A 57,671-nucleotide genomic window follows, 5' to 3' on the forward strand; every position below is an offset into this window, starting at 1 on the left:
CATTTCTACTTTTGTAAAGTTCCTGTCTCCACTCTTGAACCTATTACCGCTTCTATTATGGCATCTACATACGCTTCTGCTAACATTTGTATCTTCAGTGTTATAGATACTTGTATCATGAATGGAAGCCCCATTTTCTATGGCCTTAGGGCGTCAATTCCATGTAATTCTAAGCTCCTTTGCCAGCTTAAAATGGTACTATGACTCGCAATATTAAATATTGCAGCCGTTTCTCTAGCAGACGTCCCGAATTCGTTCATATAATTAAGTACGTCTAGTTTAATCTGTGCAGGGTATGATGTATAGCCCTTTTTAAAAGCTTCTTCACCATGATGTTCATATTGACTAATCCAATTTGAGAAGACAGAATGGTGAACCCCTATGGATTTTGCGATGGTTTTCAAACTGTCTGATCCCTTTTTATAACGCATAACGGCTTGTATTTTTTCATTTGTACTGAATCTGGTCATAAAAAACTGCACCTCCAATAGTTAGATAGTGTCTAACAATTGGGGTGCAGTTCATATTGGGTGGTCTTTTACATTCTTCGACAGAAGTTGGTATCGTAATCCTATGAGCGAAAAAATCAATATTTCTCCATGAATTATAGATTCGGCTTAATAGGTTTCAATGATGAATTAAAAACAATTTCTGTTATAAATTAATATTCTATTTTACTAATCATATAAAGTTTTAGACTCATACATGCATTATTGTTTCAGGTACCCTAATCGTATCCGTTTCTGTGGCGGTTATGTCATTTTCTTTACGATACAAATAATTCCTCTTGATTAAAGATGGGGTGTTGGGTGTATAATACGGACATAAAGAACAGAACAAATGTTCTCCTTTAGGAGTGATCCGTTGTGTTACAAAAGCAGAGAATAGTGATGTTAATTGACATGCAAAGTTTTTACGCAAGCGTAGAGAAGGCTAAAGTACCTTTTTATGAAAACAAGCCCTTGGTGGTTGCAGGAGATCCAGCCAAAAGGTCGGGTATAATTTTAGCTGCGTGCCCCTTAGCTAAAAAAGAGGGGGTGACTACTGCCGAACCACTTTGGCAAGCTCTACAGAAATGTCCTGAGTTGATTATTGTAAAGCCGCATATGCAGGAGTATATAGAAGTTTCGAGTCAAATTATGAAGATTATGGAGTCATTTACGGACTTAGTAGAGTCCTATTCGATTGATGAGATGTTCTCAGACCATACATCATCGATGCATTTATTTGCCGATAATCCGATCGATTTAGCAAGGCAAATTCAAAATAAAATCTATCTTGCGACAAGGGTTGTTGCCAGAGCAGGAATTGGAGAAAACAAAGTAATAGCTAAGCTCTGTTGTGACATGATTGCAAAAAAGATTCCCGATGGTGTATTTCATTTACAGAAAAGCGAACTACATAAATACATCTGGGATAAACCTATTAGAGACATGTGGGGAATCGGATCAAGGATGCAAAAACACCTGTGGAAGATGGGAATTATGACAATTGGGGATATAGCTAGAACACCTTTAGATAGACTTAGAGCTAAATGGGGAGTTAATGGAGAAGTTATATGGCGTGTTGCAAACGGGATAGACAACTCACCTGTAACATTAACAACTCATAATGTTCAAAAAAATATTGGGAACGGCATGACCCTTCCTAGAGATTATAGCCAAGCATGGGAAATAGAAGCTGTTCTTCTTGATATCTGTACAGAGGTTACAAGGAGAGCAAGGAAAAGTGAATTAATGGCAAGAGTCGTTTCCATAAGTATTTCTGGCGCTGATTTTGACCATCCTACAGGGTTTCACAGACAACTGAAACTAGACGATCCTACGAATATAACGACTGAGGTATACGACGCTGCAAAGAAAATTTTGCATAGGTATTGGGATAGGCAACCTGTTAGAAGAGTCGGTGTTTCGTTATCCGAGCTATCGGGGGCTACATCGTATCAGTTAACTCTGTTTGACGATAAGGAGCATCAAAGAGCTGTCGATAAGGTTATGGATGACATAAAGGATAGATTCGGGGATATTTCCATTCTAAGAGCAAGCTCAGTAACATCTGCGGGGCAGGCAGTTGATAGATCGGCTAAAATTGGGGGGCATTACAGATGAGTAAAAAACTTCAAGGAAATGGGCTGTGGGAATCAAGTCGGATGATGTTACCACAGCATAAAGAGCGTATTATTGAGCATCAGAAACAGTACAACAAAAAGAGTCACCCAATAATCCATGAAGATGAATTGGAAACAATGAACCAAAATATAAGTAACTCACTACGCTATAAAGAAGCTATCAAAGTTAAAGTATTTAGTGAGTATGATGATCATATGGTCTGTGGTGTAGTAACAGATATAAGCCAGTTTAAAAAAAAAATTAGGGTGGAGATAGAAAAAGGATTTGAATGGATTGATTTTGACGAAATTGTAAGTGTTCAGTTAATGTAAAAGAGTTATATTGAGGGTAGAAACAAATAAAGGTTCGTTGGCATATAGCTAACGAACCTTTTATCATTCATACATGTATAGTTACTTTATTAACCTTGGTTGGTTCCTTTTTACTAACAGGAACCGACCACGACCCATATTTTATTGTGATTTTGTTATTAACAATTAGTCGAAAGTTTACCTCCTACTAAAAAATCTAAATGCTTTATACATCAAAAAACTATGTGCTCCAATTAAAGTAACAAATGCAATACCTATCGTAACTATTTAACCCGTTCACCTTGCTCGCTCATATTAACCGCCTCCACGAAAGCTCATAAGCAAGGTGAATATCTCTGCCTTTATTAGACCTCGCAACATATTGAAACGATGAATATAGCCACGAACTTTATATTCAACTTCAATGCCGAGCGTATTCATTTCGGTATTCAAGATGCTAATATGCCGTTGCTTCATTCTACTCTTGAGCTTTTGTAATACAGGATATATAGATTGTTCAACATCTCTTAGCTGACAAATAACATAATGGTATATGATTTTATCTTTATAGATCGTTAAATGGTCTATATCCCTTGCTAACATATCTAACAAGATAGGTAGTAGAGTGTATTCCTTAATGATTTGAATATCCTCTTCTGTTTCTATACTTGGATTAATACTCATATTTCACACCACCACCGAAATGAGAACGTACATTCTTATTTTATTATATACCGAACATATGTTTGTTATACATGTGTATTTTTTGGAAGTAGGCTAAACTGGACATACATAAATACTCATCATAATAAGCATGACGACGAGAATGGAGTCACTTGTTCAGTATTTTTGGAAAGGGGGTCATAATTTCTGATATAATAGAATCAAGAAGGATAAGTACGGATTTTTAATAGCATACAACATAATGGAGGGGCATAAATGATTCTACATAAGGGAGAGATTTTATTCCGCCAAGGAGATAGTGGTGAATATCTATACCATGTCAAGAGCGGGCTTTTTAAGGTGACACGTCTACATGAGAATGGCAATATGGTGTTGTTCAACATTTTGTATTCAGGTGAAACGGTCCCGCACCATTCGCTCATAACGGCTAAGGAAACACACGGCACAGCCATTGCACTGATGAAAAGTGAGGTGGAGGTGATTCCTGCAAAGGAATGGTATCGCCAACTGGCGGAGGATCCCACGAAACCAATGGAAGTTGCACTTTTACTACAGGCTAAATTACGATTTATGCAGCAACGAGTGGATCATCTGACAGTCGGAACGCCCGCAGAGCGTTTGGAACTGCTAAGCGAATGGCTACACGATTACTCGCATGGGATAGATGTAACAGAACTGCTGACACAAGAGGAGATCGGGCAATTAATTGGTGTACGTAGAGAAACGATAAACCGCTTGTTGCGTTTAAAATATTGAATTACCCAAATAAAGGTCTGTTCCTCAGGTTATTATACACCTGTTGGAACAGACCTTTTAAGGATACATTCTACACTGAAATTGTAGTTACCTCTTTATTATTCTTCTAAGCTACCAGCTGGACCGAAGAATTCAAAATGGATTCTTTCCTGTGGTATTTTCCATTCCTGTAATGCTTTAAATATAGTACTCATAAAAGGGGTAGGACCACAGAAATAGAAATCAGAGTCATGTTCTACAACCTTCTGAAGCCATGGTAAATCAATGTAACCGGATTTGTCGAAAGTGTCTCCTTCAGCTGGAGATTCATAGCACACATAGGATGTTAGAAGAGGATGGGATTGATTCAGTTCCTCAATTAATCCTTTCATGGCATGGAGTCTTTCATTGATGGCAGCATGAATATAGGTTACTTTACGACTAGGTTGTTCAGTAGCTAACGATTCCAACATACTTACCATTGGAGTCAGCCCAACGCCACCACTGATAAGAACTACTGGAGTATCTATACTTTGATCTAACGTGAAGTCTCCAGCTGGGGCGTTTACTTCCAATACAGTACCAACATCAACGGCTTCATGTAGGTAAGTAGATACGACTCCTGATGGTTTATTAACGGCTCCATCTTCTCGTTTGACAGTGATGCGATAATACGATTGTCCAGGAGCAGCGGATAGACTGTAGTGACGAATGTGGGTGTATTCTTCACCTTCTGGTTGAACACGCAAGGTAATATATTGTCCCGGCAAATAGGAGGATATAGCGCCTCGGTCTTGAGGGGAAAGGTAGAAGGAAGTGATCAATTCACTTTCTTTTATTTTCTGGGTTACGACAAAGTTTCTGAATCCACTCCAGCCGCCTGGTGCATCCGCTACTTTTTGATACATATCTGCTTCAACACCGATAAATGCATCAGCAATTACCCCATAGGCCTGAGCCCAAGCGTCTATAATTTCAGGAGTCGCCGCATCCCCAAGCACCTGTGAAATCGCAGCTAATAGTGTTTCGCCGACAATTGGATAATGTTCAGGTAATACGCCGAGTGCACGGTGCTTCTCCGCAATCTGTTTTACTACGGGGAGAATATTCTCTAATTGATCAATATTGACAGCCGCAGCAAGTACAGCGTTAGCAAGGGCGGTCTGTTGTTTACCTTGACGTTGGTTGGCATGATTGAATATATTCAATAGTTCTGGATGGTTCTCAAATAACATTCCGTAGAAAGCGGTGGTGATAGTCTTCCCATGAACCTGCAATACGGGAACGGTTGATTTAATAATCTCAATAGTATGTTGGTTTAACATATACATGACCTCTTTCTTACAATGAAATATTATATTTGCTACGTATAAAGCATATAAGAGACAAGGAAGAGAGAGTGTGTTCTTCGTCACAATAAAAGTTGATAAAATGTGAACGGGAAGAAAATTGCAATGACATTTCGCACATTAAATTGACAAAAATGAAGAGTTTGATCGAATCGATTGTCATTTCCTGCCGCACTTGGCTTGTAATTAAAAGGATAATTTCAATCTCCAGTATCCAATCCATCAGCGGTGACCCTTAGAACGGCTCCTGCTCCTTTAGACGCATCGTTGAACTGATGCGTTACAATAGGATAATCTCCAGCTTCATTTACAACGAACTCTACGACTGCTCCGCCGCTCGCTGGGAGCATGACGGTTTGTAGACCATATAACATATTCTTCGGGTTACCATCAATATATACTCGATCCATAATGGCTCCTACGATATGGAAGGAGGATACTTTGTTGGGTCCTACATTGTTAACATATAGCCGAACCCTGTCCCCAACTTTTGCTAGTAGAGGATGTTCTTTGAGTGTAAAGTCATTTCCGTTAAATACAACATACTCAGGCGAACCATCTAAAAAAGCATCGAAATCATGTTCTGCATACCACTCACTTTGTACAATAGTATACTCACGATCTACTTCATTATCCGTCGGATAGCCATCTTTTGGTTCGACGATAATGACACCGTACATTCCATTGGCGATATGTTCTAATACGGGGTCTGTTCCACAATGATACATGAATACGCCAGGCATGTTGGCTGAGTAAGTAAAGGATCCATGTTCAAGTGGCATAATATCTACAAAGTTCTTACTAGGTGAAGTCTGCACGGCATGAAAGTCCATAGAGTGTGACATGTTAGGGTCTATATTATTCAGTGTAAATTGGAGGGTATCTCCTTCTTTCACCCGAATGATAGGACCAGGTACTGTGCCATTAAACGTCCAGGCATTGTAGAAAACACCGGTGGAAATTTCGACATTAGTTACTTGCGCGGTCATCTCAATCTTAACGATGTTTCCTTCTCGCACAATGACAGGCTCAACTGGAGGCTGATTCAATGTTTCCAGGACTGGATCCTCTTCGATTATAGGGATAGGGTTTATATAGAAGCCAGATAAAATAATAGCAAAGCCGATCAAAACAACGATGTACAACTTCCAGTTGAACATTGTAAACAGCCTCCAATCTAAGATGAATCCATTGCTGATGGTCTATGAATAAAACTGAAGCTACATATATCCGAGATGCTCTTTCGCTTCATCAGACATGAGGGTAGGTGCCCAAGCGGGTTCCCATACGACGTCTACTTCTACAGATAGAACCTCGGGCAATGTTTGGAGTGCTCTCTTCACACCACCGACGATCATATCGTGCATTGGACAACCAGGTGTAGTTAGTGTCATCACTACGGATACGTTCCCCGCGGCGAATTGAATATCGTAAATTAGTCCGAGGTCGACAATGTTGACACCAAGCTCTGGATCATATACTTCTTTTAGACATTCTGTAATCGAATCCATTTCAATCCCTCCGAATATCATCTATTTTGTAAATACATTAGCAATCAAGCTTATATAGAAGAGTGAGCTTAGAGAAAGAAGGCTTCCTCCAATGGATGTCATCCACGGCTGATTCCAGCTTAATCCAACCATTAACATAAATAATGAAGTTCCAATCACGGATAATCCAATATGGACACGACGATCATCTATTAAATCGGACATGGTGGGTATCTTCTTTTTACCTATTAATGGACCGTATTTATGTGTCCACCACAGAAAAGGAACAATTTTAGATAGATAAGATAGAAGGGTTAGTCCAACCCATCCCCATAAGTACAGCCAACCAAGGACGACGGCCATCCGAGATTGAGCCATAATGTCAGGGGTGAAAGGGGAGATAATAACAATTATGATCCCAATCAAAGTCAAAGAATGTGCTAGTGAAAGAGACCATTTCATCCCTACACCGGGATTAGGTTTGTGCCGATGTTTAACGATTTGAGAGAGATGAAAGGAGTAAGTGAGCATAGCTAGTACGACTAACAGTAAACCTGACCATTTCACCCATCCAGGTCCATTAAATAGAAATGATAAAGCGCCCACAAGCACACCCGCATTCCAACAAGCAATAACCACTTTTTGGAGTGTCTCTGAATGTCCATGGGATAGATAGAACATTGGCAACATCTTATAACTAAAGCCTGTGATGAGCAGTCCGAACCAGCCGAAAGCTGCGAAACAAATATGAGCGCCAAGCAATTGCTCGTGGAAGTCTCCCCACTGTTCGAAATAGAAGTTTAAACCCATGAGCATACCGGAGGTTCCTGCAAGCACGAGATAGGCGACAGAACAGGCAACGCTTACGGTTATGGTATTCCATTTCCTGGCACGAATGAGTGTTACACCAATATTGATAGCAAATAATAGTACACCAATGAAAGCAACGGTGGCGAAACCCGCGATCCACATCACCTGCATCGATTGAAAGCCAAAGAGTAACCCTGCCGTTCCAACTGCAAAAAAGCCATAATGAACAAATCCGAGTTTTTCACTAAATAATCTGTGGTTTTGCAGTACGACAGGAATCAGTTGATACATAGCCCCCATCGCAATCATCGTCGCCCAACCTAGAACGAGCAGATGGACACGGAACCATCCAGTTGGATACCTAGGCTCATCGCCAAAGACCGTCAGCCATGTTGCGAAATCGAATAAGGAAAAAAGCTGGAATAATGTAAAACTGATGAGACCGGTAATAATGAACAGAAACGGCAGGCGAAACATGGGCAAACACCACCTTACTTTTTATAAATATGAATTCTTGCTGATCCGTCAGGCAGATCTTCGACGTTGTAGTCATACCCTAACGTATTAAGTTCTTCGATAAGAAAAACAGGGATCCGATCGTTATGAATAATAACCTCATCCCCGGGAAGTGCTTCTTCGAGTTTCTTCAAAGTTCGTATCATGGGCTGTGGAGGCTCTAATCCTCGATTATCCACCTTATAGATTTGGGAAGGGTAAGATTCCGCTGGGCATTCCTGCTCAAGTTGAGACTCCAGCCCCTTATGGTATTCCTCGAATGTCTCTAGTTTGTGTTTACTGCTCTTGTGTAAGAATGTGACTACCCAATGATCTGACGCTATCTTCTCAACTTTATGAGCATATCCCTTGGTTTTCATTAATCCAAAGAGGGGGGTTGGTTTAATAGTCGCATGCAGAATAAAGATATCTCCCTTGTTGAGTGCTTTCACTGTATCCATGATCACCTTAAAGGGCTCTACTTTCTTTCGCAAATACGGCCGACGTCCAGTTCCACGGTCTGTCCTGTGTGATCCATGTTAATACCTCCTAAAAGTTTTTGTAGCGTTACTTCTCGAATAGCCTTCGCGAAAACTGGCATCGAAAGCCTAGACTTAAAATTCAAACGGAAAAAGTTGTTTAGCAGTGTCGTACAAAGCTCCACCCCACCATACGATCTCGCTCCTATAATTTGCTGATTTTGACTCTGAATATATCTGGTCCTTGTTCGAGATATTCCCAAGTGAATGCACCGGAATGTATAGATTCGAATTGGAAACGAAGTGGAATTGGATCATGATCATTTACTAATAACATCGCCTCTGAAGGCTGTAGTTTTTTGAAAGTTTGGAAGATAACCTTATGTTTTGATTGAGGTGGGTACTCGGTAGCGTTGACGGTAACCGTAATATTGTTCATTATTCAAATCCCCCTGAGAATCATTATCGTTACAAATCCCAGTATATGAGATAGGAGATTCAACATCGTGATTATAATCACAATTGGGAAAATGAATTTGATCTACGATTTGGTTATGAAAGATTGTTGAACTTACTGCCTTTTAATAAGGATGACATAATAAGGGGGCTCAATCATTATTAATAAATGGATAAAGGTTACTGTGTTCTTAAGTGTTATAGTATTGCTCTTGATAGCCTGTGGGAAAGAAGTGGAGGAGGGCTCGGAAGCGGGAGCTACTGGTGGGGATACGAAGGAGTTCATCATTATGGCAACGACATTTAAATTCGATGTTAAAGAGATTAAGGTGAAGCAGGGTGACAAGGTCAAAATAACATTGAAAAACAAGAAAGGACATCATGCGCTCAAATTGGAGGGATATAATAAGCAAGTGCGTCCGAATCGTTCGATTTCATTCGTAGCTAACAAAAAGGGTGAGTTCGAATATAAGTGCGCCACTTACTGTGGTGCTGACCACAAGAAGATGATAGGGAAGCTCATTGTAAAGTAGCTCTGTTAGCTGAAGAGTTGGGTGTTCTACAAAATCAGAGGTTCAGAAACGCTCTGGATGGTGATATAATGAAAGAAGAACCCATCCCAATAGAGAAAGGATCAGGATACCATGTGTCCCCGAAGGAACATTCCCCAAAGGACGATCTGGAAACGTTATGATCACTCATACACTTAGCGTCTCTCGTAGAGAACCGTCGGATAATTCATGACAACCTCTGCGAAAGAAGGAAACTAAGTATGCGAAGGACCGTGTCATACAGGTTTTCTCCACGTAGAGAGTTGTCTCATTTATGACAAACAAACTACGATAAAGAGGGAATTTGTATGAGGAAAAGAGAACAACTGATTTCTACGTTGCAACATATCGCTGTATTACTGTTTGGAACATTTTTACTCGCGTTTACTTATTATCACATTAATTTTCAGAATCATTTAACAGAGGGTGGATTTGTCGGTCTTGCCCTATTGGGTAAGTACGTTTTAGGTTTGCCGCCGGCACTAAGCATACTGGTATTGGATATACCTGTGATGGTGATTGCGTTATTTCTGAAGGGACGTAAATTCCTTGTGAATACGTTGATCGCAACAATGGCTTTTTCAATCTTTTATGCGTTAATAGAGCGTTACTCTGTTATCGTTATCGATCTCCAGCACAATTTATTCATCGCCGCACTCTTGTCAGGGTTACTGACGGGATTTGCTACAGGTATTGTACTACGCGTTGGTGGTGCAAGCGGTGGGGATGACATACTGTCGCTTCTTATCAGTCGTTGGACTGGGATAAAGCTTGGCACGGTGTTCTTCCTGTTCGATGGTATTGTTCTATTGCTCTCCCTATTCTATATGCCGTTAAGAGAGACGTTGTATACGATTCTGGCTGTTAGTATTGCTGGGCAAATGATTACGTTGACTGTCAGTTATGGTACTAAGAAGACTGCAACGAACCCCGTATTACCTAAAGGGATTTCACCTCAACCCGTTAAGTCGAAGACTGTACAGGTTATGCAAAGTGCACATTAATGATGTGGTACGATGGAAGGCCCTTTTTCACAATATAAGTAGTCCAAGGGCAGTCGTGTCCAATCCATGATAACCACTAAGTTCTTTTGTTGAACTTAGTGGTTTTTTGCTGTCTAAGAACGCATGAATGGGCATATGCATATGCTGTACTATATGAATGCTCAATAAATGGAGGTAAGAACGATGGAAAATGCTCCGGCTCAGCATATTCTTTTTCAGGCCGATCCTAATATGACGCAACAATTCCGACAAGTTAGAGAACATATTCATCAGCAGATCAAGGGATGTTTACATCGAACGATTCGTGTACAAACGGTTAATGGTTGTACGTATGAGGGAGTACTCATGAATGTTGAAGGGGGTATGCTATTCCTAAGTGTTCCAGCAGCTCCGTCGATGTCACGAGCCTACAATCCTTATTATAACAATGTGATTCTGCCGCTCGTCTTATTTGAATTATTGGTTATCGTATTACTTATGTGATGGATTTTGCATAAACAGCACTGTATATCATTTCTAAATACACAAAAAGGCAGCTCCTTTTCTGATAAAAGAAGCTACCTTTTTTGTGTATTTACCACATATTACTCAAATAACGAACGATACTCAGGATATCCTTCTTCTTCTAGCTTCTCGATCGGGATAAAGCGAAGTGCTGCAGAATTAATACAGTACCGTAAGCCGTTTGGTCCTGGTCCATCGTTGAATACATGCCCTAGGTGAGAATCGCCCTCTTTACTACGTACCTCTGTACGAATCATAAAGTGGCTGGAATCGACTAATTCTCGAACTGTATACTCCCGAAGAGGGCGAGTGAAACTTGGCCAACCGCAACCCGAGTCGAACTTATCAAGTGAGCTGAATAAGGCTTCACCAGAGACGATATCAACATAAATTCCGGTTCCATGGTGATCCCAGAACTCGTTGCTGAATGCAGGTTCTGTGCCGTTTTGTTGTGTAACTTGATATTGTATAGGAGTTAAACGTTGTTTAAGTTCATCTTTGTTCACGGGAGTTGACCACACGTTCTCAAGATAATCTTCACGTCCTGAACCTTTACGATAGCGCTTATAATGACCCGGATTCTTCTTGTGATAACCTTGATGATATTCTTCAGCCTCATAGAAGGGGCTAGCAGGAAGAATTGGCGTTACAATCGGTTTATCGAAACGCTGATTTAGCCCTAATGCCTTTTTAGATTGTTCTGCCTTTATGCGTTGTTCCTCGCTATGATAGAAGATGGCTGTTCCATAGGAGCTCCCTCTATCGTGGAATTGTCCACCCGCATCGGTAGGATCGATCTGTTGCCAGAACAGCTCAAGTAACTTGTCATATGGGAAAATGCTAGGATTGTAAGTTATTTCAACGGCTTCTACATGTCCTGTTGTATGCGTGCATACTTCTTCGTATGTAGGATTCTCTGTGTGTCCACCTGTATATCCAGAGACGACTTTAATAATGCCTGGAAGTTCCTCGAACGGGCTTACCATGCACCAGAAACATCCACCTGCAAAAGTAGCCTTTTCATGTATAGTTGATTGAGAATTGCTCATGATATCACTCCGTTTCTTTGACTGTAAATGATATAAGTCACTTCTATTATAAATCATTTGGTTTCCAAAAACCAAGAAAGTGGACAGTGGAGTCTTTTGTTCAGCTGGTTGTAGACTTATTCCTCTGTCTATATACAAAGAGTACGATACAAACCAAAAGCAGGTATCCCAATATAAGTGCTACGGATACATAGGGTCTTGCAACTAGATTACCGCCCAAGTAGGCGTAAAGTAGTATGGCTGGAATTTTGCCGAGGATTGTAGCGAGAGTAAACGTCCAGAAGGAAATAGAGGCAACACCCGCAAATACATTCACAACCATCTGTGGCACGATAGGTAATAGACGTGCGACGATAATAGCCATAAAAGGGTGGGACTCCATCATACTAGTGAAGGATTGAATAGAACGTCTTTGGCTCAGATATCGTCGTCCTTGTTCACGAAATGCGTATCTCACGATTCCATAAATAAGGACTGCAGCAAGCGTGGTTCCCAACCAGGCAATTAGGGTTGCCCACACGGTGCCATAAGCATATCCCAAAGCAGCGATGACTACTTTATATGGAATGATAGGAAAGAGGGCTAACAAAGTCGCCATCAGAATCAAGAAGGTCGGTGAGTCATTATTGTTCATCCAGTCCCAAATGGTGTTTTTGTACATAAATGCTACTCCCAATAGGAGCACATAGACAAGCGGTAGCAGTAGCTTCTTCATAAGAAGTCCTCTCTTTGAAAAGGTTTCAATGTGTATCATACCAAATTTAGTGGAATAAAATGATAGTCAATTCTAGAATATCTTCTTAAATACGATGGTTTGCTATAATATAGATAAGCATAAGGATTTACTTAGTTGTAGAAAGGTTGAGACAAATGGACGAGGAATATGAAGAATATACAGAACTATCTGTTGAAGAACAGATTAAGAAAAGCTACCGCCAAGACGAGGATATGATGATTCTGGTCTTTGCTCAGTGGTGTATTAACCACAGCCTAGATCCTGAAGAGTTGTATAGAGAGGCTTACCCACATCAACTTAACAATGAACGTTTGATACACGTTCTGGGCCTCACGGTATCTAAAGAAGAAGCAGGGGATATTCCTGATGAGACGCTACTTGGTGTACTCTCGCTTTTTGGAAATGATGATCTTGCCTGTGTTGTGACGGAAGCGATAAGTCGTAGGACTTGAGGGCATTATATTTCACATTATTGATCGGTTTCAAGCACATAGAATCATAATAACAACAAGTTGAAAACAAATGGTGATCCTAAAGTTAGCTAGGGATCGCCACTTGTTTATTTGTTAGTACATTACTTCAGTTGCTCCCGATTGGCAATGCGGAATTGCTTCGGAGACATGCCAAAACGTGCTCTAAACACACGGTGGAAGTAAGTATAATTGGCGAATCCGGAAGTCTCCGCTACGTTCTCAAGAGACATAGGGCTGAATATAATGCGTTCCCGAGCCATATCTAGTTTTACGTCAATTGTGTATTGCATGATGCTAGTATCGAACGTTTCCTTGAATAAGTGCACAGCACGGGAGACGCTGATCCCCACGTGGCTAGCTACATCCGCTAACTTGAACGTATGAGAGGCGTTTTCCTCAATATAATGTTTAATTTGATAGGCCAAATAACTCTTGTGCGTGGTTGTTGGTTGCTCTTTGAGCTGACGATCTAATTCTAGGCACAGAATTTTCATATAATATCCTGAAATTTCGGGATATGGATTCTCCATTCGGCGCTGCTCAAGTGCAATCTGTCGAAAAAGAATCAAGAAACCTTCACTAAGCGGTAGTTTCATCCGAGTAGGTCGAATTTGGGTATTCCACCATTTATCTATCCATGGCCCTCCGAAGAAAATATGGTAATCCCCACTTTCAATCGTTGATTCACCGAGTGAATTGATTTCATGATCTATTATTAATTCATACTGCTCAGAGGGAGAATACAGTAGTAAATCTCCTGTTTCGATCATACCTAACTTACCATCATATCTAGCACGACAGCGGCCATCGGTTTGGAAGCGCATGAGGTAGGTATTTATGCCATCTACTTCTAATTGTGACGTGTAGAAAGGTTTTCTATGGAAGGAGAAGCCGGCTACATACACTTGACATGAGTCTTCACTGATCATTCATCTGTCTCCTTTTTTAAAATTATAACCAGATTGTTCATGTTTCGATCATATTATTCATTTTAATATAAATGAATTTAGAATACCATGTAACTAGATTGATATTGCTTCACCTTGCTTGATTCTAAAGGAATTACATATCATGGAAAATTGAAGGAGGTAACAGTCAATGTTGAAATTAGGATTACAACTGTATACGGTTCGCGAGCAAATGGAGCAGGATTTCGAAGGTACGTTGAAAGCGGTTGCTGAACTAGGATACAAAGGTGTAGAATTTCATGATTTCTTTGGATATAGTAGTGTTGAAGTGAAGAAATTACTTGATGAGAATGGTCTTGTGGCTATCGGAACACATACGCAATACCAGAGCATGTTAGAGGATCTGGACTCTATCATTATTTATAATAAAGAAATTGGTAATAAATATATAATCGTTCCTTATTTGTCGGAAGAACAACGTAAATGGGATGAAGTGTTTGCTAACCTTAAAGTACTTGGTGAGAAATGTAAGGAACAAGATATGGTCCTCCTATATCATAATCATGATTTCGAATTCACGGAATCTTATGGTGAAGGTAAGACTGTATTTGATGCGATGTATGAAGAAGTACCTGCTTCACTACTTGAAGTTGAAATGGATACGTGTTGGGTATACTTTGCTGGGTATGACCCAGTTGAATACATTCATAAATATGCAGGTCGTTTACCCATCATTCACTGGAAAGATGTGAAGAAACTAGAAGATGGATCACCACAGACCGTTTCATTTGGTCAAGGCGAAGTAAACTTAGCGGCTATTGCTGAAGCCGCAAATGAAGTAGGCGCGGAATGGATTGTGGTAGAACAAGATGTATGTCAGAACCTACCCCTTGAAAGTATTGCTACAAGTATGGAATGGATAAAAAATTACGCAAAAAACGGAGGACTTATAAATGTCTAAAACACTAAGAATCGGAATTATTGGTTGTGGTGGTATTGCTACAGGGAAGCATATGCCGAGCCTTGCGAAACAATCTAATGGAGAAATGGTCGCTTTTTGTGACATCGTTCAAGAACGTGCAGAAGAAGCGGCTGAGAAATATGGCGTTGAAGGAGCTAAAGTCTATACTGATTTCCGTGAATTGCTTCAAGACGGAAGCATTGATGTCATTCATGTATGTACGCCTAATGATTCTCACTCCGAGATCACAGTTGCTTCCTTAGAAGCAGGCAAACATGTAATGTGTGAGAAACCAATGGCCAAAACAACGGCGCAAGCAAGAGAAATGCTTGAAGCTGCGAAACGTACAGGTAAAAAACTGACGATCGGATATCAAAATAGATTCCGTGATGACAGCCAGTACCTAAAACAAATGTGTGAGAATGGTGACCTAGGTGACGTTTATTATGGTAAAGCCTTGGCAACTCGTCGCCGTGCGGTTCCAACTTGGGGCGTATTCTTAGATGAAGAGAAGCAAGGTGGAGGACCTCTTATTGATATCGGTACGCATGCACTAGATCTTACCTTATGGCTAATGGATAACTACAAACCGAAGAGTGTTATGGGTTCGACGTTCCACAAGCTTGGACATCGTGAGAATGCAGCGAATGCTTTCGGTCCTTGGAATCCTGAAGAATTCAAAGTAGAAGATTCTGCCTTCGGTTTCATTACGATGGAGAATGGAGCTACCATTATTCTTGAATCTAGTTGGGCACTGAATGTACTTGATTTCAACGAAGCACAGACGATACTTGCAGGTACAGAAGCCGGAGCGGATATGAAAGATGGTCTGCGTATCAATGGTGAGAAGATGAGTCGTTTGTATGAGACTAAAGTTGACTTGGGCGCAGGCGGAGTTGCATTCTACTCAGGAGAAACGGAAAGCGATGCAGATCGTGAAGCAAGATTGTGGTTGCAAGCGGTTATTGATGATACTGAACCTGTCGTTAAACCAGAACAGGCATTGGTGGTAACTCAAATTCTAGAAGCTATCTATGAATCTGCTAAGACAGGTAAAGCTGTTTATTTCGAATAAATGAATGACGGTTTAATATGTTGTAAGTGCAAATAAGGAGGAGTAACGATGAAATTAGGAGTATTCATGGTATTGTTTGGCGGTCGTAAGCTTGAGGAGGCGTTAGATTATGTAGCTTCTAAAGGTCTGAAGGCTGTTGAGATCGGAAGTGGAGGAAATCCAGGTAAGGCACACTGTACACCAACGGATCTTCTGAATAATGAGAAAGAACTTAAGAATTTCAAAAAAGCAGTAGAATCACGCGGACTTACGATCAGTGCACTTAGCTGTCATGGTAATCCACTTCATCCACAGAAGCATTTGGCTAAGGCGGATCATGATGATTTCGTGAATTCGGTCCTACTCGCTGAGAAACTTGAGGTACCTGTAGTAAATACCTTCTCTGGATGTCCTGGTGACCATGAGGATGCTAAATATCCGAACTGGCCGGTTGCTCCGTGGCCGAACGACTTTCAAGAAATATTGAAATGGCAATGGGAGAACAAGGTTATTCCTTACTGGACCGAACAAGCTAAGTTTGCGAAAGACCATCATATCAAAATAGGTCTTGAGCTTCACGGAGGGTTCTCAGTTCATACACCAGCTACCCTGCTTCGTTTGCGTGAAGCAGCGGGTGAGACGATCGGTGCTAACCTAGATCCAAGTCATATGTGGTGGCAGGGAATTGATCCGGTGCAAGCTATACACATTCTGGGGCGCGAAGGAGCGATCCATCATTTCCATGCTAAGGATACAGTAATCGATCCGATTAATGTGAATAAACATGGTCTTACAGATATGCAGTCCTATGAGAAAATGTTGGACCGTGCATGGCAGTTCCGCAGTGTAGGCTACGGTCATGACATTAAGACGTGGGCGGATATTATTAGTGCTCTTCGTTTGGTAGGTTATGATTATGTTGTAAGTATTGAACATGAAGATGGACTGATGTCCGTTGAAGAAGGTTTTTCTAAAGCTGTACAGAATCTTCAACAGGTACTAATTGAAGAGCCACTTGGAGACATGTGGTGGGTATAGGGTATAGAGAGTAATATACTCGTGAATAAATAAGAGGACGGTTGCCAAGAGGCGACTGTCCTTTTTTTTGAAAATATAAGAAAGTATAGGTTGCACTCTTATACTAACGCTTATATTTCAACGCTAAACGTCGCTATGTCTCCAAAGGACAGCCATGTATGCTTGAATGAAGGTATAGCTGTTTACTATTGAGTATGATAAAAGTTAAATTTAAAAACGGGTAGTTATGTTATAGTATTTCAATCGAATGTTTTAAAGTGATGGGAAATGTGGTAAAATGAAATATACTAACTATTCGAAAGCTTTTGCATAGGTAATTCTTTTGACTCGAAGTTATTATGTTTTCCAATAAAGAGGTGAGGTTTACATGGGAAATGATCAGTTGCATTTGTGTCCACGATTTGAATCAGCTTTTTCTTTTTTGGGCAAACGTTGGAATGGATTAATTATTCAGACCTTGATGAGTGGACCGAAAAGATTTAAAGATATCTCTAGTTTAATCCCTTCGATGAGCGATAAAATGTTGTCAGAACGGATGAAGGATCTAGAGTTAGAGGGAATCGTTGTTCGGCATGTTTATCCCGAGACTCCCGTACGAATTGAGTATGAATTAACCGAAAAAGGCAAAGGACTGCGCTTGGTCATGGAACAGATACAATTCTGGGCCGAGAAGTGGGTAGACTAAGCCTAAGATAGAGTATGGCCCTCCACCCGTTGCTAACCCCTTTTCATTTATGAAATGAGGGGTTTTTGCTTCTACATAACACTTGCCATGCACCATATGAAGGCATTTGTAGTATAATTGGGGAAAAATGAATTATGCGTATTGAAGGAGGGAATGAATTGCGAGAAATAGTGCCCGCCCAAGAAGTCGTATATGGTAAAGAAGATATAGCTGAACTTGAGAATGCTTCGATTAAAGTTCAAAATGTCTACGATAAAGCGTTAGCTATGCTCCGTCGTTATTTACCTCAGTTGGTAAGTAGTGGTCCAGATGATCACAATTCTACTTGTACTCAAAGCATAACGAATCAAGGTGTTTTTCAAAAATGGATTCAAGGCCCAAAAGGCTGGAAGTGTATCGGGTATGAATGGCAAACAGACGTTGATCCCAATTCGGAACAAGCGTATTTGCCAAATGCCCAATTACAAAGCATGATTCTACAAATCATGATATGGTCTCAATTTGAAAAGATCATTCTACTTCACCCCTTTTTGGGTCAAGAAGCCTTTTATAATAAAGAAGAATTAGAGACAATTTCTTCGTATTTCGTACCTACCTATATGAGCGTTACTCCTCTTATCGAACTCGGCAAACCCTATAAAAAACACAAAACGAGAGTTCCTATCTACCAAGAATTAATTTCTGCTCCCTCTTTATTGATCCAATCTGAAGGCATTCCGTTGAAAGGGACATGGATGACGGGTGTATATATTAATCAAGCAAATTTTCAGGGGATTGGCCCTTATATCAAAAATAGTAATGGATGTAGAACATTCATGGAAGCGTTAATCAATTGATTGCGTTTTCACTCATCTGATTTCCAAGGTATAATAGATAATGAGATCTATTGTGGGGTGGTGCACAGATGAGAATAACAAAATCAGGGTTAGGAATATTGGCTATATTAATGGCAATCATGACTGCGGGATGTGGTTCGAATTCGTTGTCATCAGAGCTTGCTTCGGATGTTAAATCCACGAATGATTCAACCGGAATTTCAATAGAAGTAGAAGGTAGTTTTTTATCATCAAGTGATGTTCAAAGGTTAGAAGATAATATCGTTCCGGGCTTATCCATTAGAGAAGCATTAGTGAATAGCAGAATTACAGAACTTTCGCCGGCAGGAGCAAGTATACAGTCCATTCGCGGGGTAACGCTAGATCCCACACTACAATGGGCTATCAGTATCAATGGAGATCGTCTAGACGTTGGCGACTGGGACACAAATGTGAATAATAATGATGTTATTTCGATAGAAGTCCTTTCTTCAAACAACACAAAGAACGTAGATATCATCATTGTGACGGTGAATGGTGGTAGGCTGCAACCAGAACTTACTCATTCGTATGTAGGTCCATATACAAATGAAGTGGTTATTAGAGATTTATTGAAACAAAGTGGAATTGTGGTCTTAAGTGATAATAATAAAATGATCAAGATGGTACAAGGGTATAACCCAAAAGTTAATGAGAAGTGGGTACTTAAAGTTAATAATAAACTACTAAATGCTAATGGACTGGATATGAAACTTAAGCCTCAGGATGAAGTCACAATGGAGTTGAATAATTCATAGATTAAATATACATTTCGTGATTACAATCACAAGCCGATCGTCCTCCTAGGTGTAGCCTGAATAGGTAGATCAAGAAAAGATACCTAGGAGGAATTTAAGAATGTCAAGTGAACCCCTTGTTTTTAGTGCTAATCATATCGTAAGTGATATTGTTATAAAGTTTCCAAAAGCGAGTGACTATTTCCGAGATCATAAGATTGATTTCTGTTGTGGCGGTAAACGTCCACTCGTGGATGCCGTGCAAGAGAGAGGTCTGGATATTGATGAAGTACTAGAAGCATTACATCATCTGGCTGCTAACCATGCGGGTCTAAATGAAGATAATGAGGCAATGAACCGTTTCGTGGAAATGGACTCGCAATCTTTGATTCAATATATAGTAAGTAAACACCACGATTACTTACGTGCTGAGCTTCCTGAAGTTTATAAGAATGTTGCGAGGGTTAACAGAGTTCATGGTGAGCATGATCTTCATTTGGGACAATTGTATGTTCTGTATACAAAACTTAAGGATGAGTTACTTGAACATACCACGAATGAAGAAGAACAAATTTTTCCACGGATGGTTGCCCAAGATCAATCCATTGAAACATCTTCTCACCAAGAGCTTTATGATTCGATTCAGTTATTAGAGGATGAGCATGACCAAGCGGGTAATATACTAAAAGAGATCAGGGCGATCACGAATGATTTCACGCCTCCTGCGAATGCTTGCACTACGTATCGTATAACGTATGAAAGACTAGCTGAGCTTGAACGAATGACATTTGAACATGTGCATTTGGAGAACAACATTTTGTTCCCACGTTTTCAAGGCTAAGTGAGGGTGTGTATGAATAGAATCGATCGTTTTGATTCTATTCTTTTTGCGCTATTCAATTAGTCAACCTCAATACGATTAAGAATGTTCACGTATTTTATAAAATTGTGAACTTATTTGTGATTTTATTCACAAATAATGTGAATGAAATCACAAAAAGAAATATTTGCAGGTGATACACTTCTTAATATAAGGCAAGGCAGAGAAGGAGGCTTTCTAATATGCAAAAATCAAAAAGAGAGAAGCTAGTGGTTATCGGTAATGGTATGGCTGGTATAAGTACAGTTGAACAAATTCTGAAACTAAGCGATTCATTTGATATTACGGTATTTGGTAGTGAGCCACATCCTAACTACAATCGAATTATGCTCTCCTATGTTCTGGAAGGTAGCAAGACGGTCGAAGATATTGTCTTGAACGACTGGAACTGGTATAAAGATAATCGAATTACGCTGCATACGACAACAACGGTGACGCATATTGATGCGATAAACAAGAAAGTCACAACGGACAATGGGATGACGGAATGTTACGATAAGATCATTATCGCGACAGGATCTAATCCATTCATTCTACCAATTCCTGGTAGTGATAAGGAAGGTGTAGTAGGGTTTAGAGATATTAGTGACTGTAACCAAATGCTAGATGCGTCTCGGAAATATAATAAGGCTGCGGTTATTGGTGGCGGATTATTAGGATTAGAAGCTGCTAAGGGACTTGTGAATTTGGGTATGGATGTAACGGTAGTCCATTTGATGGAAGATATTATGGAACGACAACTGGATCACAGCGCTTCGTCAATGTTACAAGCGGAATTGGAACGTCAAGGCATTAAATTCGCTATGGGCAAACAAACCTCTGAACTTATAGGGGGAGATCGAGTAAGTGGACTACAGTTTAGCGATGGTAGCGTATTAGATGCGGAGCTTGTTGTTATGGCAGTGGGGATTAAACCCAACATAGCACTTGCGAAAAATAGTGGTATGGAAGTAGAAAGAGGTATTGTTGTAGATGATTATATGCGTACTTCATTTGAAGGTGTATATTCTGTTGGTGAGTGTACGCAACATCGGGGAGTATGTTATGGGCTCGTAGCTCCGTTATTTGAACAAGGACACGTGTTGGCTAAGCATATATGCGGAGTAGATACTTTACCTTATGAAGGTTCTATTGTGGCAACCAAGCTCAAAATTTCTGGAGTTGATGTATTCTCAGCAGGTGAGTTTGTTGAAGGACCGGAACATACCGTGATTGCTGCTAAAGACGAGTGGAAACGAACCTATAAGAAAGTTCTTTTGCGTGACAATGTCATTGCTGGAGCTGTATTGTTCGGAGATGTAACAGAGTCTTCCAATCTCCAGAGATTGATTAAACAACAATCTGAAATGACAGATGATATTTATAATACAGTCATGGGTACAGGATGCTGCGGTGGTGGTGCTAAGAAACAATCCTCTGTAGAAACAATGTCTGATGATGAGATTGTGTGTGGATGTAATGGGGTAACTAAGAAAACAATTGTCGATGTTATTACGGATCAGGGGTTAACGACGGTAGATGAAATTAAAGCTTGTACTGGTGCAACCCGTTCGTGTGGAGGATGTAAACCCGTTGTTGAACAAATATTGCAGTATGTCCTTGGGGATGGCTTCAAGGTCGCTTCGAAACAAGGGATATGTGGTTGTACTTCGCGTGATCGGGATGAGGTAGTAGCAGAGATTACGGCGAAAGGCTTGACAACGACACGTGAAGTAATGAATGTACTTGGGTGGAGTAACGCGGAAGGCTGCTCGAAATGCCGTCCGGCAATCAACTATTACTTAGGCATGATTTATCCAGAGAGTTATGAAGATGAGAAAGAGTCACGTTTTGTTAACGAACGAATGAACGCAAATATTCAAAAAGACGGGACTTACACAGTTGTTCCTCGGATGTATGGCGGTATTACGACACCAGAAGATCTTAAGAAAATCGCTGATGTTTCCTTGAAATATGATGTTAAGGTCGTTAAGGTGACGGGCGGACAAAGGCTAGCTCTGATTGGAGTCAAGAAGGAAGACTTACCTAAAGTATGGGAAGAACTTGATATGCCTTCAGGTTATGCTTATGCCAAATCGCTACGCACCGTCAAAACGTGTGTGGGTTCCCAGTTCTGTCGATTCGGTACACAAGATTCCATGGCAATGGGAGAACTTTTAGAACGTAAATTCGAGCGTCTCGACTTACCTGCTAAATTTAAATATGCTGTGAATGGTTGTCCGCGTAACTGTGCAGAAGCATGTACCAAGGATATCGGTATCGTCGGAAATGATGGAGGATGGGAAATCTTTATCGGAGGTAATGGAGGAATTAAGTCTCGCATTGCTGATAGCTTTTGTAAGGTTAAAACGGATGAAGAATTGATTGAGATTTGTGGAGCAATTATGCAGTATTATCGTGAAACAGGTAAATATTTGGAGAGAACTTCGGAATGGGTCGAACGGATAAGCCTTGAACAGATTCAATCTGTGATAGTGGATAATCTAGATAACCGTAAAGAGCTCGTTAATCGAATTGAAATTGCTCTTCAACAGGTAGAAGAACCATGGAAAAAGATGCTTAATGATGACAAAACACGTAGAGCACTGTTTGAAGATCATAAATCTGCCATTTCAGTGGAATAACCTAATTGTATGTTGAATGGAAAGGGGAAGAGTTCAAATGGAATTGACAACAAATTATTATTCTATTGGGTCGATTGACGAATGTTTAGTACAAGTGGGTCGCGTTGTGATCATTGAAGGTCAGGAGATTGCTATATTCCGCACTTCGGATGGGAATGTATACGCTTTGGAGAACAAGTCTCCACATCCTAAGGGAGGGCCATTGGCCGAAGCAATCGTATCTGGCCATTATATCTATGATCCCTTATATGACTGGAAGATTGATCTAACGAACGGAGCAGTGCAAGCACCAGATACAGGGCAAGTCGCAACATACCCTGTTATTGTGAAGAATGAAGAAATTCAAGTTGGTTTTTGTGCATAACATTCTAGCGCATGATAACAAGAAATAACGAATTAGACAATTTCAGGAGGCGGTCTGCTTGTATACGCAAAGTGTAGAGACCATAGTGGAGTCGGCGGTTAAGAAAAAAGAAAAGATGAATGAGAGTCTACTTCGCTATACAATAGCAGCTGCCTTAGCGGGTGCCTATGTGGGAATTGGGATTATCCTAATTTTCTCATTAGGTGCCCCATTAGCTGCGATCAAGTCTCCATTTCAATCACTCATTATGGGAGGATCATTTGGAATCGCACTGACGTTAGTCATATTTGCAGGATCAGAGTTATTTACGGGTAATAATATGTTTTTTACGATGAGTACATTAGCAGGAAGAACAACGGTAAAGGATACACTCAAGAACTGGAGTATTGTTTTTATAGGTAATGTACTAGGGGCTATTGTACTAAGCTTATTAATTCTAGGTGCGGGTCTGTTCAAGGGGATACCTGCTGAGCATCTTCTCTTTGCAGCAGCAGCTAAAAAGATGAGCCTACCCGTAATGGAACTGTTTTTTCGCGGTATTCTTTGTAACTGGTTGGTATGTCTAGCTATTTGGATGTCCATGCGGGCAAAGGAAGAAGTCGCTAGGTTAATCCTCATTTGGTGGTGTCTATTTGCATTTATTGCGAGTGGTTATGAGCATAGTGTGGCTAACATGACATTATTAAGTATCGCTACCTTACTACCGAATCACCCAGAAACAATATCCATTGCTGGATGGTTACACAATATGATCCCTGTTACTTTAGGTAATATTGTTGGCGGAGGTCTGTTCGTTGGTATGACATATTGGGTGATTTCCCCCGTTCGGAGAAATAAGAAATAATCACCGGTTTATTAGGAAATAATAAAGTAGCATTGGAGTTTTATTAGAGAAAGAAGGAGCTGTATCGAATATTCGATACAGCTCCTTTTGTTCGTTCAATAAGAATCTCACTAGATCCGGCAAATTTCATTTGGACAAAACTCGCAGTGGCAGATCTCTTGGAGCATCGCAAGATCTTTAATTACGATCATTCCGCTATCATATTCAACAGCGTCCTTTTTACGAAGATCACTGAGCATGCGATTGACACTTTCACGAGTAGCGCCAATCATGTTGGATAAATCAGTATGTGTAATTTTTTTGTTTATGAGAATGTTGTCACCTTGCTCCTCGCCATAAGTGTTACCTAGCCGGATTAAAGTGGAGCAAAGAGCACCTGGTTTACCATACAGCATCAAATCCCGGAATTTCGTCTGTGTTAGACGATGGTGAATACCCATCCATTTCATGAAATCAATTGCGAATTCACAATGCTGACAGATCAATATTTCTAAATCTTTATGTTCTATGACTCCGATCTCGCTCTCTTCTAGAACTTCAGCATTGAAGCTATGTTTGGTACTAAAGAATGGATCAGCTTGACCTACCATATCTCCTGTTTGATACATATATAGTATAAGCTCTTTGCCTTCATCAGTAGATTTGGTTAATTTTATGCGTCCGCGTTTAATATAGAATAACTTATCAGATACATCACCCTCCCAAAAAAGGTGTGATCCTTCTGGAACAATACGATCCTTCATACTAACGAGTAGACGGTTAAAGTTCGATTCAGAAAAGCAATTTGTATTTCCATGTTCCTTAATAACATTTAGATGTTCACTCATGGTCGTTATCCCCTTATCTTTAATTTTCGGTAAATTTTAAACTAATTATAACGTTAAAAATCACATTTGTGGGAGGAATAATACGTCGATAAGTGGCAAATTTAAAAACATTGTGATAAATTTCACTTTTTATCGTTGATTTTATGTTGATATGAAGAAAAGGGGTTATTATTTATAGTGTATATAGTAAAATAGTTATTATAAATGAAAGCGCTTTTGTAAATAAATAAAAGAAATATAAAGATTGTGAAACTTTTCACTATTAATCATTTGATGAATGTGTTATGATGAATTCAAGAAGTAGATAAACAAATATTCACATGGGAGATGAGTGGAATGGCAGTTAAAAACGAGGTAGTCCAGGAGAAGAAACAAGGAGCAGAGGAATACATTCAGTCCTTGATTGACAAAGCGGATATTGCTCAGGCAGCGTTCATGGAAATGAATCAAGAACAAATTGATAAAATTGTTCAAGCTATGGCACTAGCGGGTTTGGATCAACATATGTACCTGGCGAAGTTAGCAGTGGAAGAAACAGGAAGAGGCGTATATGAAGATAAGATCACGAAGAACATGTTCTCAACAGAGTACATTTACCACAGCATTAAGTATGATAAAACTGTGGGTGTGATTGAAGATAATGAATATGAAAACTTCCAAAAAATTGCTGAGCCAGTTGGTACTGTTATGGGGATTACACCGGTAACTAATCCTACTTCAACTACGATGTTTAAAGCACTCATCTCCATTAAGACTCGTAACCCAATCATCTTTGGTTTTCATCCATCAGCACAAAAGTGTAGTAGCGAAGCAGCTAGGATTCTTGTAGAAGCTGCGGTGAAGAGCGGTGCACCAGCTAACTGTATTCAATGGATAGAAGAACCTACAATGGACAAAACAAACGTTCTAATGAATCATCCAGGTGTTGCTCTTATCTTAGCAACGGGCGGATCGGCAATGGTTAAAGCAGCATACAGTTGTGGTAAGCCAGCACTTGGTGTAGGACCTGGTAACGTTCCTTGCTTTATTGAAAAGAGTGCAGATATCGATCAAGCGGTCACCGACCTTATTCTTTCTAAATCGTTTGACAATGGTATGATTTGTGCTTCTGAACAAGCCGTTATTATTGAAGAACCTATTTTCGAACAAGTGAAGAAAAAAATGATCGCAAATGGTTGTTACTTTGTAAACAAAGAAGAAGCTGCTAAATTGACAGCTGGCGCTATGAACGTAGAGAAATGTGCAGTTAATCCTGTCATTGTGGGTCAGTCTGCAGTGAAGATTGCTGAAATGTCTGGCATTAAAGTTCCGGCAGGAACGAAGATTCTAGTGGCTGAAATTGAAGGTGTAGGTACGAAATATCCTTTATCTGCTGAGAAATTGAGTCCTGTACTAGCTTGCTATAAAGTGAAAGACGCTAAACAAGGGATCGCTCGTGCGGCTGAAGTTGTTGAGTTTGGTGGTATGGGTCACTCATCCGTTATTCACTCGAATAATGAAGAAGTTATCATGCAGTTCTCTGAACGCCTAAAAACAGGACGGATTATTGTGAATTCTCCTTCGACACACGGAGCAATTGGTGATATCTATAATACAAATTTACCATCATTGACACTTGGTTGTGGATCTTATGGTCGTAACTCGGTTTCTACCAACGTGGGTGCAGTTAACTTGGTCAATGTGAAAAGGGTGGCTCGTCGTACCGTGAATATGCAATGGTTCAAAGTTCCCAATAAAGTCTATTTTGAAAAGGGATCAACACAATATCTTGCTAAAATGCCTGATATTACTCGTGTAGCTATTATTACAGACCCTATGATGGTGAAGTTAGGATATGTTGAAAAAGTAGAACATTACCTTCGTCAACGTCAGATACCAGTTGCTATCGAAGTGTTCTCTGAAGTAGAGCCGGATCCTTCGACTGATACAGTAGATCGTGGTACCGCTATGATGAATAGATTCAATCCTGACTGTATTATTGCACTGGGCGGTGGATCTCCAATGGATGCAGCCAAAGCCATGTGGTTATTCTATGAGTATCCTGATACAGACTTTAATGCATTGAAACAAAAATTCATGGATATCCGCAAACGTATTTACAAATATCCACGTCTAGGTCAAAAAGCTAAATTTGTAGCTATACCAACAACATCGGGTACAGGTTCTGAAGTTACTTCTTTCGCAGTTATTACGGATAAAAATCATGGTAACACCAAGTATCCACTTGCTGATTATGAATTAACACCTGACGTGGCAATTATTGACCCTGAGTTCGTATACTCTCTACCACGCGTAGCTGTAGCTGATACAGGTATGGACGTATTGACACATGCAATCGAAGCTTATGTATCCGTTATGGCAAATGATTACACAGATGGTCTTGCTATTAAAGCAATCCAATTAGTGTTCCAATATCTTGAGAAGTCTGCGTTAGAAGGCGATAAATTAGCTCGTGAGAAAATGCATAATGCATCGACAATTGCAGGTATGGCATTTGCTAATGCATTCCTAGGAATTAACCACAGCTTAGCTCATAAATGGGGCGGTAAATATCACACAGCTCACGGTCGTACAAATGCGATTCTGATGCCTCACGTTATTCGTTATAATGCGAAGAAACCAACCAAGTTTGCTTCGTTCCCTAAATATTCACACTTTGTAGCTGACGAGCGTTATGCTGAAATTGCACGCATTCTTGGATTGCCTGCACGTACGACTGAAGAAGGCGTGAATAGCTTGATCAACGCCATTCGTAAGATGAACAAAACGTTGGGTATCGAAGAATCGTTCCAACAACTGGGTTTTGATCCTAAGGAATTCGAATCTGGCGTTGAATACTTGGCAGATCGTGCTTTTGAAGATCAATGTACAACAGCAAATCCTAGACTTCCTTTAGTTACAGAACTCGCAGATGTATATAGAGATGCGTTCTACGGTAGATTTGAATAATATGACATAATTTAATTTACTTGGAAACAGAGTGACAAATATCACCTAGAAAGTGATATTTGTCACAGTTATTTTCCAGGATTTAAAGTAAAATTGATTGTAGATAGAGGCCCGAGGGTAATGAGTAGGATGAAGGACTTCTATTGTGACAGTATCACAGAACGAGATGTGAAAAAAGTTACAATGTTTAATCCGTTCTATGATCCAAAGGGACCTGAGATACCTTCAAACTCATGATCCTAATACAAATATAAATATATAGATGGAGGGATTAAGATGTCGGTGACAGAAAAAGAAATGAAAAATGTGCAAACAGGTTGGAAAGGTTTTAAACTAGGGAAATGGACTAGAAAGGTAAATGTTAATGACTTTATTATCAAAAACATTACTCCTTATCTAGGAAATGAATCATTCTTGGTTGGACCAACACAGGATACTACAGACCTATGGCAGATTGTATCAGACTTAACAAAAAAAGAGCGTGACAATGGTGGTGTACTTGATGTTGATGTTAATACACCAGCTACAATTACTTCACATAATCCAGGTTACTTGGCGAAAGACAAAGAACAAATTGTTGGTGTGCAAACAGACGAACCATTCAAACGTTCGATTCAACCATTAGGCGGCATTCGAATGATGATTGATGCTTGTGAAGCATATGGCTTCAAACTTTCTGAAGATGTGATTAGAACTTTTACTGATGTTCGTAAGACTCATAACCAAGGTGTGTTTGATGCTTATACATCAGATATGAGAGCAGCTCGGAAAGTAGGTATTATTACTGGACTTCCTGATGCTTATGGTCGTGGTCGAATCATTGGTGACTATCGTCGTGTAGCACTTTATGGTATTAATTTCTTGATACAAGACAAGAAGAATGAACTCAATGATCTGGAAGTTGATGTAATTGACGAAGATGTTATTCGTCTGCGCGAGGAACTTTCAGAACAAATTCGTGCTCTTGCTGAACTGAAGAAAATGGCTGAAATGCATGGTTTCGATATTTCTCAACCAGCTAAGACGGCTAAAGAAGCATTCCAGTGGGTGTATTTCGGATACCTAGCTGCAATTAAAGAACAAAATGGTGCTGCGATGTCCCTTGGACGTGTATCCTCATTTCTAGATATATATGTACAGCGTGATATGGCTGCAGGTACTTTGACAGAAGAACAAACACAAGAATTGGTTGACCATTTCGTTATGAAGTTGCGTATGGTTAAGTTCCTTCGTACACCTGATTACAATGAATTGTTTAGTGGAGATCCTACTTGGGTAACAGAATCCATCGGAGGAATGTCTGTCAACGGTGTTACTCGTGTAACGAAGAACAGCTTCCGCTTTCTTCATACGTTGTATAACCTAGGTGCAGCTCCAGAACCTAACTTGACTGTGTTGTGGTCAGAACAGCTTCCAGAAGGATTCAAGAAATATTGTTCTAAAGTATCCATTGAAACTAGTGCGATCCAATATGAGAATGATGATCTTATGCGTCCAATCTATGGTGATGACTATGGTATTGCTTGCTGTGTATCCGCTATGCGTATCGGTAAACAAATGCAATTCTTTGGTGCTCGTGCCAACCTTGCGAAATGTTTGTTATATGCAATCAATGGTGGTATAGATGAGAAATCGGGAGCACAAGTAGGACCTGAATTCCCAGCTGTTACAGGCGAAGTTCTCACTTATGATGAAGTGATGAAACGTTTCAAACCTATGATGGAATGGTTAGCTAAGCTTTATATGAACTCTCTGAATGTCATTCACTACATGCATGATAAATATGCATATGAACGAATTGAAATGGCTCTGCATGATCGTGATATTCTTCGCACGATGGCTTGCGGAATTGCAGGGTTATCTGTGGCAGCTGACTCACTTAGTGCTATCAAATATGCAACTGTTAAACCGATTCGTAACGAGAAAGGAATCGCAATTGACTTTATAATTGAAGGCGAATATCCTTCTTATGGTAACAATGACGATCGTGTTGATAACATTGCGATTGAATTGGTCGAAACGTTCATGGGGATGATCCGTAAGAACAAAACTTATCGCAACGCATTGCCTACTCAGTCCATATTGACGATTACTTCTAACGTTGTATATGGTAAGAAAACAGGGACTACACCGGATGGACGTAAAGCGGGCGAACCGTTTGCACCAGGTGCTAACCCAATGCATGGACGCGACAAGAAGGGGGCGCTAGCTTCACTAGCTTCTGTTGCCAAGCTTCCTTATGAAGATAGTTTAGATGGTATTTCCAATACGTTCTCAATCGTACCTAAAGCATTGGGTAAAGAGGAAGAAACGCGCAAATCTAATCTCGTGTCGATGATGGATGGTTACTTTGGTAGCGGTGCTCACCATCTTAACGTCAATGTCTTCAACCGTGAACAATTGATTGATGCAATGGATCACCCAGAAGAATATCCTCAGTTGACTGTTCGTGTCTCAGGGTATGCTGTTAACTTTATTAAATTGTCTCGTGAACAACAATTGGATGTTATCAATCGTACATTCCACGGTTCGATGTAATAGGTTGAGGTAATATTAACTATACTTTTAAGTCAGCGGATACAGAAAGGGTGACTTCATATGATCAAAGGACATGTTCATTCTTTGGAGACCTTTGGGACGGTTGACGGTCCAGGAATCCGCTTTGTCCTATTCATGCAGGGTTGCCTGATGCGGTGTCAGTACTGTCACAATCCCGATACATGGGAGCTGAATGAGGGCAAAGAAATGACAGTAGAAGATGTGCTGTCAGAGATTGAGCCATATATTAATTACTATCGTTCCTCTGGAGGCGGCCTTACGGTTTCAGGAGGAGAGCCTAGTTTACAATCTCGATTTGTTGCCGAATTATTTAGGGAAGTCAAGCGTCGCTGGAATCTTCATACTACCTTAGATAGTAACGGCTTCAACGATGCGGACAAAATTAAAGAATTATTGGATGTTACGGATTTGGTGCTATTAGATATCAAGCACATTGATGACGAGAAGCATATCAAATTAACTGCGAAAAGTAATGAGCGCACGCTCAAAACTGCGGAATGGTTATCAGAACATGGCCACAAGATGTGGATACGGCATGTATATGTACCAGGCATTCATGATCAAGAAGAAGACCTTGTCCATTTAGGTCAGTTTATAGGAACATTAAATGGTGTTGAGAAGTTCGAAATCTTACCTTATCATCAGATGGGAATTTATAAATGGAAATCAATGGGCATAGATTATCCACTTGAAGGTGTTCCATCTCCGTCTGATGAAGAAATACAACGAGCCTATCGACTTATTGAAGAGGGCCGTAAGAATTAGTTGTAGTAAATTAAAAAGAAGGCACCTTTTCATTTGAAGGAGTGCCTTCTTTTTAAATATATAATTGAAAAACTTCCACGTTACGTACATAATTAGAGGTATTCAACTAGAGTTAATCGCATGAGGTACATATCTATAATAAAATATCTTCTTACAACGATGCGTCATTTAAGAAAGGGTTTGATAAACGATGGATATACTCAAGATGTCACTTGAACAAAAAATCGGTCAAATGTTTATGTGTGGCTTTGCAACTAAGGAGCTCAATGATCATGCACAGACTCTAATTACAGACTATCACGTTGGTGGTATTATTTACTTCCGCAGAAACATTAATGATGTCAAACAAGTAGCTGATTTGTCTATCGCTCTTCAAGAAATTGCTGCTAATGAAGGTCTTCCTCCATTATGGATTTCTACGGATCAAGAGGGTGGTATGGTGGCTCGTATTGATGTAGATGGTATTGATCTTATTCCAGGGAATATGGCCTTAGGAGCTGCGGATAATACTGAATATACTTATAAAGCTGCACAATTGAATGCATCGCAATTATTATCCTTAGGAATTAATATGAACCTAGCACCTAGTCTGGATGTGAACAATAATGCAAAGAATCCGATTATTGGCGTACGTTCATTTGGTGAAATTGCGGAGAAGGTAAGTGAACATGGTGTGGCTGTAGTAAATGCTTATCAAGATCTTGGACTCTCCGCAGTTGGCAAACACTTTCCAGGACATGGAGATACAGATGTGGATTCACATCACGGACTCGCCGTTGTAGCACATGACATTACTAGACTTAAAGAGGTAGAATTACAACCTTTCGTAAAAGCGATAGACTCGGGCATTGATGCTATTATGACTGCACATGTTATTTTCTCAGCTATTGAACCTAATGATATTCCTGCGACGTTGTCTTCTGCAGTGCTAAATGATTTACTTCGTGTAGAAATGGGATTCCAGGGTATTATTATGACGGATTGTTTAGAGATGCATGCCATATCAAGAAATATTGGAATAGCTGAAGGGGCAGTGCAAGCTGTATTGGCTGGTGCTGATTGTATTCTAGTCTCACATCGTTTGAATTGCCAGATAGAAGCAATAGAGGCTGTGAAGGAAGCTGTAGCGAGCGGTAGAATTTCGGAAAGTATCATAGATGATTCAGTAAGAAGAATTTTGGAAGTGAAACACAGACGTGCACAACAACTAGGTGTAATCAGTAATGAAGATGAAAAAACTAAGAGCCTATTGTCTGAAATTGCTTGTAACAGTATTACACTTGTTAAAGATGAAGGACAATTACCATTGAAATCTGATGAATCCCTGCTGGTGATTTGGCCTGAGGTATCATTAGAGAATCAAATGGATGAACGTTGGAATCGTTTACTTACATTAGGGACAGCACTTCAAGGGCATGTGTCTGAATTGAAAGAGTTAAGGATTTGTTCAGAACCATCCGAAGCTGAGATTGAGGACGTTGTGAGTACTGCAAAGGGATATACTCAGATCGTTATGGCAACGTATACAGCAGGAGGTGTGCTTCCAATCGGACAAAGCGTTATCGTAAACCGATTGTTAGAGCAGGAACATAGTCGCTTCATCGTAACTGCAACACGTAATCCGTATGATATTAATGAAATAGAGAACGTCCCTGCGTATCTATGTTGTTATGATAATACATCTACAATGATAGAATCATTAGCTTCCGTTCTGATGGGTTTACAAGAGCCAGAAGGACGTCTACCAGTGACAATAAATGATCTATATACCGTAGGATGGAAAAAAGTTTAACTTGTATGAATGGATTATAGGAAGGCTTCTCTAGGATGGGAAGTCTTCCTATTTTCTGTTGTGTAGCAACTTTTTGTGTTTGTATGCGTCTATTAGATGGTGATGAGATATTTATACAGAAATAATGGGATAGAGGAGAAAAATAATGAATTTCAAGAAAATAACAATATTGGCAATATTGGCAGTGTTTTCGTTGTCTCAGACGGCACTTCTCAATACTGCAAGCGCGGATAACTCCGTAGAAGTAAAGCAAAATACAGTAACGCAAGATGTATATGGTGATGGAGCAAGTGGAACAAATCCTTCGGACGTAACTTCCCCACTCGATATTAATGGTATACAAACGACTTCTGCTAGCCCGGGTGACCTAATTTTGATGATGAATAGTGATAAAATGTATCAGAATGGAAAGTTATATACAGCAAGCCAACCTATGATGGTAAAACAAGGCGTTTCGTATGTGGCTGTTCGTTCCATGGTGGATCGTGTTGGCCTTAAGCTTACATATGATGGTAAGACGAAAGAGACTGTTATTATAAGTGGCAGTAATGAATTACGCTTTAAGCTCAACAGTAATGTATATACCGTTAACGGTGTACCGACAGTAATGAAAGGAGTGGCATACCAGCAAAAGGGTGTATTTATGGTTCCACTGACATCCATTACGCAAGCACTCAATATTTCTTATACTGTTGATTCAGTACAGAAAAGAGTCATTCTTAGCCTTTCAACTAAACCAGTAGCTTCGTTTACTGTTAAGCAGAAAGAAGTCATTGCAGGAGAAACAACGGTGACTTATGAATCTAAAGCCTATTCCCCTAAAGGACTACCTATTGTTGAAGAACGATGGGAAGGTAATGAAGAGATTTTCCAAGAGGTTGGACCTCACACAGTAACTTACTCTGTGCTGGATAGTAATGGAGAATGGAGCGATCCTTATTCATTGACGATTCAGGTTAAGGCACCTAATTTACCACCAGTAGCTATCTTTACGACAGATAAAGAAGAATATAAGATTGGTGAATTAATTACCATTACAGAACAAAGTACGGATGATGAGAATAAGATTGTGAAACGTGAATGGATGAACAAGCAGCTGGCATTTTTCAAATCAGGTCCTGTAACTATTCAACTTAAAGTCACAGATGCACATGGTGCAGTAGGAATGGTTGAGAAAACAATTAATATTACTGGAGAAACGTTGTACAATGAATCTGATTTCTATCAATTATTCGCACCGATAGGAAGTCAATACAGATTCGATGGATCTTTCGTACCTACGATGCCACAGGTACCTTATATGATGACCTCAGAACCTACAACGCTAATTCGTAGTAATAGCCCTGAAACGGTCTATTCTGAAGGTGTACTTTATCGTGAAACTACATCAGGTGCCGCACGCTTTATGGTTCATCACGTAAATGCAGTCGGTAAAGATGTGAAGATGTATGTGATCGCTACGAATAAAAATGCGGTACCAACAACCGTGAATATTGAGGATTCTGGGTTTGCAGGTCCTAACATATATGCTACATTAGTTGGTAAATTGTCAGTAGAACGTTACTTCCAATCGATGAAGAATGGTTCTGCGAAACAGGATGTTACACTTGCTCCGGGTGAAAGTAAAATCATCTTTAATGAGCTAAATGAAACGAAGTTGAAGCCTATGGAAGTTATCTCTTTATTGGCTGATGTATATAGTGATGATCCTGTTCAGTATTCTGTGATTATGATTGATGTGAGCAAGGAAGCACTTTCAAGTTTACCTTGGTTACAAGATCTAGGAAGAGACGGTGTTCATAATCGTGGAACATATCCTGATGCAACACGTTTAGTTGAATACAATGATGTGGTCGGTACAAAACCTGAACGTATCTCTCTGGGGGATAACAAGGGCGACCCTAATCTTACTGGATTAGATGGTATGACAGGTTTACCAGAATCCAATCTTGGTAACTTTGGAGTTATGTACAAGGTTAATATGAATCGAGTTGCTCCGAATACACTCATTACGTTCAATCCACGTGGAGGAGAATATTCTGGAATGGTTTTGGTAAATGGAGAAATCGTTGCTGTACCGGAAGGTAATGGCGCTTCCGGATCACTTGCTACTCCTAATGACACGAGTGTACTCTATCGTACAGGGAACTTTGAGCAACGCGTTGAGATTTGGTTCACAGCTGCTCCAGGAAGTAATTTACCAATAAATCTTATTTTCACACCATTGCCAGTCGCTAAGTAATGCACTCATATTATTATAAAGTAGAGGACCTCACACGAGCTGTGAGGTCCTCTTTATTATGTGTATGATGTAATGAAAATAGAGAATCAAATGTCATATCTTAGCGTGTGGAAAATGGTAATATACTTTAGAAAGTTGTTATTTGTTGCATAATTGACGATAGTGTCATTTTGTTGCATTATAATTAATAGTAGTAATGATTACGTAAGAGGGTTACTTCACAAATTTTAGGAGGGTGAGCGTAGTGCTGTCCACAGAACAGATTATTGAAGTGATGTCGGGTCAAGGACTTCGTATAACGGACCAACGTAAGACGCTTGCCAAGTTATTTGGTGAGCAAACAGATTTTTTATCTGCAAAAGAAGTTTATGATTATATGGGTAAAAAATATAGTGGGCTCAGCTTTGATACGGTGTATCGTAACCTGCGTGTTATGGAGGAACTGGGCGTATTGGAGCAGATCATTTTTGAAGATGGTGCAAAATTTAAAGTGCATTGCAGTGAAGTCCAACATCATCATCACCATATGATTTGCTTACAGTGTCAGAAGACGCTTCCAATTGAATTTTGCCCAATGAATTTGACTGATATTCCGGAACATTTTCAAGTGGTCAAACATAAATTCGAAGTGTTTGGGTATTGTAAAGATTGCCAGCCGCTTATAAAAGAGGATGGTAAGGTGGGTTCCATTGGTACGAATGGAGATCGTTAAAGATGGCTTTATCTCGTAAAGTAATAAAGGGACCTATTATTATATACCGTAAATTCATTTCACCATTAAAACCTCCGACGTGTCGGTTTTATCCAACTTGCTCAGCATACTCTCTCGAAGCTATTGAGGTCCACGGGGCTGCTAAAGGGACTTGGCTTGCTATGAAAAGAATAGCTAAGTGTCATCCATTTCACCCTGGAGGGGTTGATCTAGTGCCTCCTCGGAAGATGTGATGGGAAATGAGAGCCTTGTACGAGTAACCTGGAGTGACTTGACAAGTAACAACATTCTTAAGTATATTGGGTTATATATGTTGATTTCCGAGGAACGGATGAGTATGAGAATACCATTTAGTACAGAGAGCCGGGGTAGCTGTAAACCGGTCTAGGTGGCTTCTCAGAATATGGTCCGGGAGGAATTGTTTTCGAGCTTGAAGGATACCTAAGGGTTATTCTTCGTGAGGGGACAACGTGTGCCAGCGTTAATGGACAGTTCCCGTACATAACGGAACTGATTGAGCCTCTCATCTGCAAAGGTGAAGGGAATTTGGGTGGTAACACGTGAGATAACTCTCGTCCCATATTGGGATGGGAGTTTTTTGGTATTTTTAGGGTTTACAAATCAGACAAACTAACCATATTTTGAGAGGAATGACGAAAAATGAGTGAGAAGAAAACCTTTTATTTAACAACTCCGATTTATTATCCAAGTGACAAGCTACATATTGGTCATGCGTATACCACTGTAGCGGGGGATGCATTGGTTCGTTATAAGAAGCTTCGCGGGTATGATGTTCGTTATTTAACCGGTACAGATGAGCATGGACAAAAGATAGAACGTAAAGCCGCAGAAGCTGGCAAAACCCCTCAGCAATTTGTAGACGATATTGTAGCTGGGATTAAGGAACTATGGGGAACGTTAGATATTTCTAATGATGATTTTATTCGTACCACAGAAGAACGTCATAAGAAGGTTGTTCAAGATGTATTTGAACGCTTATTACAACAAGGTGATATTTATAAGGGAGAGTATGAAGGTTGGTACTGTACGCCTGATGAATCTTTTTTCCTTGAACGTCAACTTGTAAATGGCAACTGTCCTGATTGCGGCAGACCTGTAGAACGTGTGAAGGAAGAAAGTTATTTCTTCAAGATGAGTAAGTATGTCGATCGTTTATTGAAGCATTATGAGGATAATCCTGATTTCATTCAACCCGTGTCTCGTAAGAATGAAATGATCAACAACTTCATTAAGCCTGGGCTTGAAGACCTGGCTGTATCACGTACGACTTACGACTGGGGTATCAAAGTTAAAAGCGATCCTAAACATGTCATCTATGTATGGATTGATGCTTTGCTTAACTATATTACTGCTCTTGGATATGGGTCAGATAATGCGGAGTTATTTGATAAGTATTGGCCAGCGAATGTTCACTTAATGAGTAAAGAGATAGTTCGTTTCCATACGATTTATTGGCCGATTATACTAATGGCATTAGATTTACCGTTACCGAAGAAAGTGTTCGCTCATGGATGGTTACTCATGAAAGACGGTAAAATGTCCAAATCGAAAGGGAACGTCGTAGATCCAGTAACGTTGATTAGCCGGTACGGATTAGATTCTCTACGTTACTATTTATTGCGTGAAGTACCATTCGGTTCAGATGGAACATTTACACCTGAAAGCTTCGTGGAACGAGTCAATTCTGACCTGGCGAATGATTTAGGGAATCTATTGAATCGCACCGTAGCTATGGTAGATAAATATTTTGGCGGAATTGTACCAGCATATCAAGCTGGGGTAACTCCATTTGATCAAGCGGTTGAAGAAGCTGCCCAAGCGACCTATGACAAAGTAGAAGAATCCATGGAAAATATGGAGTTCTCTGTTGCATTAACTGTTATTGGACAGTTTGTAAGTCGTAGTAACAAATATATTGATGAAACTCAGCCTTGGGTTCTTGCCAAAGATGAATCTAAAGTGAATGAACTCGCTTCAGTCATGACTCATCTTGTCGAAAGCCTACGGATTGCATCGATTCTGTTACAGCCATTCGTAACCCAAGCACCACTTAAAATATGGGAGCAACTTGGATTACAACAAGGTGAACTCACGACATGGGATAGTGGTAAGACTTTCGGATTATTCCCAAGCGGAACGAAATTAGTGAAGGGGGACCCTATATTCCCTCGTCTAGATGTGGAGCAAGAAGTTGCTTATATCGCTGAGGCCATGTCTGGTGGAGTAAAGGCGGCAGAAGCGGCAGTGCTAGAGCAAGCTAAGGATCAAGAACCTGTCGAGCACAATGAAGAAATTGGGATAGAGGATTTCGCTAAAGTAGAACTTCGTGTCGCTCAAGTCATTGCGGCTGAACCGGTGAAGAAAGCCGATAAATTGCTGAAGCTACAATTAGATCTAGGATTTGAGCAACGGCAGGTGGTATCTGGAATTGCTAAATTTTATACCCCTGAAGAATTAGTAGGACGTAAAGTGATTTGTGTTATTAATTTGAAACCCGTCAAGCTACGTGGAGAATTATCGCAAGGCATGATCCTAGCTGCATCACATGGAGATCAATTAACGTTAGCGACTGTTTCAGATAATATGCCAAATGGTGCTATTGTAAAGTAATTTGATTAAAATTGATGTCAAAAGAGAACGGTATCCTCATATGGGGATACCGTTTTATTTGAAAATATAAGAAAGTATACGTTTCGCTTGATACTCTACTTCTTATATTTCTGCAGAGACGGGGTAGCCCGTCCTTAAGGGACTGTGTAGTAATTTGTTCTTGGGGAACTCCTGTTGACAATTGAATCTAGCCTATTCTATAATTAGTTAACGGTAATGATTACGATTAAAAGAATGGAGTTGAAATTTGCATGAAAAAATTAAGTTATGAGATCACGCCCTTCATTGTAGTATTACTCTTGATAATGATGATAACCGGATGTGGGAACTCATCAAAGGTTGATATGGAAGAAGGCAAAGTGAATGTGGTGACTACGTTCTATCCTATCTATGAGTTTGCCCAAGCTATCGGGGGAGAGGATGCCAATGTTATTAATCTGCTTCCAGTAGGTGTAGAACCTCATGATTGGACACCGAGAAGCCAAGAGATTGTAAGTACGTCGAAAGCGCAGTTATTTATGTATAATGGTGCGGGACTAGAAGGATGGGTTCCTGGATTTCTAAAAGCTCTTGATAAAGACAGTGAAGTTAAGGCTGTGGAAGTTAGCAAAGGTGTGAAACTGATTGAATCTGAGAGTGATGATGGACATGACCACGGTGAAGAGACTGGTACTGAGAGTACAGATTCTGATCAACATCATGTTGATCCGCATACGTGGGTGAGTCCCAAATCAGCGCTCGTGATGGCTGAGAATATTAAGAATAGTTTCATAGAAGTTGATCCAAGTCATCAAGGTCAATACGAACAAAGGTACCAAGCGTTGAATGATAAATTGTTGGAGTTGGACCGTAGATTTGAATCGGAGCTTGCGAAGATGCCGAATAAGAAAATTGTAGTCTCTCATCAAGCGTTCGGGTATTTAACACGTGATTACGGTCTCACTCAGCATTCGATTATGGGATTATCCCCAGATGCAGAACCTCGTGCCCAGGATTTGATCAAGTTAACCAAGCTGGTGAAGGAAGAGAATATTCAATACATCTTTTTCGAGGAATTGGTGTCTGATCGATTAGCGAAGACACTGGCTGGTGAAGCTAATGTGGAGACTATGGTCCTTAATCCTCTAGAAGGATTAACGAAAGAACAAGAAAAGAATAAAGAAAATTATTTTACATTAATGGATAGAAATTTGCAAAATTTAATAATAGCCTTAAAATAAAGGTAGAAATTAAATAGAAGGGCGGAGTACTTGTGAAGTCACTGGCGGCCCAGGATTGTCATCAGAACATCATTGAAATAGAGAACGTATCTTTCTCATATAGAAATCAGCAGGTATTGTCAGACGTGAATTTTGCTGTGAAAGAGCGCGATTTTGTTGGGATCATTGGATCAAATGGAGCTGGGAAGTCTACTTTGATGAAAATGATCGTTGGTCTACTACCTACGGAAAAAGGGAATATTAACTTATTCGGTCAACCCATTGAAAAGTTTAAAGACTGGGAGAGAATTGGTTATGTTCCGCAAAAAAACAATTTCAATCCACTATTTCCAGCAACCGTACGTGAAGTAGTGCTCTCGGGAATGTACAACAATAAAGCACTCTTCCGACGTGTTAGTCGTGCCATGCAGCAACAGTGTGATGATGCATTAGAAGTCATGCGCATACAGGATATTGCAGGCAAACGGATAGGGGAACTTTCTGGTGGACAACAGCAGCGTGCGTTTCTAGCGAGAGCGCTCATTAACCATCCCGATTTACTTGTGTTGGATGAGCCTACTGTTGGGATTGATGCACAGACGCAGGCGAGTTTTTTTGAACTCATAACCCATATGCATGCACATCATCATATGACCTTTTTAATGGTATCTCATGATTTGGACATGATTGAAGGTTACTTAGGAACAACGCCTAAACAAAAGAATGGCAATATTCAATTTTTTGTTAGACATTCTCATGATCTACAAAATTGCGATGAGCGTAATTTAGAACATTCATTATCTTTTAGTTAATGGAAACAGATTAAGGAGTCGTTATTATTGCCACTAGAAATATTGTTTAGTGATTTTTTTCAAAGAGCTCTTGTTGGTGGGATACTTATTGGGATAACAGCTCCTCTTATTGGTATATTTCTTGTGCTTCGGAGACTCTCCATGATTGGAGATACTATTGCTCATGTCACCATCGCTGGTGTAGCGCTAGGATTTCTAATTGAAGTGTATCCTTTGGGAGCAGGTTTGGTCTTTGCGGTGCTTGCATCCTTCGCCATTGAGAAGTTGCGAAAAGCATATAAAAGTTATGCGGAGTTATCCATAGCGATTATTATGTCAGGCGGTGTGGCCTTGGCCTCACTCTTTTTCACACTAGGAATGGGGTATAATACAGATGTCATGAGCTACTTATTCGGAAGTATTTATACCTTGGATACGATGGACTTGTATGTCGTTGGAGGCGTTACAGTAATTGTAGTAATCGTTATAACGCTATTCTTTAAAGAGTTCTTCCTATTAAGTTTCGAAGAAGATGCTGCGAGTGTAAGTGGATTACCCGTGAAGCTGCTCAATATGTTGATTACGATTCTTACGGCTCTCGTAGTTAGTACGGCAATCAAAATCGTAGGAGCTTTGTTAGTGTCAGCTCTATTAACGATCCCTGTAGCGATTAGTTTACTACTTGCACGAAGTTTCAAGACCTCGGTTATATGGTCTGTCGTCATTGCAGAAACAGCTGTCGTGATCGGCTTGATGGTAGCAGGTATATGGAACCTAGCTCCGGGTGCAACAATCGTACTGTTGTTAATAGCGATGTTAATTATGACGATGATCGGAAAGAAAGGTCTACCTAATTAGGAGGTGAAGGCGTGGAAATTAATATTACTCTTGCATTTTTGGCAGGATTGGCTTCATTTATTTCACCATGTTGCTTGCCTCTCTATCCTTCATATCTCTCATATATTACAGGGATGTCGGTACAACAGCTTAAGACTGAACAGAATAAAAAAGAAGTCCGATTTAGGACGCTGACTCATACTTTAGCATTCATTCTTGGATTCTCTGCCGTGTTCTATTCCCTTGGATTGGGTGCTGGTTTCTTTGGTCAATTTTTCTCTGATAATAGAGGACTGATTAGACAACTATCAGCCATTCTGATCATGTTGATGGGTCTCTTTTTATTGGGTATTTTTCAACCGAAATTCTTAATGAGAGAACGTAAGATGGATTTGAAATTTAAGCCTGCAGGGTACATAGGTTCATTCATATTTGGAATTGGTTTCTCAGCGGGTTGGTCTCCCTGCGTAGGACCGATTCTTGCAGCTATTATTGCAATGGCTGTTAGTGAGCCTGGAGCATGGCTATCGTTAATTACAGCGTATACCGTAGGGTTTGCGATTCCATTCTTTATCCTTGCTTTTTTTATTGGATCGACGAAGTGGATTCTGAAGTATTCGAATGTGATGATGAAGATCGGTGGAGTGTTGATGCTGCTAATGGGGATCCTGTTATTTACAGATCAAATGTTTAAAATTACGATTTGGCTACAGCAAATTACACCTGAGTGGCTGAAGTTTTAAGTGATATAATTGATATATAAATATCCATTTGAAGGTTTGATGTGGGATAAATCAGCGAATTTAGTTGAAAATAAACAAGGGTAGTATAAAATGGCTTTGTTGGCTTAAGTATCTTAACGGACCGTTACATTAATTCACATCCCATGACGGGACTTGCAAAGTATCTTGTTAAACATGTATCATTACATAAGCAGGTATTCGGAGTAGGAATCACGTTTATTAGAGATGGATCGTAAGCTAGGTATGTCTCGGCTTAATTATTCATCAAGAGAAAAGAGGGAAGAAGATGCCAACGCCAAGTATGGAGGATTACTTAGAGCGCATCTATAAGCTGATCGATGAGAAAGGTTATGCGCGTGTTTCGGATATAGCTGAAGGACTAGAAGTGCATCCTTCGTCCGTTACCAAAATGATTCAAAAATTAGACAAAGATGAATATCTTATTTATGAGAAATATCGTGGTCTTATTTTAACGACAAAAGGAAAGAAAATTGGTAAGCGTCTGGTAGATCGCCATCAATTATTAGAACAATTCTTAACGTTGATCGGCGTTCAACATGAAAATATATATAAAGATGTTGAAGGGATTGAACACCACTTAAGTTGGGATTCAATAACACAGATTGAGACGCTTGTAGAATATTTTCGTCGGGACGAAAATCGTCTCCAAGAATTACGTGATGTTCATAAGGAATTAGTCAGTGATTCTTAAGAATAGCATCTGTCCCCATCAGAGACAGGTGCTTTTTTCATTGCGCTTACGATGAATGTAATCTATGAATCGAAAGGAAGATAATAATGAAATTTAGTAGATGGATAGTCATGGCTCTTATTCTAATCATTACATTACCCTTAACAAGCTTTTCAGTACTAGCACAGGCGACCAAAAGTATTAGTATTATACTAGATGGAGCAAAGTTAACTAGTGATACACCTCCCTATGTTCTGCCTACATTAAATGTAACGCTAGTTCCATTGCGTGTCATTAGTGAAGGATTGGGAGCTTCTGTTAGATGGTCACAAAGCACCAAGACGGTCATCATCGAGAGCGATGTGGCAACGATTAAACTAGTGAATGGTCAGACAACAGCGGAGGTAAATGGTTCAGAGGTATCTCTTGATGCTTCCGTACAGTCTCGAAATAATCGTACGATGGTACCTCTACGGTTCGTCGGGGAGTCACTTGGATTACAGGTGAATTGGAATCAGGCAGAGCAGAGTGTGACGTTAATAAGTAGTACTTCAGTGCCTGATAACGGTGGTGATAACGAAATAGATTATTCTTTGCTTCGAGGAACGTGGATATCTAGTGTGTATAACTTGGATTGGCCTTCAACAGCCTCCTACGGAAAAATGGAAAAGCAGAAAGAAGAGTATGTAACATTGCTGGACCAACTTCAAGCTATCGGCTTGAACTCGGTATTCGTTCAAGTACGTCCAGTCGGGGATGCATTGTATCCATCAGCATTGGTCCCATGGTCTAAAGTGCTAACAGGGACCCAAGGAATGAATCCTGGTTATGATCCTCTCCAATACATGATTGACGAGACACATGCGAGAGGAATGGAATTTCATGCGTGGTTTAATCCATTTCGTGCGAATACGGATGCAGTAACAACCAAATTGGCGAGTAATCATGTCGCGTTACAACATCCGGAATGGATTGTGAATGCGAAGGGACAGCTTATTATTAACCCTGGTATTCCGGAAGCACGTGCACACGTGATTGAAGTCATTATGGAGGTTGTCTCGAATTATAATATTGATGGTGTTCATCTTGATGATTATTTCTATCCAACAGGAGTTACGTTTGATGATGACAACACTTTTAGAACGTATAATCCAAACAAAATCGCGACGAAAGATAACTGGCGTCGTGACAATTTAAATCAATTCATTCAGCAATTGGATCAATCCATTCATACAGTAAAACCACAAGTATCCTTTGGGGTTAGTCCATTTGGAGTATGGCGTAATAAGAGTGTTGATATTACAGGTTCAGATACCAAGGCGAGCATTACAGCCTACGACAATTATTATGCAGATATTCGAACATGGATTAAGAATGACTGGGTTGACTATGTAGCTCCTCAAATCTATTGGAGCTTATCTAGACCGGAAGTGAAATATGATACATTGGTGAATTGGTGGGCCAATGAAGTGAAGGGTACAGACGTTGATCTGTATATCGGTCAAGCGCCTTATAAGCTTGGTACGACCGAGATTGGCTGGCAGAATGCACAAGAGATCATTAATCAACTGAAATTCAATGCTAGTAAGCCTGATGTGGGTGGAAGTATATTTTTCAGTGCGAGAGCTTTACTGAAGAATCCACTTGGATTAATTCCTGAACTGACTTCATATTTTAAGCAGTAAATATCATAATTAGTCATGAAAAGTCCCCCGTGCTCATAGATAACACTATTATGAGTGAACGGGGGATTTGTATATGTTAATTAATGCCGTTTTTGAAGGAGGCGGGGTTAGAGGGATATCTCTTGCAGGGGCCGTTAAATCCGCAGAGCAGGCAGATGCGGTCTTTCATAGGCTTGCTGGAACGTCTTCTGGAGCCATTGTAGCGTCATTGTTGGCTGCAGGGTTTACGGCGGAAGAAATGAACGAGATCATCAACCAGACGCCATTTACGTCCTTTCTAAAGAGATCTCCCGTATTTAATACGAAATTTATAGGTCCACCTCTGCGAGTAATGTTAAAGAAGGGCTTATATTCGGGAGAGGCACTTGAACAATGGATTCGAAATGTTTTATTAGAGAAAAAAATCTCTACGTTCTCTGATCTTCCTCCGGGGAAATTACAGATCGTTGCTTCTGATATTAGTAATGGGAAAATATTAATCCTACCCGATGGACTAAGGAAATTTGGATTCAACCCTGACAAGTTTGAAATAGCTAAGGCAGTGAGAATGAGCACGAGTATTCCTTATTTCTTCGATCCGGTTAGACTCAGACTGATTGGTAATGCAGCTAAAGGTAAATCCTTTGCAGGCCAGTTTGTCTATGTCGTAGATGGTGCGTTATTAAGTAATTTCCCACTGTGGTTGTTTGATGATGAGATATCAAGGACGACTGGATTACCTATTCCTACGATTGGTTTTCGTATGGTTGGTAAGAAAGAGGGATTGCCTCACACCATCCGAGGGCCTTTCACTATGTTACAGGCATTATTTGAGACGATGTTATCTGCGCACGATGAAAGGTATATCGAGCGGGATACGAGCTTTCGTACCATCAAAATTCCTACATTGGGTGTAGGTACGACTAATTTTCATATTACGAAGGCAGAAAGCGCGGCATTATTCCAGTCGGGGGTTGAGGCAGGGAATAAGTTTTTTGGTACTTGGAAAGGTTGACACTTCTTACAAGAAATAAAAAGAAGGTAATCGTTAGATCCCTTAGGGATTTAGCGATTACCTTCTTTTTGATTCTTACTAATGATACTTCGGCATTTGGTCATCATCTTTACCTTTTTTACCGTCGATCACTTGAAAAGGATATTGCTTATTCTTTTTAGAAGATGGGCTAGAGGTATTTTTTTTGTTTCCAGCAACTTTATCCATGGTCTTACGGGATGGTATAACCTTGGGTTGCTTGTTAAACCGTCTAGGCTGATTAAATCTGAATAATAGGAATACGACTATAAACACTAGGGCTGGGATGAGCAGAAACTTAAGCAACTTGAAATTGTCGAATACGACATCGTTCAGTAAACCTAATGCTGCTAATATGATTACTGTCCACGTCACAAAAGATTGATTTTTCATCGTATCCTCATCCTTTCACAGTATCTAATACTCCGTTTCTGAGGGATGAATTAACCTTTGAGTTCTCGATCTCAACGTCTAATTCTCTCATTCGGTTAAAGGAAGCGATGGAAACTTCTACTTGTTCATCTAGTGGTTCTTTCGTCGTAAGTAACTGCAACCAGAGTCCAGGATAACCTAAGAACCGTAGGACTGGAATATCTCTCATCGCATTCGTAAGCTTCAGAAACTCAAAGGAAACCGCCATAACGACTGGTAATAAAACGATACGTTGTAAAACACGGTCAACCATATTGTCCCATGGCACGACGGAATAAATGATAACGCCCAGCAAAATGGTAAGCATCATAAAGCTACTACCGCAGCGATAATGAAGACGGCTATGCTTCTGCACATTGGCTACGGTCAATTCTTCGCCAGCTTCAAAAGTAGTTATAACTTTGTGTTCTGCACCATGATATTGAAATAGGCGTTTAACAACAGGAGTTAAAGTAATGATCCAAAGATATACAAGGAGTAGTGCTAGTTTAATTACACCTTCTACTAAGTTATGCAGAATGTAATTATTAAACAACTCGCCAAATATGAAATCTTCAAGGAATACAGGTAGAAGTGTGAAAATTAGCTTTCCTACGATAAAAGAGAGCACTCCAACTGCAGCAACACCAATCATCATGGTGAGGCTCATACTCGATTTTTCTTTGTCCTTCTGTTGAACCCGTTCTTCTGGTGATGTCTCATCATCCGCATAGGCATCCGCTGAGTAATTCAAATGCTTGGATCCCTTCGCACTGGAATCTATAAGACTGACAATGCCACGAATGAGTGGGATTTTTCGTAGTTTCTGTACCCATGATTTATCTTTACGTGGTACTTCCAAAAAAGTTATTTCATTGTTTTTACGTCTCACAGCAGTAACATTGATGTTCTTTCCGCCAAACATTACACCTTCAATGACGGCTTGGCCACCATAGCTGATAGACTTAGAATCTTGAGGCAACCAGTTCACCTTCCCTATGTGGGTTTATTTTTTTAAATATAAGAAAGTATAAGTTTCACTTGATACTCTATTCCTTATATTTCCAAAGAGGCGTTTACCCGTCCTTAAAGGACGGTGTATCCGTTTCTTCTTGGTTTCTTTAATTCTATTGTATAGAATTTTCTCTTCAATATCTAGTTCACTTAAATATAAGGGATCTCAGGTTTGTTTTTCATTATGATGGAGCCAACACAATGGTTGGTTTACACAAGAACGAAATGAACATACTAGGCATAGAAGAATTTTAGGGATAAGAGCATAAAATAGGGGGATTTCTTATGAATCAACATCAAAAGTCAACTCATACATATACCAATCCGTTTACATTTGCGTTAGAGTTGGGTTTTTTTGCAGGTATCATTTGGGGTGTTGTGCATTGGCTTTTCTATATATTTAAATTTACGAAAGTCATTCCAGCGTATTTAGCAGAGCCATTTTTTAAGAATCAATTTTTGAAAAGTGGAGCAGGTCATCTCGTGGGATTATTGTTTTTTATAGCGTTCTCGATCGTGGTATCACTCATCTATGTAGCCCTGTTTCGTAAGTTGAAGGGACCTTGGCCGGGCATGATATATGGCGTTCTTTGGTGGATCATTATCTTTGTGGTGGTAGGTCCTTTATTCAATATGGTGAAGCCTTTGTCAGGTCTATCGGCAACGACGATCATTAGTGAATTTTGCATATTTCTATTGTGGGGATTGTTCATTGGGTACACAATTGCCATGGAGTTCACAGACGAAAGAATGAGGGAGCCTAAGAAAGTAGAGGGCTGAGCTCGAAATAGCTTCTCAAGAATACATTCCCTATGGTAAAATAGCAGATGGTTATTTGATTATAAGGGTGGGAATATCAATTTGAATACCATATGGGTGATTAACGGACCGAACCTGAATCTCTTGGGTGTAAGGGAACCTGGTATTTACGGGTCACAAAACTTACAATCTATTGAAGATAATATTCGGAAGCAAGCAAGTAATCTGGGTGTTGATATTTCCTTCTATCAATCAAATCATGAGGGAGTTATGATCGACTGGATTCATGAAGCAATGGAGAAAGCGAAAGGGATTATTCTTAATCCGGGTGCACTAACCCATTACAGCTATGCGTTACGTGATGCGATTAGTTCTGTACGCATTCCAGTAGTAGAGGTACACTTATCCAATATTCACTCTAGGGAGTCTTTTCGACACACGTCTGTGATTGCTCCTGTTGCGCTCGGGCAAATTGCCGGATTCGGTGCATTAAGTTATGAGTTAGGGCTAATTGCACTGGTACGCCATTTGGAAGATCAAGGACGGTAGTATTGCTCTTCTTGGAGTCTGTCTTTAGAGAGGGAGATCACATAATGGAAAATTTACGAGTACTTAAGTTGCGTGAAGGTATGCAGAAGAATAATGTGGAAGCTATATTTATCACGAGTCCAATTAATCGTCGATATTTGTCAGGATTTACTGGATCGTCAGGGTATGTTCTAGTGACGTTGTCTAATGCATATTTACTTACAGATTTCCGTTACATGACTCAAGCACCGCAACAAGCTAAGGGCTTCACCGTTGTGGAACATGGTACTCAAGTGATGGATAATGTGAAAGAGCTGCTTGTGAATAGCAAGATTAAACAGCTTGGTTTCGAACAGGATGATGTATCTTATAGCGCGTATACTACTTACAAGGAACAGCTGGTACCTGAGATCGAGCTTATCCCTGTTAAAGGTCTAGTAGAGCAATTGCGGATATTTAAGGATGAGGAAGAAGTGAAGGTCATGCAACGTGCAGCCGACCTCGCTGATGAAACATTCAGTTATATTCTGAATGTTGTGAAGCCTGGTATGACGGAACGTGAAGTTGATCTAGCGATGGAATTCTATATGCGTAATCATGGAGCAACCTCATCATCATTTGATACCATTGTTGCTTCAGGTGAACGTTCTTCCATGCCTCATGGTGTTGCGAGCGAACGTGTGATCCAAGGAAATGAATTTATTACCTTTGATTTCGGTGCATTACTCGATGGGTATTGCTCTGATTTAACACGGACGATTGCATTAGGCAACCCACAACCAGTATTGAAAGAAATTTATGATATTGTACTGGAAGCACAGTTGCATACACTGGCGAACATTAAGTCAGGTATGACGGGTCGTGAAGCGGATGCGCTTGCACGTGATATTATTACGAAATACGGATATGGAGAGCAATTCGGTCATAGTACTGGACATGGATTGGGTATGGAAGTACATGAATCTCCACGCTTATCTAAGCTGAGTGATGACATTTTGCAACCAGGTATGGTAGTTACGGTAGAACCAGGTATTTATTTGCCGGGGATCGGTGGAGTTCGTATTGAGGACGATATTCTGATTACAGAGACGGGTATTGTTATATTGACGCATAGTAGTAAAGATTACACTGTGTTGAATGGTTAAGTTTATGCTTGTGTAGCTAGTTTTTTACGAAGCATATTCAAGAAGTAACGCTATAAAAAACTTTTAGGAGGTAATTATTTTATGATATCAGTAAATGATTTTAAAACAGGGTTAACGGTTGAAGTTGAGGGTGATATCTTTACCGTTATTGATTTCCAACACGTTAAACCAGGTAAAGGTGCGGCATTTGTTCGTTCTAAATTGAAAAACTTGCGCAATGGTAACACTGTTGAGCGTACTTTCCGCGCAGGTGAAACGATTGGACGAGCAATTATTGAGAACCGTCCAGTACAGTATTTATATGCTAGTTCGCAAGAGCATGCTTTCATGGACAACGAAACCTATGATCAATTTACTTTGACTAGTGATCAACTTAAATGGGAATTGAACTTCATCAGAGAAAACATGAACGTTAATATTATCAGTTATAAAGGTGAAATTCTGGGTATTAACTTACCTCACAGTGTGGAGTTAAAAGTGGCAGAAACTGAGCCAGGCGTTAAAGGAAACACGGCTCAAGGTGCTACCAAAAATGCTACACTAGAAACAGGTCTTATTGTTCAGGTTCCACTCTTCATTAACCAAGAAGATGTGTTGTTGATTGATACTCGTGACGGTAAATATATTTCCCGCGCTTAATCAGCCAACTATTTGTATGAATTAATTCCACATTATCCTCCATCGCGAACTGCGGGGAGGATTTTTGTTGAAATTATCTAAAAAACATTGACGAAACTGCTTACTTTCGTATTATACTGATTTAAAGTACGACAGAAAGATAGATGTTTAAAATGAGTGGGGAGTGAATCGAAGTTGTCACTGTACGTCATGAAATTCGGAGGCAGTTCCGTTGGTAATACCGAGCGAATGCAGCGTGTAGCAAGACGGATCGTTGAGAAACAAGATGAAGGTCATCAATGTGTCGTAGTAGTCTCTGCAATGGGAGATACGACTGATGAGTTAATTGATCAAGCTATGCTTTTGAACCCAGAGCCACCAGCTCGGGAAATGGATATGTTAATGACTACGGGAGAACAAATGTCGATGGCTTTGTTATCGATGGCTATTCACCAACTTGGTCGGGAGGCCGTTTCCTTTACAGGATGGCAAGCAGGATTCCGCACAGAGCCCGTACATGGTAAAGCACGTATTATGAATATTATCCCGGATCGTATTCAAGCAGCACTAAGTCAAGGGAAGATTATTGTGGTTGCCGGATTCCAAGGTATGACGGAAGATGGAGAGATTACGACATTTGGTCGTGGTGGTTCTGATACTACAGCTGTTGCATTGGCTGCAGCAATCAATGCTGATGTGTGTGAAATATACACCGATGTAGATGGCATTTATTCTACAGACCCACGAGTTGTAAAGTGCGCTACAAAACTTAAGGAAATATCTTACGATGAAATGCTGGAGCTTGCTAGTCTTGGAGCAGCTGTTCTTCACCCTCGCGCAGTTGAGTATGCGAAACATAATAAAGTTCGGCTAGTTGTACGGTCCAGTTTTAATAATAATGAAGGTACGGTTGTGAAGGAGGAAGCGAGTATGGAACAAGGGGTTGTCGTAAGTGGGATCGCCTTTGATAAAAATGTCGCACGTATCAGTATTCTAGGCGTATCGGATACGCCAGGAGTGCTTGCACAAGTATTTGGTGCATTGGCGCAAGAAGGTATTAATGTGGATATCATCGTACAAAGTGGCGTGAAGAATGGTGAAGCGGACTTCTCGTTTACAGTGTCAGAATGTGACCGTGCTGTAGCTGTCATCGAAAGTATCAAAGGCCAGCTTCCATACCGTGAAGTAACTTTTGAAGATCATCTAGTTAAGGTGTCTATCGTTGGGGCTGGTATGATAAGTCATCCAGGCGTTGCAGCTCAGATGTTCGATGTTATCTCCAAACAAGGCGTAAGCATTAAGATGGTTAGTACCTCTGAGATTAAAACCTCTTGTGTTATTGATGGCAACAACTTAGAAGAGGTAATTAAAGCACTTCATACGGCTTACAATCTGGATGCTGATAAACAAGTATTTGTCGGAGGTCCTCAGGATCGTCGTTAATCGTGAAATCATATATAAATTCGTATAGTTAAAATTGATAGATGAAGACCCGAATATTTTCGGGTCTTTTTTTCGTTGTCTACAAATGAATGATTCTTCCAAAATTCACATCTAAATAGAGAGATTCCTGCATATTATGGGTGTTAGCAGTGAAAATAAAGGAGGTTCTCCATATTGGATAAGTTCGTAGTCAGTATGGCTACCCTGAGGCTCATCTCCGGAAGTATTGAGATAACTGCAGCTCTGTTTATGTTGAAAGTTGGACAGGTTGATAAGGCACTTACGATTAATACAACGTTAGCTTTTGCTGGACCAACGGTGTTGATTATCACGACTTCTATAGGATTGTTAGGAACGGTTGATAAGCTATCTTGGGGTAAAATGGCCTGGATGTTGCTAGGAATATTATGTCTCTTAATTGGTATTCTGAAAAAATGATAGATTTAATGGTCATAAAAATGGAGTACAGGCATACATATGAGGTAAGAAAACAACGAGCAGACTCTAGCGACTATGTATAAAAAAAGTGAGAAGCCACACAAAAAAAGTATTGCTTACGAAGTTAATTTTAGCTTCACAAAAATTTTAGCTCATGCTTACGAAGTGATTTTTGCTTCACAAAAATTTTAGCTCATGCTTACGAAGTGATTTTTGCTTCGCAAAAATTTTAGGTCTACGCTTACGAAGTTAATTTTTGCTTCGCAAAAATTTTAGGAGGTAGCATTCATGAAAATGAACTGGTTGGAGCTATTTCCTGAACCGATCAAGTCTCTCCTTGAACATTTGCCTTTCTCCATACTGGATCGATTAGAAGAAATTCGAATTCGTGAAGGGCGGCCTCTTGAAATTAATGCAGCAGGTGAGCATCATTTCCTTACAATGAGCGGTAAATTGACATTTCGTGTCGAGGAATCGTACAAGCCAGGAAGAGAAGATACTCATCGGCTGTTAGACAGGATCAGCAACCATTCCCTGTACACAATGGAGGAAGAGTTACGTAAAGGGTTTATTACCATACCAGGAGGTCACCGAATCGGGCTAGCAGGAAGAACGGTTCTAAGTGGAGGTAAAGTCGAACACTTACGTGATATTAGTGGTTTTAATCTTCGGATCGCGAGAGAAATTCGAGGAGCGGCTGATGCGATCCTGCCTCATTTGATAGATAAGAAAGAGAAGAGAATGAAACATACGCTGATTCTTTCTCCCCCTCAGCACGGGAAAACGACGCTGATACGGGATATGGCCAGGCAGATTAGCAGCGGTAGTTATGCTGATTCAACTGTGAAATGGTCAGGCTTGAAAGTTGGAATCATTGATGAAAGGTCTGAAATTGCAGGAAGTATGCGTGGTGTACCTAGCTTTGATGTTGGTCCTAGAACCGATGTCATGGATGGCTGTCCTAAAGCAGAAGGGATGATGATGATGATCCGCTCGATGTCTCCTGAAGTGTTGCTGGTGGATGAGATCGGTCGTCCTGAAGATGTGGAGGCCATCACTGAAGCGCTTCATGCAGGGATTTCCGTTATTGCTACAGCTCACGGCTCGTCAGTGGACGAACTCTCACAACGTCCTGCGATGGCTTCGCTTATGGCGAATCAGATGTTTGAGATGTATGTCATTCTGAATCGGAAGGCTGGTAAGCCAACTTATCGTATACTCGACCGACAGCAGCGGGCAATCCAGCTGTCCTTGCCTTACCAGAAGGGAGTTGATGCCTATGGTTAAACTGCTGGGGATGATGATTATCGTTCTATCGGGGACATTAGCAGGGTTCAACAAGGCAAGGCAATTTGAAAGAAGGCCACAGCAGATTCGTGAACTCATTTTAGTTATGCAGCGCTTAGAGACTGAAATATCTTACGGATTTACTCCATTACCTGAGGCGCTTAACAAGATGGGGTCGCAGATGCAAGAGCCGTTGAAATCTTTTTTTATAAGCGCTGCTACTGACATGAATTCACCCCAAGGATTGACTGCACAAGAAAGTATTGAGCAAGCATTATCCGTACACTGGAAGCGAACTTCGATGAAAGCCGCAGAGAGGGAAGTCCTTCACCAACTGAGCTTTACTTTGGGTACAAGTGATCGTCAGGACCAGATTAAACATATTGCATTAGCTGCACAGCAGTTAAAACATGAAGAACTTGCGGCAAGGGAGGAGCTAGACAAATACGGAAGATTAAGCAAAAATCTAGGGCTTCTTGTGGGAGTATTGATCGTCATTTTGATCTTTTAGCGAGGTGCAGGAAATGAACATTGACGTGAACGCTATCTTTCAGATAGCGGGAATCGGGATCATCATTGCCATGATTCACACGGTGCTCAAACAAATGGGAAAAGAGGATATGGCTCATTGGGTGACGGTCATCGGTTTCGTCGTGGTGCTGTTTATGGTCGTTCGAATGCTCGACAACCTGTTGCAAGAGATCAAATCCATCTTTCTGTTCCAGTAGGAGAACCGTTATGGAAATCATTCAAGTTGTAGGTTTGGGTATAATATCCACCATTCTAATTTTAATTATTAAAGAACAAAAACCGATGTTTGCTTTTCTAATTGCGGCATCAACAAGCATTCTAATCTTCCTGTTCTTGATGGGTAAGATTGGTGCTGTAATAAATGAATTAGAGAGAATGGCAGAATCAGCAGGTGTTCAGATGATTTACTTAAAAACGATTCTCAAAATCATCGGTATTGCTTATATTGCCGAATTCGGATCCCAAATTGTAAGAGATGCAGGGCAGGAAAGCATTGCATCCAAGATTGAATTAGCAGGCAAGGTCTTGATCATGGTACTAGCTATACCAATCATTGGAATTATCATTGAAACCGTCATGAAGCTACTTCCTGCCTAAGAAAGTGGGATATTACCATGTTAGGACGACAACGTTCTCCAGGCGTGTTATATAAATTTGTATTCATAATTCTATTGGTGTTGACGTGGGGAAGCAGTGTCTATGCTGATTCACCCACGAATCAACTTATACAACAACAAGCTAACAACTTACCCACTGATCAGGTGGAAAATTATTGGGACAAATTGATGAAAGATTACGGTGGATTCTTTCCAGATCAGAAAACACCTTCCTTTATGGATATGTTACTTCCAGGTGGAGAAGGACTTGGAATCAAGAACGTGATGTCTGGTCTAACATCCTTCTTCTGGCATGAAGTGCTCTACAATGGGAAATTGCTCGTCACTATCGTGATGCTAAGTATCATGAGTTTGATCCTTGAGACATTACAGACTGCATTTGAACGAAATAATGTCAGTAAGATCGCTTATTCATTATGTTACATGATCGTTATGGTTATCGCGATTAATAGTTTCTCTGTAGCCATTGGTTACGCCAAAGGGGCTATTGATAACATGATCGACTTCATGATGGCGATGGTACCACTGCTCTTCTCGCTTCTGGCATCTATGGGAAATATCGTTACTGTATCTGTTACGCATCCATTGATCGTATTCATGATTCATACCGTTGGGACGGTTGTTCGAACGACTGTATTTCCACTCCTATTCTTCTCAGCAGTATTACACATTGTAAGTTCCTTGTCAGACAAATATAAGTTAACGCAAATGGCGAATCTATTGCAAAAAATCAGTGTAGGGCTGCTTGGAGTGCTCTTAACAATTTTCCTTGGAGTCATCTCGGTTCAGGGGATTACAAGTTCTGTGACGGATGGCGTGACGATTCGAACAGCAAAATTCATATCGGGTAGCTTCATTCCGGTTGTAGGTAAGATGTTCGCAGATGCAACAGACACGGTAATATCTGCTTCATTATTAGTGAAAAATTCGATCGGATTGGCCGGCGTCATTATCATTCTCTTCCTCTGTATCTTTCCTGCTATCAAAATATTAACGCTTGCACTGATTTATCATGTAGCAGCAGCTGTGATGCAGCCATTAGGAGATACCCCGATTGTTACATGCTTGCAAACGATAGGTAAAAGTATGATTTACGTATTTGCGGCAATGGCGGTTGTAGGATTGATGTTCTTTCTAGCCATAACCATCCTGCTAATGGCTGGTAATGTAACCGTCATGATGAGGTAAAGAAGGAGGAGGAAGTTACGTATGAGTTGGTTAAATGAATGGATGAAGGAAGTCATTATGGTGGTTCTTTTGGCAACTTTCGTGGATCTCATTCTACCCAGTCGTTCTATGGAACGTTATGTCAAGCTGGTCCTTAGCCTACTTATTCTTCTCACCTTATTACAGCCAATCATCAATCTGTTTACGGATTCACCTGAACAAAAGTTGAGTGCAGCATTTCAAACGCAAGCAATGAATTCAACTAATTTTACAAATGGCAAAGAGACGACATTACAACAAATTTTGTCGAAAGCAGATCAAATGAAACATCAGCAACAATCGCAGAGTCTTCAGTGGGCTGGAGAAGAGGTGGCAAGACAAATGAAGCAACAAATTCAAGAGCAGACAAGGTCGCTGGTTCAAGAAGTCAAGGTTCTTCTTACTCTCCTTCCTGCTAAAGAGGCGAATGAACAAGCATTACCTTCGATTACATCTGTCGACGTTGTTTTACAGGAAGAACCACAAGCTCTTCAAGAACAATCGAATCAAGATCACAACTCATCGCAGCCAATTCTTATATCACCAATAGCTCCGGTTAAGGTGGAAGTCAATCTAGAGCCTGTGAAGCCAGAAAGTAACTCACGTGATAATAGTGCATCGGATAAAAAATCCGAGAAGGTATGGAGTCCAAACGAGAAAAATGCTGAAGATATCGTGAAGTTACTTCAGATGAAATGGAATCTACAGTCTGAGCAAATACAGGTTAAACAGAGTGAAGACGACGGCAAAATATAAGGGGGTGAGTGTATTTGGGAAACTGGTTTAAGAGGATAGAGCAATGGGTTGGTGGCGGAAATAGCGGAGCTAAAAAAATATCTGTGTTTCGCTGGCTCATTATTCTTGGTTTGGTGGGCGTAGCGATTGTGCTATTTAATTCCTTTGTCAATGTGAAGAAGGTCGACGATGAGAACATAGGAAGGGAGCCACCGAGCTCAACTTCTACACAGGCAACTTTCCAAAGTACAGACTCGCAAGCGGACTCCTTTGGCACGATTGAAGAGGTGGTCGAGAACAACATTAAAGAGATTTTGGAAAAAATAGTCGGCGTTGGAACAGTGGATGTATTGGTCACAGTAGATTCGACTGAAGAAATTGTCATTCAACGTAATGTCAAAGATTCGCAACAAACATCACAAGAGAATGACGCTAACGGTGGTAAACGAAATACTACCCAATATACACGAGATGGTGAAATCGTAACGTATGAATCATCAGGAAGTGAGACACCGATCGTGACAAAGCGGGTCAAACCGCAAATCAGAGGCGTATTAATTGTAGCTAAAGGGGCAGAGAACCAAGTGGTTCGTAATCTTGTTATAGATGCAGTAGGGAAAGGATTAAATGTACCGGGCTTTAGAATATCAGTCGTTCCACGTAAACAGGAGTAATGTTTCATCTATTTTTTTGAAAAGACAAAGGAGGAAATTTAAAAATGAATAATAAGAGACAAACAATTTGGTTAGTATCTATGTTGAGTTTGATGGTGGTATTATCAGCATATTACCTTTTTACAGAAGATTCTGGAACATCAAAAGTCCCTGTAGCAGATAGTCAACAGGTTGTAGATCAAAGATTAGTTGATAATAAAGAGGCTGTTATTACGGAAGTAGATGTAGATGAGCAAAGTAGTGATCTTACAGAAACAGCCAAAACGACGGATACAGTAAAGGAAACTGACAATACAACAGTAACTAATGATACTGCTAAGGAAACGGATAAGGCAGTAGCTAAGGATACTACTAAGGAAACGGATAAGGCAGTAGCTAAGGATACTACTAAGGAAACCGCAAAAGCTGAAACACCGAAATCAAGCGAGGCAAAGAATGATGATGAGGTATTAAAAGAAGTTGCATCCCAAGCCACTTCTGGAAGAAGCATTCTCGATTCCTATCAATTGGAACGTAAAGATAACACTATGAAGAAACAAAGCGATTTGTATGTGAAATTGAATGAGACGAATACACCTGAAGAAGTGGCGAAAGCCAACGATGAACTGAGAAGTCTAGATGAGAAAGAATCTAAGATTACGGGAATT

60 protein-coding genes, 1 pseudogene and 1 other annotated feature (1 of these 62 running past the window's edge) are annotated in these 57,671 nt (G+C 40.2%); of the genes and pseudogenes, 46 read left to right on the top strand and 15 right to left on the bottom strand.

Annotated features, from left to right (window positions below; all coding sequences use genetic code 11):
* Window positions 1–143 precede the first annotated feature (143 nt).
* A pseudogene (locus tag PGLA_RS05330) lies at window positions 144–470 on the bottom strand (transposase); the annotation flags it as partial.
* Window positions 471–866: 396 nt separating this feature from the next.
* Between PGLA_RS05330 and PGLA_RS05335 the strand changes: the two are divergent.
* Window positions 867–2,108 carry a DNA polymerase IV gene (locus tag PGLA_RS05335; RefSeq protein ID WP_245699731.1) on the top strand — a complete coding sequence of 414 codons (1,242 nt, stop codon included), beginning with the start codon at window positions 867–869 and terminating at the stop codon, window positions 2,106–2,108.
* On the top strand, window positions 2,105–2,440 hold the full coding sequence (locus tag PGLA_RS05340) for a YolD-like family protein (protein ID WP_068529841.1): 336 nt from the start codon (window positions 2,105–2,107) through the stop codon (window positions 2,438–2,440). Before PGLA_RS05335 ends, PGLA_RS05340 begins: the two co-directional genes overlap by 4 nt.
* A gap of 294 nt (window positions 2,441–2,734) precedes the next feature.
* Here the strand turns inward: PGLA_RS05340 and PGLA_RS05345 are convergent, their stop codons facing one another.
* Window positions 2,735–3,103 carry a YhjD family protein gene (locus tag PGLA_RS05345; protein WP_068529844.1) on the bottom strand — a complete coding sequence of 123 codons (369 nt, stop codon included), beginning with the start codon at window positions 3,101–3,103 and terminating at the stop codon, window positions 2,735–2,737.
* A 255-nt stretch (window positions 3,104–3,358) separates the two neighbouring features.
* On the opposite strand from PGLA_RS05345, the gene PGLA_RS05350 reads away from it, so the two are divergent.
* Window positions 3,359–3,859: a Crp/Fnr family transcriptional regulator gene (locus tag PGLA_RS05350; RefSeq protein ID WP_068529847.1), complete on the top strand. Its 501-nt coding sequence runs from the start codon at window positions 3,359–3,361 to the stop codon at window positions 3,857–3,859.
* Window positions 3,860–3,957: 98 nt separating this feature from the next.
* Here PGLA_RS05350 and hmpA read toward each other — a convergent pair whose 3' ends face one another.
* From hmpA to PGLA_RS05380, 6 genes are all read right to left on the bottom strand, one after another.
* Complete coding sequence (gene hmpA, locus PGLA_RS05355) at window positions 3,958–5,163, bottom strand: NO-inducible flavohemoprotein (RefSeq protein WP_068529848.1); 1,206 nt, start codon at window positions 5,161–5,163, stop codon at window positions 3,958–3,960.
* A 224-nt stretch (window positions 5,164–5,387) separates the two neighbouring features.
* The gene (locus PGLA_RS05360; protein WP_084410770.1) at window positions 5,388–6,347 is read right to left on the bottom strand and encodes a multicopper oxidase domain-containing protein; all 960 of its coding nucleotides are present in this window, start codon (window positions 6,345–6,347) and stop codon (window positions 5,388–5,390) included.
* A gap of 60 nt (window positions 6,348–6,407) precedes the next feature.
* The gene (locus tag PGLA_RS05365) at window positions 6,408–6,698 is read right to left on the bottom strand and encodes a metal-sulfur cluster assembly factor (RefSeq protein WP_068529853.1); all 291 of its coding nucleotides are present in this window, start codon (window positions 6,696–6,698) and stop codon (window positions 6,408–6,410) included.
* A gap of 21 nt (window positions 6,699–6,719) precedes the next feature.
* Window positions 6,720–7,964: a heme-copper oxidase family protein gene (locus PGLA_RS05370; RefSeq protein ID WP_068529855.1), complete on the bottom strand. Its 1,245-nt coding sequence runs from the start codon at window positions 7,962–7,964 to the stop codon at window positions 6,720–6,722.
* Window positions 7,965–7,978: 14 nt separating this feature from the next.
* Complete coding sequence (locus PGLA_RS05375) at window positions 7,979–8,476, bottom strand: DUF2249 domain-containing protein (RefSeq protein WP_068529857.1); 498 nt, start codon at window positions 8,474–8,476, stop codon at window positions 7,979–7,981.
* Between the two features lie 190 nt (window positions 8,477–8,666).
* Window positions 8,667–8,900 (bottom strand): DUF2249 domain-containing protein, encoded by a 234-nt coding sequence (locus tag PGLA_RS05380; protein WP_068529858.1) that lies wholly within the window; start codon window positions 8,898–8,900, stop codon window positions 8,667–8,669.
* Between the two features lie 202 nt (window positions 8,901–9,102).
* Between PGLA_RS05380 and PGLA_RS05385 the strand changes: the two genes are divergently transcribed.
* Both PGLA_RS05385 and PGLA_RS05390 read left to right on the top strand, forming a co-directional pair.
* Window positions 9,103–9,450 (top strand): cupredoxin domain-containing protein, encoded by a 348-nt coding sequence (locus PGLA_RS05385; RefSeq protein WP_084410772.1) that lies wholly within the window; start codon window positions 9,103–9,105, stop codon window positions 9,448–9,450.
* Between the two features lie 326 nt (window positions 9,451–9,776).
* Window positions 9,777–10,472: a YitT family protein gene (locus PGLA_RS05390; RefSeq protein ID WP_068529869.1), complete on the top strand. Its 696-nt coding sequence runs from the start codon at window positions 9,777–9,779 to the stop codon at window positions 10,470–10,472.
* A gap of 27 nt (window positions 10,473–10,499) precedes the next feature.
* On the opposite strand, the gene PGLA_RS28495 is transcribed toward PGLA_RS05390, so the two are convergent.
* Complete coding sequence (locus tag PGLA_RS28495; protein WP_211269503.1) at window positions 10,500–10,637, bottom strand: hypothetical protein; 138 nt, start codon at window positions 10,635–10,637, stop codon at window positions 10,500–10,502.
* 18 nt (window positions 10,638–10,655) lie between these two features.
* Here PGLA_RS28495 and PGLA_RS05395 point away from each other — a divergent pair, with 18 nt between their 5' ends.
* Complete coding sequence (locus tag PGLA_RS05395) at window positions 10,656–10,955, top strand: hypothetical protein (RefSeq protein ID WP_068529872.1); 300 nt, start codon at window positions 10,656–10,658, stop codon at window positions 10,953–10,955.
* A gap of 101 nt (window positions 10,956–11,056) precedes the next feature.
* On the opposite strand, the gene msrB is transcribed toward PGLA_RS05395, so the two are convergent.
* A complete protein-coding gene (gene msrB, locus PGLA_RS05400; RefSeq protein ID WP_068529875.1) occupies window positions 11,057–12,025 on the bottom strand; it encodes a peptide-methionine (R)-S-oxide reductase MsrB in 969 nt (322 codons plus the stop codon).
* 100 nt (window positions 12,026–12,125) lie between these two features.
* Window positions 12,126–12,740, bottom strand: a complete 615-nt coding sequence (locus tag PGLA_RS05405; protein WP_068529883.1) for a TVP38/TMEM64 family protein — start codon at window positions 12,738–12,740, stop codon at window positions 12,126–12,128.
* 155 nt (window positions 12,741–12,895) lie between these two features.
* Here PGLA_RS05405 and PGLA_RS05410 point away from each other — a divergent pair, with 155 nt between their 5' ends.
* Window positions 12,896–13,213, top strand: a complete 318-nt coding sequence (locus tag PGLA_RS05410) for a hypothetical protein (protein WP_068529886.1) — start codon at window positions 12,896–12,898, stop codon at window positions 13,211–13,213.
* 122 nt (window positions 13,214–13,335) lie between these two features.
* Here PGLA_RS05410 and PGLA_RS05415 read toward each other — a convergent pair whose 3' ends face one another.
* Window positions 13,336–14,163 carry a helix-turn-helix transcriptional regulator gene (locus PGLA_RS05415; protein WP_068529889.1) on the bottom strand — a complete coding sequence of 276 codons (828 nt, stop codon included), beginning with the start codon at window positions 14,161–14,163 and terminating at the stop codon, window positions 13,336–13,338.
* Window positions 14,164–14,332: 169 nt separating this feature from the next.
* Here PGLA_RS05415 and PGLA_RS05420 point away from each other — a divergent pair, with 169 nt between their 5' ends.
* The 10 genes from PGLA_RS05420 to PGLA_RS05465 all read left to right on the top strand — a co-directional run bounded on the left by PGLA_RS05420 (window position 14,333) and on the right by PGLA_RS05465 (window position 24,183).
* Window positions 14,333–15,103, top strand: a complete 771-nt coding sequence (locus PGLA_RS05420) for a sugar phosphate isomerase/epimerase family protein (RefSeq protein ID WP_068529897.1) — start codon at window positions 14,333–14,335, stop codon at window positions 15,101–15,103.
* On the top strand, window positions 15,096–16,178 hold the full coding sequence (locus tag PGLA_RS05425) for a Gfo/Idh/MocA family protein (RefSeq protein ID WP_068529900.1): 1,083 nt from the start codon (window positions 15,096–15,098) through the stop codon (window positions 16,176–16,178). Before PGLA_RS05420 ends, PGLA_RS05425 begins: the two co-directional genes overlap by 8 nt.
* A gap of 48 nt (window positions 16,179–16,226) precedes the next feature.
* A complete protein-coding gene (locus tag PGLA_RS05430) occupies window positions 16,227–17,195 on the top strand; it encodes a sugar phosphate isomerase/epimerase family protein (protein WP_068529901.1) in 969 nt (322 codons plus the stop codon).
* Between the two features lie 367 nt (window positions 17,196–17,562).
* Window positions 17,563–17,880: a winged helix-turn-helix transcriptional regulator gene (locus PGLA_RS05435; protein WP_068529903.1), complete on the top strand. Its 318-nt coding sequence runs from the start codon at window positions 17,563–17,565 to the stop codon at window positions 17,878–17,880.
* A 158-nt stretch (window positions 17,881–18,038) separates the two neighbouring features.
* Complete coding sequence (locus tag PGLA_RS05440) at window positions 18,039–18,716, top strand: hypothetical protein (protein ID WP_145939488.1); 678 nt, start codon at window positions 18,039–18,041, stop codon at window positions 18,714–18,716.
* A gap of 68 nt (window positions 18,717–18,784) precedes the next feature.
* Window positions 18,785–19,492: a DUF4430 domain-containing protein gene (locus PGLA_RS05445; RefSeq protein WP_068529908.1), complete on the top strand. Its 708-nt coding sequence runs from the start codon at window positions 18,785–18,787 to the stop codon at window positions 19,490–19,492.
* Between the two features lie 100 nt (window positions 19,493–19,592).
* Window positions 19,593–20,312 (top strand): iron-sulfur cluster repair di-iron protein, encoded by a 720-nt coding sequence (gene ric / locus PGLA_RS05450; protein WP_068529912.1) that lies wholly within the window; start codon window positions 19,593–19,595, stop codon window positions 20,310–20,312.
* Window positions 20,313–20,533: 221 nt separating this feature from the next.
* Window positions 20,534–22,975, top strand: coding sequence for a nitrite reductase large subunit NirB (gene nirB / locus PGLA_RS05455; RefSeq protein ID WP_068529924.1), 2,442 nt, complete (start codon window positions 20,534–20,536; stop codon window positions 22,973–22,975).
* Window positions 22,976–23,012: 37 nt separating this feature from the next.
* Window positions 23,013–23,339: a nitrite reductase small subunit NirD gene (gene nirD / locus PGLA_RS05460; RefSeq protein WP_068529926.1), complete on the top strand. Its 327-nt coding sequence runs from the start codon at window positions 23,013–23,015 to the stop codon at window positions 23,337–23,339.
* 58 nt (window positions 23,340–23,397) lie between these two features.
* Window positions 23,398–24,183 (top strand): formate/nitrite transporter family protein, encoded by a 786-nt coding sequence (locus tag PGLA_RS05465; RefSeq protein WP_068529929.1) that lies wholly within the window; start codon window positions 23,398–23,400, stop codon window positions 24,181–24,183.
* Window positions 24,184–24,293: 110 nt separating this feature from the next.
* Here the strand turns inward: PGLA_RS05465 and PGLA_RS05470 are convergent, their stop codons facing one another.
* Window positions 24,294–25,010: a Crp/Fnr family transcriptional regulator gene (locus PGLA_RS05470; RefSeq protein WP_068529931.1), complete on the bottom strand. Its 717-nt coding sequence runs from the start codon at window positions 25,008–25,010 to the stop codon at window positions 24,294–24,296.
* Window positions 25,011–25,346: 336 nt separating this feature from the next.
* On the opposite strand from PGLA_RS05470, the gene adhE reads away from it, so the two are divergent.
* The 15 genes from adhE to PGLA_RS05545 all read left to right on the top strand — a co-directional run bounded on the left by adhE (window position 25,347) and on the right by PGLA_RS05545 (window position 45,600).
* Window positions 25,347–27,959: a bifunctional acetaldehyde-CoA/alcohol dehydrogenase gene (gene adhE / locus PGLA_RS05475; protein ID WP_068529933.1), complete on the top strand. Its 2,613-nt coding sequence runs from the start codon at window positions 25,347–25,349 to the stop codon at window positions 27,957–27,959.
* A 276-nt stretch (window positions 27,960–28,235) separates the two neighbouring features.
* Complete coding sequence (pflB, locus tag PGLA_RS05480) at window positions 28,236–30,497, top strand: formate C-acetyltransferase (RefSeq protein ID WP_068529935.1); 2,262 nt, start codon at window positions 28,236–28,238, stop codon at window positions 30,495–30,497.
* Between the two features lie 60 nt (window positions 30,498–30,557).
* A complete protein-coding gene (gene pflA / locus PGLA_RS05485; RefSeq protein ID WP_068529939.1) occupies window positions 30,558–31,283 on the top strand; it encodes a pyruvate formate-lyase-activating protein in 726 nt (241 codons plus the stop codon).
* Window positions 31,284–31,473: 190 nt separating this feature from the next.
* Window positions 31,474–33,075, top strand: coding sequence for a glycoside hydrolase family 3 protein (locus tag PGLA_RS05490; RefSeq protein WP_068529941.1), 1,602 nt, complete (start codon window positions 31,474–31,476; stop codon window positions 33,073–33,075).
* 145 nt (window positions 33,076–33,220) lie between these two features.
* Window positions 33,221–35,317 (top strand): copper amine oxidase N-terminal domain-containing protein, encoded by a 2,097-nt coding sequence (locus PGLA_RS05495; RefSeq protein ID WP_068529943.1) that lies wholly within the window; start codon window positions 33,221–33,223, stop codon window positions 35,315–35,317.
* A gap of 244 nt (window positions 35,318–35,561) precedes the next feature.
* Window positions 35,562–36,029, top strand: a complete 468-nt coding sequence (locus tag PGLA_RS05500; protein WP_068529945.1) for a Fur family transcriptional regulator — start codon at window positions 35,562–35,564, stop codon at window positions 36,027–36,029.
* Between the two features lie 2 nt (window positions 36,030–36,031).
* Window positions 36,032–36,262: a membrane protein insertion efficiency factor YidD gene (gene yidD, locus PGLA_RS05505; RefSeq protein WP_068529947.1), complete on the top strand. Its 231-nt coding sequence runs from the start codon at window positions 36,032–36,034 to the stop codon at window positions 36,260–36,262.
* 81 nt (window positions 36,263–36,343) lie between these two features.
* Window positions 36,344–36,612: a binding site (T-box leader), on the top strand.
* Between the two features lie 77 nt (window positions 36,613–36,689).
* The gene (metG, locus tag PGLA_RS05510; protein ID WP_068529951.1) at window positions 36,690–38,660 is read left to right on the top strand and encodes a methionine--tRNA ligase; all 1,971 of its coding nucleotides are present in this window, start codon (window positions 36,690–36,692) and stop codon (window positions 38,658–38,660) included.
* 251 nt (window positions 38,661–38,911) lie between these two features.
* Window positions 38,912–39,880 carry a metal ABC transporter substrate-binding protein gene (locus PGLA_RS05515; protein WP_068529953.1) on the top strand — a complete coding sequence of 323 codons (969 nt, stop codon included), beginning with the start codon at window positions 38,912–38,914 and terminating at the stop codon, window positions 39,878–39,880.
* Between the two features lie 32 nt (window positions 39,881–39,912).
* Complete coding sequence (locus tag PGLA_RS05520) at window positions 39,913–40,671, top strand: metal ABC transporter ATP-binding protein (RefSeq protein ID WP_068529956.1); 759 nt, start codon at window positions 39,913–39,915, stop codon at window positions 40,669–40,671.
* A 27-nt stretch (window positions 40,672–40,698) separates the two neighbouring features.
* Window positions 40,699–41,508, top strand: coding sequence for a metal ABC transporter permease (locus PGLA_RS05525; protein WP_068529959.1), 810 nt, complete (start codon window positions 40,699–40,701; stop codon window positions 41,506–41,508).
* An 11-nt stretch (window positions 41,509–41,519) separates the two neighbouring features.
* A complete protein-coding gene (locus PGLA_RS05530) occupies window positions 41,520–42,230 on the top strand; it encodes a cytochrome c biogenesis CcdA family protein (RefSeq protein WP_068529961.1) in 711 nt (236 codons plus the stop codon).
* A gap of 286 nt (window positions 42,231–42,516) precedes the next feature.
* Complete coding sequence (gene mntR / locus PGLA_RS05535) at window positions 42,517–42,942, top strand: transcriptional regulator MntR (protein ID WP_068529964.1); 426 nt, start codon at window positions 42,517–42,519, stop codon at window positions 42,940–42,942.
* Window positions 42,943–43,028: 86 nt separating this feature from the next.
* Window positions 43,029–44,606, top strand: coding sequence for a family 10 glycosylhydrolase (locus PGLA_RS05540; protein ID WP_068529966.1), 1,578 nt, complete (start codon window positions 43,029–43,031; stop codon window positions 44,604–44,606).
* 73 nt (window positions 44,607–44,679) lie between these two features.
* On the top strand, window positions 44,680–45,600 hold the full coding sequence (locus tag PGLA_RS05545) for a patatin-like phospholipase family protein (RefSeq protein WP_068529968.1): 921 nt from the start codon (window positions 44,680–44,682) through the stop codon (window positions 45,598–45,600).
* Window positions 45,601–45,678: 78 nt separating this feature from the next.
* On the opposite strand, the gene PGLA_RS05550 is transcribed toward PGLA_RS05545, so the two are convergent.
* A complete protein-coding gene (locus tag PGLA_RS05550) occupies window positions 45,679–46,011 on the bottom strand; it encodes a hypothetical protein (RefSeq protein ID WP_068529971.1) in 333 nt (110 codons plus the stop codon).
* A gap of 7 nt (window positions 46,012–46,018) precedes the next feature.
* A complete protein-coding gene (locus tag PGLA_RS05555) occupies window positions 46,019–47,011 on the bottom strand; it encodes a DUF1385 domain-containing protein (protein ID WP_068529972.1) in 993 nt (330 codons plus the stop codon).
* Window positions 47,012–47,328: 317 nt separating this feature from the next.
* Between PGLA_RS05555 and PGLA_RS05560 the strand changes: the two genes are divergently transcribed.
* The 14 genes from PGLA_RS05560 to PGLA_RS05625 form a co-directional block, all read left to right on the top strand.
* Entirely contained in the window at window positions 47,329–47,823 is a 495-nt protein-coding gene (locus tag PGLA_RS05560) for a YqhR family membrane protein (protein WP_068529975.1), read from the top strand.
* Window positions 47,824–47,904: 81 nt separating this feature from the next.
* Entirely contained in the window at window positions 47,905–48,351 is a 447-nt protein-coding gene (gene aroQ / locus PGLA_RS05565; RefSeq protein WP_068529977.1) for a type II 3-dehydroquinate dehydratase, read from the top strand.
* 44 nt (window positions 48,352–48,395) lie between these two features.
* Window positions 48,396–49,475 (top strand): M24 family metallopeptidase, encoded by a 1,080-nt coding sequence (locus PGLA_RS05570; RefSeq protein ID WP_068529979.1) that lies wholly within the window; start codon window positions 48,396–48,398, stop codon window positions 49,473–49,475.
* Window positions 49,476–49,556: 81 nt separating this feature from the next.
* Window positions 49,557–50,114, top strand: coding sequence for an elongation factor P (efp, locus tag PGLA_RS05575; RefSeq protein ID WP_068529982.1), 558 nt, complete (start codon window positions 49,557–49,559; stop codon window positions 50,112–50,114).
* 174 nt (window positions 50,115–50,288) lie between these two features.
* Window positions 50,289–51,536: an aspartate kinase gene (locus PGLA_RS05580; protein ID WP_068529985.1), complete on the top strand. Its 1,248-nt coding sequence runs from the start codon at window positions 50,289–50,291 to the stop codon at window positions 51,534–51,536.
* 171 nt (window positions 51,537–51,707) lie between these two features.
* Window positions 51,708–51,974 carry a YqhV family protein gene (locus PGLA_RS05585; RefSeq protein ID WP_068529989.1) on the top strand — a complete coding sequence of 89 codons (267 nt, stop codon included), beginning with the start codon at window positions 51,708–51,710 and terminating at the stop codon, window positions 51,972–51,974.
* A 288-nt stretch (window positions 51,975–52,262) separates the two neighbouring features.
* A complete protein-coding gene (spoIIIAA, locus tag PGLA_RS05590) occupies window positions 52,263–53,261 on the top strand; it encodes a stage III sporulation protein AA (RefSeq protein ID WP_068529992.1) in 999 nt (332 codons plus the stop codon).
* Entirely contained in the window at window positions 53,254–53,772 is a 519-nt protein-coding gene (gene spoIIIAB, locus PGLA_RS05595) for a stage III sporulation protein SpoIIIAB (protein ID WP_068529995.1), read from the top strand. The genes spoIIIAA and spoIIIAB overlap by 8 nt, the downstream gene beginning before the upstream one ends.
* Window positions 53,773–53,785: 13 nt before the next feature.
* Window positions 53,786–53,989, top strand: a complete 204-nt coding sequence (gene spoIIIAC, locus PGLA_RS05600) for a stage III sporulation protein AC (RefSeq protein WP_068529997.1) — start codon at window positions 53,786–53,788, stop codon at window positions 53,987–53,989.
* A gap of 10 nt (window positions 53,990–53,999) precedes the next feature.
* Window positions 54,000–54,389: a stage III sporulation protein AD gene (spoIIIAD, locus tag PGLA_RS05605; RefSeq protein WP_068529999.1), complete on the top strand. Its 390-nt coding sequence runs from the start codon at window positions 54,000–54,002 to the stop codon at window positions 54,387–54,389.
* Window positions 54,390–54,406: 17 nt separating this feature from the next.
* Window positions 54,407–55,597, top strand: coding sequence for a stage III sporulation protein AE (gene spoIIIAE, locus PGLA_RS05610; protein WP_068530002.1), 1,191 nt, complete (start codon window positions 54,407–54,409; stop codon window positions 55,595–55,597).
* 21 nt (window positions 55,598–55,618) lie between these two features.
* Entirely contained in the window at window positions 55,619–56,371 is a 753-nt protein-coding gene (spoIIIAF, locus tag PGLA_RS05615; RefSeq protein WP_068530006.1) for a stage III sporulation protein AF, read from the top strand.
* A 14-nt stretch (window positions 56,372–56,385) separates the two neighbouring features.
* Window positions 56,386–57,024, top strand: a complete 639-nt coding sequence (gene spoIIIAG, locus PGLA_RS05620; protein WP_068530008.1) for a stage III sporulation protein AG — start codon at window positions 56,386–56,388, stop codon at window positions 57,022–57,024.
* Window positions 57,025–57,068: 44 nt separating this feature from the next.
* Window positions 57,069–57,671, top strand: the 5' portion of a protein-coding gene (locus PGLA_RS05625) for a SpoIIIAH-like family protein (RefSeq protein ID WP_068530011.1). 180 nt of this gene lie beyond the right edge of the window; the window shows 603 of its 783 coding nt (coding positions 1–603); the start codon lies at window positions 57,069–57,071; its stop codon lies off the right edge, out of view.

The sequence above is a fragment of the Paenibacillus glacialis genome (assembly GCF_001637205.1).
GTDB lineage: Bacteria > Bacillota > Bacilli > Paenibacillales > Paenibacillaceae > Paenibacillus_AQ > Paenibacillus_AQ glacialis.

Excerpts from the sequence above, each read along its gene's own strand:
- PGLA_RS05420 (WP_068529897.1), top strand. The coding sequence starts at position 14,333 with ATGTTGAAATTAGGATTACAACTGTATACGGTTCGCGAGCAAATGGAG.
- msrB (WP_068529875.1), bottom strand. The coding sequence starts at position 12,025 with ATGAGCAATTCTCAATCAACTATACATGAAAAGGCTACTTTTGCAGGT.
- PGLA_RS05415 (WP_068529889.1), bottom strand. The coding sequence starts at position 14,163 with ATGATCAGTGAAGACTCATGTCAAGTGTATGTAGCCGGCTTCTCCTTC.
- spoIIIAB (WP_068529995.1), top strand. The coding sequence starts at position 53,254 with ATGGTTAAACTGCTGGGGATGATGATTATCGTTCTATCGGGGACATTA.
- PGLA_RS05395 (WP_068529872.1), top strand. The coding sequence starts at position 10,656 with ATGGAAAATGCTCCGGCTCAGCATATTCTTTTTCAGGCCGATCCTAAT.
- PGLA_RS05570 (WP_068529979.1), top strand. The coding sequence starts at position 48,396 with ATGGAAAATTTACGAGTACTTAAGTTGCGTGAAGGTATGCAGAAGAAT.
- PGLA_RS05350 (WP_068529847.1), top strand. The coding sequence starts at position 3,359 with ATGATTCTACATAAGGGAGAGATTTTATTCCGCCAAGGAGATAGTGGT.
- PGLA_RS05515 (WP_068529953.1), top strand. The coding sequence starts at position 38,912 with ATGAAAAAATTAAGTTATGAGATCACGCCCTTCATTGTAGTATTACTC.
- metG (WP_068529951.1), top strand. The coding sequence starts at position 36,690 with ATGAGTGAGAAGAAAACCTTTTATTTAACAACTCCGATTTATTATCCA.
- nirD (WP_068529926.1), top strand. The coding sequence starts at position 23,013 with ATGGAATTGACAACAAATTATTATTCTATTGGGTCGATTGACGAATGT.
- PGLA_RS05470 (WP_068529931.1), bottom strand. The coding sequence starts at position 25,010 with ATGAGTGAACATCTAAATGTTATTAAGGAACATGGAAATACAAATTGC.
- PGLA_RS05495 (WP_068529943.1), top strand. The coding sequence starts at position 33,221 with ATGAATTTCAAGAAAATAACAATATTGGCAATATTGGCAGTGTTTTCG.
- PGLA_RS05390 (WP_068529869.1), top strand. The coding sequence starts at position 9,777 with ATGAGGAAAAGAGAACAACTGATTTCTACGTTGCAACATATCGCTGTA.
- yidD (WP_068529947.1), top strand. The coding sequence starts at position 36,032 with ATGGCTTTATCTCGTAAAGTAATAAAGGGACCTATTATTATATACCGT.
- adhE (WP_068529933.1), top strand. The coding sequence starts at position 25,347 with ATGGCAGTTAAAAACGAGGTAGTCCAGGAGAAGAAACAAGGAGCAGAG.
- spoIIIAA (WP_068529992.1), top strand. The coding sequence starts at position 52,263 with ATGAAAATGAACTGGTTGGAGCTATTTCCTGAACCGATCAAGTCTCTC.
- ric (WP_068529912.1), top strand. The coding sequence starts at position 19,593 with ATGTCAAGTGAACCCCTTGTTTTTAGTGCTAATCATATCGTAAGTGAT.
- pflB (WP_068529935.1), top strand. The coding sequence starts at position 28,236 with ATGTCGGTGACAGAAAAAGAAATGAAAAATGTGCAAACAGGTTGGAAA.
- PGLA_RS05445 (WP_068529908.1), top strand. The coding sequence starts at position 18,785 with ATGAGAATAACAAAATCAGGGTTAGGAATATTGGCTATATTAATGGCA.
- spoIIIAE (WP_068530002.1), top strand. The coding sequence starts at position 54,407 with ATGTTAGGACGACAACGTTCTCCAGGCGTGTTATATAAATTTGTATTC.
- PGLA_RS05405 (WP_068529883.1), bottom strand. The coding sequence starts at position 12,740 with ATGAAGAAGCTACTGCTACCGCTTGTCTATGTGCTCCTATTGGGAGTA.
- PGLA_RS05550 (WP_068529971.1), bottom strand. The coding sequence starts at position 46,011 with ATGAAAAATCAATCTTTTGTGACGTGGACAGTAATCATATTAGCAGCA.
- PGLA_RS05365 (WP_068529853.1), bottom strand. The coding sequence starts at position 6,698 with ATGGATTCGATTACAGAATGTCTAAAAGAAGTATATGATCCAGAGCTT.
- PGLA_RS05435 (WP_068529903.1), top strand. The coding sequence starts at position 17,563 with ATGGGAAATGATCAGTTGCATTTGTGTCCACGATTTGAATCAGCTTTT.
- hmpA (WP_068529848.1), bottom strand. The coding sequence starts at position 5,163 with ATGTTAAACCAACATACTATTGAGATTATTAAATCAACCGTTCCCGTA.
- PGLA_RS05370 (WP_068529855.1), bottom strand. The coding sequence starts at position 7,964 with ATGTTTCGCCTGCCGTTTCTGTTCATTATTACCGGTCTCATCAGTTTT.
- nirB (WP_068529924.1), top strand. The coding sequence starts at position 20,534 with ATGCAAAAATCAAAAAGAGAGAAGCTAGTGGTTATCGGTAATGGTATG.
- PGLA_RS05410 (WP_068529886.1), top strand. The coding sequence starts at position 12,896 with ATGGACGAGGAATATGAAGAATATACAGAACTATCTGTTGAAGAACAG.
- PGLA_RS05490 (WP_068529941.1), top strand. The coding sequence starts at position 31,474 with ATGGATATACTCAAGATGTCACTTGAACAAAAAATCGGTCAAATGTTT.
- PGLA_RS05430 (WP_068529901.1), top strand. The coding sequence starts at position 16,227 with ATGAAATTAGGAGTATTCATGGTATTGTTTGGCGGTCGTAAGCTTGAG.
- spoIIIAD (WP_068529999.1), top strand. The coding sequence starts at position 54,000 with ATGGAAATCATTCAAGTTGTAGGTTTGGGTATAATATCCACCATTCTA.
- pflA (WP_068529939.1), top strand. The coding sequence starts at position 30,558 with ATGATCAAAGGACATGTTCATTCTTTGGAGACCTTTGGGACGGTTGAC.
- PGLA_RS05340 (WP_068529841.1), top strand. The coding sequence starts at position 2,105 with ATGAGTAAAAAACTTCAAGGAAATGGGCTGTGGGAATCAAGTCGGATG.
- mntR (WP_068529964.1), top strand. The coding sequence starts at position 42,517 with ATGCCAACGCCAAGTATGGAGGATTACTTAGAGCGCATCTATAAGCTG.
- efp (WP_068529982.1), top strand. The coding sequence starts at position 49,557 with ATGATATCAGTAAATGATTTTAAAACAGGGTTAACGGTTGAAGTTGAG.
- PGLA_RS05425 (WP_068529900.1), top strand. The coding sequence starts at position 15,096 with ATGTCTAAAACACTAAGAATCGGAATTATTGGTTGTGGTGGTATTGCT.
- PGLA_RS05545 (WP_068529968.1), top strand. The coding sequence starts at position 44,680 with ATGTTAATTAATGCCGTTTTTGAAGGAGGCGGGGTTAGAGGGATATCT.
- PGLA_RS05345 (WP_068529844.1), bottom strand. The coding sequence starts at position 3,103 with ATGAGTATTAATCCAAGTATAGAAACAGAAGAGGATATTCAAATCATT.
- PGLA_RS05540 (WP_068529966.1), top strand. The coding sequence starts at position 43,029 with ATGAAATTTAGTAGATGGATAGTCATGGCTCTTATTCTAATCATTACA.
- PGLA_RS05560 (WP_068529975.1), top strand. The coding sequence starts at position 47,329 with ATGAATCAACATCAAAAGTCAACTCATACATATACCAATCCGTTTACA.
- PGLA_RS05360 (WP_084410770.1), bottom strand. The coding sequence starts at position 6,347 with ATGTTCAACTGGAAGTTGTACATCGTTGTTTTGATCGGCTTTGCTATT.
- PGLA_RS05380 (WP_068529858.1), bottom strand. The coding sequence starts at position 8,900 with ATGAACAATATTACGGTTACCGTCAACGCTACCGAGTACCCACCTCAA.
- spoIIIAF (WP_068530006.1), top strand. The coding sequence starts at position 55,619 with ATGAGTTGGTTAAATGAATGGATGAAGGAAGTCATTATGGTGGTTCTT.
- spoIIIAC (WP_068529997.1), top strand. The coding sequence starts at position 53,786 with ATGAACATTGACGTGAACGCTATCTTTCAGATAGCGGGAATCGGGATC.